The sequence below is a fragment of the Pseudomonas sp. ES1 genome (assembly GCF_050586605.1).
GTDB lineage: Bacteria > Pseudomonadota > Gammaproteobacteria > Pseudomonadales > Pseudomonadaceae > Aquipseudomonas > Aquipseudomonas sichuanensis.
On record NZ_JBOBDM010000044.1, the window covers coordinates 1 to 54,559 of the forward strand.

The 54,559-nt window shown below is 63.0% G+C and carries 46 protein-coding genes and 1 pseudogene; 20 read left to right on the forward strand and 27 right to left on the reverse strand.

Annotated elements, in window-relative coordinates:
* Positions 1-17: 17 nt before the first annotated feature.
* Positions 18-2,696 carry an alpha-ketoglutarate dehydrogenase gene (gene mdeB, locus ACQ4N9_RS18180; protein WP_390967077.1) on the reverse strand — a complete coding sequence of 893 codons (2,679 nt, stop codon included), beginning with the start codon at positions 2,694-2,696 and terminating at the stop codon, positions 18-20.
* A 36-nt stretch (positions 2,697-2,732) separates the two neighbouring features.
* On the reverse strand, positions 2,733-3,929 hold the full coding sequence (locus ACQ4N9_RS18185) for a methionine gamma-lyase (protein ID WP_390967075.1): 1,197 nt from the start codon (positions 3,927-3,929) through the stop codon (positions 2,733-2,735).
* Positions 3,930-4,056: 127 nt separating this feature from the next.
* On the opposite strand from ACQ4N9_RS18185, the gene ACQ4N9_RS18190 reads away from it, so the two are divergent.
* Positions 4,057-4,536, forward strand: a complete 480-nt coding sequence (locus ACQ4N9_RS18190; protein ID WP_125462705.1) for an Lrp/AsnC family transcriptional regulator — start codon at positions 4,057-4,059, stop codon at positions 4,534-4,536.
* Positions 4,537-4,575: 39 nt separating this feature from the next.
* Here ACQ4N9_RS18190 and ACQ4N9_RS18195 read toward each other — a convergent pair whose 3' ends face one another.
* The 11 genes from ACQ4N9_RS18195 to ACQ4N9_RS18245 form a co-directional block, all read right to left on the reverse strand.
* A complete protein-coding gene (locus ACQ4N9_RS18195; protein ID WP_390967073.1) occupies positions 4,576-5,880 on the reverse strand; it encodes an FAD-dependent oxidoreductase in 1,305 nt (434 codons plus the stop codon).
* A complete protein-coding gene (locus ACQ4N9_RS18200; RefSeq protein ID WP_390967071.1) occupies positions 5,871-6,446 on the reverse strand; it encodes a c-type cytochrome in 576 nt (191 codons plus the stop codon). The genes ACQ4N9_RS18195 and ACQ4N9_RS18200 overlap by 10 nt, the downstream gene beginning before the upstream one ends.
* A 67-nt stretch (positions 6,447-6,513) precedes the next feature.
* Positions 6,514-6,972, reverse strand: coding sequence for a hypothetical protein (locus ACQ4N9_RS18205; RefSeq protein ID WP_430933421.1), 459 nt, complete (start codon positions 6,970-6,972; stop codon positions 6,514-6,516).
* An 86-nt stretch (positions 6,973-7,058) separates the two neighbouring features.
* Positions 7,059-7,673, reverse strand: a complete 615-nt coding sequence (locus ACQ4N9_RS18210; RefSeq protein ID WP_390967067.1) for a hypothetical protein — start codon at positions 7,671-7,673, stop codon at positions 7,059-7,061.
* A gap of 58 nt (positions 7,674-7,731) precedes the next feature.
* Positions 7,732-8,292 (reverse strand): hypothetical protein, encoded by a 561-nt coding sequence (locus ACQ4N9_RS18215; protein WP_125462698.1) that lies wholly within the window; start codon positions 8,290-8,292, stop codon positions 7,732-7,734.
* Entirely contained in the window at positions 8,289-9,083 is a 795-nt protein-coding gene (locus tag ACQ4N9_RS18220) for a hypothetical protein (protein WP_390967065.1), read from the reverse strand. Before ACQ4N9_RS18220 ends, ACQ4N9_RS18215 begins: the two co-directional genes overlap by 4 nt.
* Positions 9,076-11,922, reverse strand: coding sequence for an ATP-binding cassette domain-containing protein (locus ACQ4N9_RS18225; RefSeq protein WP_390967063.1), 2,847 nt, complete (start codon positions 11,920-11,922; stop codon positions 9,076-9,078). The genes ACQ4N9_RS18220 and ACQ4N9_RS18225 overlap by 8 nt, the downstream gene beginning before the upstream one ends.
* Positions 11,919-12,704 carry a hypothetical protein gene (locus ACQ4N9_RS18230; protein ID WP_390967061.1) on the reverse strand — a complete coding sequence of 262 codons (786 nt, stop codon included), beginning with the start codon at positions 12,702-12,704 and terminating at the stop codon, positions 11,919-11,921. Before ACQ4N9_RS18230 ends, ACQ4N9_RS18225 begins: the two co-directional genes overlap by 4 nt.
* On the reverse strand, positions 12,701-14,092 hold the full coding sequence (locus tag ACQ4N9_RS18235) for an MBL fold metallo-hydrolase (RefSeq protein ID WP_390967059.1): 1,392 nt from the start codon (positions 14,090-14,092) through the stop codon (positions 12,701-12,703). The genes ACQ4N9_RS18230 and ACQ4N9_RS18235 overlap by 4 nt, the downstream gene beginning before the upstream one ends.
* Complete coding sequence (locus ACQ4N9_RS18240) at positions 14,089-15,561, reverse strand: MBL fold metallo-hydrolase (RefSeq protein WP_430933425.1); 1,473 nt, start codon at positions 15,559-15,561, stop codon at positions 14,089-14,091. The genes ACQ4N9_RS18235 and ACQ4N9_RS18240 overlap by 4 nt, the downstream gene beginning before the upstream one ends.
* Before the next feature lie 86 nt (positions 15,562-15,647).
* Positions 15,648-15,809 (reverse strand): hypothetical protein, encoded by a 162-nt coding sequence (locus tag ACQ4N9_RS18245; protein WP_189654519.1) that lies wholly within the window; start codon positions 15,807-15,809, stop codon positions 15,648-15,650.
* Positions 15,810-16,140: 331 nt separating this feature from the next.
* Here ACQ4N9_RS18245 and ACQ4N9_RS18250 point away from each other — a divergent pair.
* Positions 16,141-16,218 (forward strand): annotated as a pseudogene (locus tag ACQ4N9_RS18250) (AsnC family transcriptional regulator); the annotation flags it as partial.
* 194 nt (positions 16,219-16,412) lie between these two features.
* Here the strand turns inward: ACQ4N9_RS18250 and cysN are convergent.
* The 4 genes from cysN to ACQ4N9_RS18270 form a co-directional block, all read right to left on the reverse strand.
* On the reverse strand, positions 16,413-18,314 hold the full coding sequence (cysN, locus tag ACQ4N9_RS18255) for a sulfate adenylyltransferase subunit CysN (RefSeq protein WP_125462691.1): 1,902 nt from the start codon (positions 18,312-18,314) through the stop codon (positions 16,413-16,415).
* A 53-nt stretch (positions 18,315-18,367) separates the two neighbouring features.
* Positions 18,368-18,709 carry a four helix bundle protein gene (locus ACQ4N9_RS18260; protein WP_258644943.1) on the reverse strand — a complete coding sequence of 114 codons (342 nt, stop codon included), beginning with the start codon at positions 18,707-18,709 and terminating at the stop codon, positions 18,368-18,370.
* Positions 18,710-18,808: 99 nt separating this feature from the next.
* Positions 18,809-19,726, reverse strand: coding sequence for a sulfate adenylyltransferase subunit CysD (gene cysD, locus ACQ4N9_RS18265; protein ID WP_110991645.1), 918 nt, complete (start codon positions 19,724-19,726; stop codon positions 18,809-18,811).
* 274 nt (positions 19,727-20,000) lie between these two features.
* Entirely contained in the window at positions 20,001-20,759 is a 759-nt protein-coding gene (locus tag ACQ4N9_RS18270; protein ID WP_279845150.1) for a Nif3-like dinuclear metal center hexameric protein, read from the reverse strand.
* Between the two features lie 302 nt (positions 20,760-21,061).
* On the opposite strand from ACQ4N9_RS18270, the gene algW reads away from it, so the two are divergent.
* Positions 21,062-22,222 carry a Do family serine endopeptidase AlgW gene (gene algW / locus ACQ4N9_RS18275; RefSeq protein WP_125462690.1) on the forward strand — a complete coding sequence of 387 codons (1,161 nt, stop codon included), beginning with the start codon at positions 21,062-21,064 and terminating at the stop codon, positions 22,220-22,222.
* Positions 22,223-22,345: 123 nt separating this feature from the next.
* Here the strand turns inward: algW and ACQ4N9_RS18280 are convergent, their stop codons facing one another.
* The 4 genes from ACQ4N9_RS18280 to ACQ4N9_RS18295 all read right to left on the reverse strand — a co-directional run bounded on the left by ACQ4N9_RS18280 (position 22,346) and on the right by ACQ4N9_RS18295 (position 26,503).
* Positions 22,346-23,110 carry an amino acid ABC transporter ATP-binding protein gene (locus tag ACQ4N9_RS18280; RefSeq protein ID WP_232882188.1) on the reverse strand — a complete coding sequence of 255 codons (765 nt, stop codon included), beginning with the start codon at positions 23,108-23,110 and terminating at the stop codon, positions 22,346-22,348.
* Between the two features lie 10 nt (positions 23,111-23,120).
* A complete protein-coding gene (locus ACQ4N9_RS18285; RefSeq protein WP_390967051.1) occupies positions 23,121-24,218 on the reverse strand; it encodes an amino acid ABC transporter permease in 1,098 nt (365 codons plus the stop codon).
* Between the two features lie 10 nt (positions 24,219-24,228).
* The gene (locus tag ACQ4N9_RS18290; RefSeq protein ID WP_390967049.1) at positions 24,229-25,407 is read right to left on the reverse strand and encodes an amino acid ABC transporter permease; all 1,179 of its coding nucleotides are present in this window, start codon (positions 25,405-25,407) and stop codon (positions 24,229-24,231) included.
* Positions 25,408-25,474: 67 nt separating this feature from the next.
* Positions 25,475-26,503 (reverse strand): amino acid ABC transporter substrate-binding protein, encoded by a 1,029-nt coding sequence (locus tag ACQ4N9_RS18295; protein ID WP_390967047.1) that lies wholly within the window; start codon positions 26,501-26,503, stop codon positions 25,475-25,477.
* 336 nt (positions 26,504-26,839) lie between these two features.
* Between ACQ4N9_RS18295 and ACQ4N9_RS18300 the strand changes: the two genes are divergently transcribed.
* The 4 genes from ACQ4N9_RS18300 (at position 26,840) to ACQ4N9_RS18315 (ending at position 30,968) form a co-directional block, all read left to right on the forward strand.
* Positions 26,840-27,496 (forward strand): alpha/beta hydrolase, encoded by a 657-nt coding sequence (locus ACQ4N9_RS18300; protein ID WP_390967045.1) that lies wholly within the window; start codon positions 26,840-26,842, stop codon positions 27,494-27,496.
* 92 nt (positions 27,497-27,588) lie between these two features.
* Positions 27,589-29,052: an ATP-dependent RNA helicase RhlB gene (gene rhlB, locus ACQ4N9_RS18305; protein ID WP_390967043.1), complete on the forward strand. Its 1,464-nt coding sequence runs from the start codon at positions 27,589-27,591 to the stop codon at positions 29,050-29,052.
* A gap of 249 nt (positions 29,053-29,301) precedes the next feature.
* On the forward strand, positions 29,302-30,252 hold the full coding sequence (locus tag ACQ4N9_RS18310; protein ID WP_390967041.1) for an ornithine cyclodeaminase family protein: 951 nt from the start codon (positions 29,302-29,304) through the stop codon (positions 30,250-30,252).
* 89 nt (positions 30,253-30,341) lie between these two features.
* Entirely contained in the window at positions 30,342-30,968 is a 627-nt protein-coding gene (locus ACQ4N9_RS18315) for a helix-turn-helix transcriptional regulator (RefSeq protein ID WP_125462680.1), read from the forward strand.
* Between the two features lie 29 nt (positions 30,969-30,997).
* Here the strand turns inward: ACQ4N9_RS18315 and ACQ4N9_RS18320 are convergent, their stop codons facing one another.
* From ACQ4N9_RS18320 to ACQ4N9_RS18345, 6 genes are all read right to left on the reverse strand, one after another.
* The gene (locus ACQ4N9_RS18320; protein ID WP_125857518.1) at positions 30,998-31,774 is read right to left on the reverse strand and encodes an ABC transporter substrate-binding protein; all 777 of its coding nucleotides are present in this window, start codon (positions 31,772-31,774) and stop codon (positions 30,998-31,000) included.
* 166 nt (positions 31,775-31,940) lie between these two features.
* The gene (gene moaE / locus ACQ4N9_RS18325; RefSeq protein WP_110991657.1) at positions 31,941-32,387 is read right to left on the reverse strand and encodes a molybdopterin synthase catalytic subunit MoaE; all 447 of its coding nucleotides are present in this window, start codon (positions 32,385-32,387) and stop codon (positions 31,941-31,943) included.
* 2 nt (positions 32,388-32,389) lie between these two features.
* Entirely contained in the window at positions 32,390-32,635 is a 246-nt protein-coding gene (gene moaD / locus ACQ4N9_RS18330; RefSeq protein ID WP_390967038.1) for a molybdopterin converting factor subunit 1, read from the reverse strand.
* Complete coding sequence (gene moaC / locus ACQ4N9_RS18335) at positions 32,635-33,105, reverse strand: cyclic pyranopterin monophosphate synthase MoaC (protein ID WP_390967036.1); 471 nt, start codon at positions 33,103-33,105, stop codon at positions 32,635-32,637. Before moaC ends, moaD begins: the two co-directional genes overlap by 1 nt.
* Positions 33,106-33,221: 116 nt before the next feature.
* Positions 33,222-34,616 carry a PhoH family protein gene (locus ACQ4N9_RS18340; protein ID WP_110991660.1) on the reverse strand — a complete coding sequence of 465 codons (1,395 nt, stop codon included), beginning with the start codon at positions 34,614-34,616 and terminating at the stop codon, positions 33,222-33,224.
* A 645-nt stretch (positions 34,617-35,261) separates the two neighbouring features.
* On the reverse strand, positions 35,262-36,380 hold the full coding sequence (locus ACQ4N9_RS18345) for a polysaccharide deacetylase family protein (RefSeq protein WP_390967034.1): 1,119 nt from the start codon (positions 36,378-36,380) through the stop codon (positions 35,262-35,264).
* Positions 36,381-36,529: 149 nt separating this feature from the next.
* On the opposite strand from ACQ4N9_RS18345, the gene yaaA reads away from it, so the two are divergent.
* From yaaA to ACQ4N9_RS18410, 13 genes are all read left to right on the forward strand, one after another.
* Positions 36,530-37,309, forward strand: a complete 780-nt coding sequence (gene yaaA, locus ACQ4N9_RS18350) for a peroxide stress protein YaaA (protein WP_390967032.1) — start codon at positions 36,530-36,532, stop codon at positions 37,307-37,309.
* A 1,050-nt stretch (positions 37,310-38,359) separates the two neighbouring features.
* Positions 38,360-39,676, forward strand: coding sequence for a nucleotide sugar dehydrogenase (locus ACQ4N9_RS18355; protein WP_125462674.1), 1,317 nt, complete (start codon positions 38,360-38,362; stop codon positions 39,674-39,676).
* A gap of 71 nt (positions 39,677-39,747) precedes the next feature.
* Positions 39,748-41,229 (forward strand): glycosyltransferase family 2 protein, encoded by a 1,482-nt coding sequence (locus tag ACQ4N9_RS18360; RefSeq protein WP_390967030.1) that lies wholly within the window; start codon positions 39,748-39,750, stop codon positions 41,227-41,229.
* 36 nt (positions 41,230-41,265) lie between these two features.
* The gene (locus tag ACQ4N9_RS18365) at positions 41,266-42,432 is read left to right on the forward strand and encodes an alginate biosynthesis protein Alg44 (protein WP_125462672.1); all 1,167 of its coding nucleotides are present in this window, start codon (positions 41,266-41,268) and stop codon (positions 42,430-42,432) included.
* A gap of 7 nt (positions 42,433-42,439) precedes the next feature.
* The gene (gene algK, locus ACQ4N9_RS18370; protein WP_390967028.1) at positions 42,440-43,978 is read left to right on the forward strand and encodes an alginate biosynthesis TPR repeat lipoprotein AlgK; all 1,539 of its coding nucleotides are present in this window, start codon (positions 42,440-42,442) and stop codon (positions 43,976-43,978) included.
* Positions 43,975-45,453 carry an alginate export family protein gene (locus ACQ4N9_RS18375; protein WP_390967026.1) on the forward strand — a complete coding sequence of 493 codons (1,479 nt, stop codon included), beginning with the start codon at positions 43,975-43,977 and terminating at the stop codon, positions 45,451-45,453. The genes algK and ACQ4N9_RS18375 overlap by 4 nt, the downstream gene beginning before the upstream one ends.
* A gap of 19 nt (positions 45,454-45,472) precedes the next feature.
* Entirely contained in the window at positions 45,473-47,029 is a 1,557-nt protein-coding gene (gene algG / locus ACQ4N9_RS18380; protein ID WP_390967024.1) for a mannuronan 5-epimerase AlgG, read from the forward strand.
* Between the two features lie 13 nt (positions 47,030-47,042).
* The gene (locus ACQ4N9_RS18385) at positions 47,043-48,485 is read left to right on the forward strand and encodes an alginate O-acetyltransferase (RefSeq protein ID WP_390967022.1); all 1,443 of its coding nucleotides are present in this window, start codon (positions 47,043-47,045) and stop codon (positions 48,483-48,485) included.
* A 7-nt stretch (positions 48,486-48,492) separates the two neighbouring features.
* Positions 48,493-49,596, forward strand: a complete 1,104-nt coding sequence (locus ACQ4N9_RS18390; RefSeq protein ID WP_390967020.1) for a mannuronate-specific alginate lyase — start codon at positions 48,493-48,495, stop codon at positions 49,594-49,596.
* Positions 49,597-49,784: 188 nt separating this feature from the next.
* Complete coding sequence (locus ACQ4N9_RS18395) at positions 49,785-51,242, forward strand: MBOAT family O-acyltransferase (protein WP_390967018.1); 1,458 nt, start codon at positions 49,785-49,787, stop codon at positions 51,240-51,242.
* A gap of 10 nt (positions 51,243-51,252) precedes the next feature.
* Positions 51,253-52,413, forward strand: a complete 1,161-nt coding sequence (locus ACQ4N9_RS18400) for an alginate O-acetyltransferase (protein WP_390967016.1) — start codon at positions 51,253-51,255, stop codon at positions 52,411-52,413.
* Positions 52,414-52,433: 20 nt separating this feature from the next.
* A complete protein-coding gene (locus ACQ4N9_RS18405) occupies positions 52,434-53,081 on the forward strand; it encodes an alginate O-acetyltransferase AlgF (protein WP_390967014.1) in 648 nt (215 codons plus the stop codon).
* Positions 53,082-53,116: 35 nt separating this feature from the next.
* The coding region (locus ACQ4N9_RS18410; protein ID WP_430933439.1) for a mannose-1-phosphate guanylyltransferase/mannose-6-phosphate isomerase at positions 53,117-54,559 on the forward strand (1,443 nt) is incomplete at its 3' end.

Below are 54,559 nucleotides of genomic sequence, written 5' to 3' on the forward strand. Positions count from 1 at the left end.
AGACAATTCAAAGCCGATCATCGATACCAGGCGGCACCTTGATCCTCTCGGCCATACCTTGCCTTGGCCTGCACGAGCACTTCTTTCGGCAACCGCCCCTGCCGCACCAGCCCATACAACGCCGCCATCACCACCGCAAACCGATCCACCTCGAAGAACCGCCGCAGGTGCTGACGGTTATCGCTGCGGCCGAAGCCATCGGTGCCCAGGGTGATGTAAGGCGCATCGACATACTCGGCGATCAACTGCGGCCAGGCGCGCACATAGTCACTGGCGGCAATCACAGGCGCATCGCCTTCGAGGCAGCGCCGCACATGGCTGCCCTCCTCATCTCCAGCTATCGCCGCCCGACGCTGATCCCTGGCCTCCCGGGCCAGCTCACTGAAGCTGGTGACACTGAACACCTCGCTGTCGACCTGCCATTCGGTCGCCAGCAGTTCACTGGCTTTGATCACTTCACGCAGGATCGCCCCCGAACCCAGCAGCCGCACCTGGGCTCGCGGCTTCACTGATTGCTGCCGTGCGTGCAGGTACATGCCACGCAACACATCACCGTGTACGCCTGGCGGCAGCGATGGCTGTGGATAGTTTTCGTTCATGACCGCCACGTAATGGAACTCGTCGCATTGCTCCACCAGCATGCGCCGTGCGGCATGGTCGAGGATCACCGCCAGCTCCCCGGCGAAGCACGGATCCCAGGCCCGGCAGTTGGGCACCATCGACGCCATGACCAGGCTCGAGCCATCCTGGTGTTGCAGCCCCTCCCCGCCGAGCGTGGTGCGCCCGGCAGTGGCGCCCAGCAACAGGCCACGGGCGCGCTGGTCGGCGGCGGCCCAGATCAGGTCGCCGACACGCTGGAAACCGAACATCGAGTAATAGATGTACACCGGCAGCATCGGCTCGCCGTGCACCGCATAGGAAGTGGCGGCCGCGACCCAGGACGAGATCGCCCCGGCCTCGGTGATGCCCTCTTCCAGCAACTGGCCGTCGCGCGCCTCCTTGTACGTCAGCAGCGAGCCCGCATCCTCAGGCTCGTAGCGCTGCCCCGCCGGTGAGTAGATACCGATCTGGCGGAACAGGCTGGCCATGCCGAAGGTTCGCGCCTCATCGGCGACGATCGGCACCACACGCGGCCCCAGCCCCGGTGCCTTGAGCCAGTGGCCAAGCATGCGCACGGCGGCCATGGTGGTGGACATTTCCTTGCCGTCGGCCTGCAGGGCGAAGCCTGCGAAGGCATCGAGCGCCGGCAGTGGCAGCGTGGCGCAGTCGCTGCGGCGCACCGGCAAGGGGCCGCCAAGCACTTGCCGGCGCTGGCGCAGATAGACCATCTCCGGGCTGTCCTCGGCCGGGCGATAGAAGCGCAGTTGCTCCACCGCCTCGTCCGACAGCGGCAGGTGGAAACGGTCGCGGAATGCCAGCAGCGCCTGCACATCGAGCTTCTTGGCCTGGTGCGCGGTCATCCGCGACTCACCGGCGCTGCTCATGCCGAAGCCTTTCTTGGTCTTGGCCAGGATCACCGTCGGCCGGCCCTTGTACGCCTTGGCGGCGGCATAGGCCGCGTGCAGCTTGCGAAAATCATGGCCACCGCGCTTGAGGGCGTTGATCTGCTCGCTGCTCATATGCGCCACAAGGCGCTGCAAGGCCGGGTCCTGGTTGAAAAAATGCTCGAGGTTGTAGCTGCCATCCTTGGCGCCCAGGTTCTGGAACTGGCCATCGGGTGTCGCCGCCAGCTGGCGCAGCAACGCGTGCTCGTGGTCGCGGGCGAACAGCGCGTCCCACTCCGAGCCCCACAGCACCTTGATCACGTTCCAGCCGGCACCGCTGAACAGCGCTTCCAGCTCCTGGACGATCTGGCCGTTGCCACGCACCGGGCCATCCAGGCGCTGCAGGTTGCAGTTGACGATGAAGGTCAGGTTGTCCAGCCCTTCACGGGCGGCCAAGGTCAGGCCGGCGATGGACTCCGGCTCGTCCATCTCGCCGTCGCCGAACACGCCCCACACATGCCGCGCCGAGGTGTCCAGCAGACTGCGATGCTGCAGGTAGCGCATGAAGCGCGCCTGGTAGATTGCGCTGAGCGGGCCGATGCCCATGGAGCCGGTGGGGAATTGCCAGAAGTCGGGCATCAGCCAGGGGTGTGGATAAGAGCACAGGCCATTGCCCGCGATCTCCTGGCGGTAGTTTGCCAGTTGCTGTTCGCTCAAACGCCCTTCGAGAAACGCCCGGGCATAAATGCCCGGCGCCGAGTGCGGCTGGAAGAACACCAGGTCGCCCGTGCGCCCCTCGCCGCCGCTTTCGCCGCGAAAGAAGTGCTGGAAACCGACCTCGAAGATCTCCGCCGCCGAGGCATAGCTGGCGATATGCCCGCCCAGTTCGCCATAGGCATGGTTGGCCCGCACCACCATGGCCAGGGCGTTCCAACGCAGGATACTGGTGATCCGCTCGTCCAGCTCCAGGTCGCCGGGGTAGGCACCCTGCTGCTCCACCGGCAAGGTGTTGCGGTAGGCGGAAAACGCCTGGGCCTCGCGCTCAAGGCCCAGCTCCAGGGCATGGGCCTGCAGGCGCTGCAGCAGGTAGCGCGCCCGCGCCGGGCCGCAATGGGCCAGGCTGGATTCCAGGGCCTGGCACCATTCGGCGGTTTCCGCCGGGTCGCTGTCCAACGCGGCATCGTGGGCCGTAAACGGCGCGTTCGGGTTCATCATCGCTACCATCGCGCAAGCCTCTTCCGTGGCAGTTCAGGCACAGGCCTTCAGGGCCTGGTCGATATCGGCCAGCAAGTCGTCGATGTCTTCGAGCCCCACCGACAACCGCACCAGCCCCTCGGAAATACCATGGTGCGCCCGCTCCTCGGGCGTGTAGCTGGAGTGGGTCATGCTCGCCGGGTGCTGGGCCAGCGACTCGGCATCCCCCAGGCTCACCGCCCGGCTGAACAGCTGCAATGCATTCATGAAGCGGCGCCCGGCCTCGATGCCACCCTTGAGCTCGAAAGCGATCATCCCACCCGGCAGGCGCATCTGCCGCTGCGCCAATGCGTACTGAGGGAACGACGGCAGGCCTGGGTAATGGATCAGCTCGACCTGTGGCTGGCGGGCAAGGTGCTCGGCCAACCGCTGCGCATTGGCGCAATGGCGGTCCAGGCGCAGGGCCAGGGTCTTCATGCCACGCATCAGCAGCGAGGCGTCGTGGGGCGACAGCACCGCGCCAGTCATGTCCTTGAGGCCCTGCAGGCGAATGCGGTCGACCAACGCCTTGCGCCCGACTACCAGGCCAGCGGTGATGTCGCCGTGGCCGGACAGGTATTTGGTCGCCGAGTGCACCACTAGGTCGGCGCCCAGTTCCAAAGGGCGCTGCAGATAAGGGGTGCAGTAAGTATTGTCGACCACGATGCTGATGTCGTGGCCACGCACTGCATCGGCCACGGCGGCGATATCCACCAGTTGCATGTTGGGGTTGGCCGGGGTCTCGAAGTAGATCATCCGGGTTTTCGCGGTGATCGCGGCTTTTAGCGCCTGCGGGTCGTTGAGGTCGACATGCTGGATCTTCACACCGAACTCACCGATGCCGTGGTGCAGGTAGGCGAAAGTGCAGCCATACAGGGTGCGGCCGACGATCAGTTCATCCCCCGGGCGTAGCAAGGTCCACAAGGTGGAGGTGATGGCGCCCATGCCCGAAGCCAGCGCCAGCCCGGCCTCGCCGCCTTCAAGCGACGCCATGCGCTGCTCCAGCAAGGCCAGGGTCGGGTTGGAAATTCGGCTGTAGAAGTGCCCACCCTCCTCGCCGGCAAAGCAGGCAGCCCCGTATTCGACGGTCGGAAAAGCGAAGGTGGCGGTCTGGTAGACCGGCGGCACCAGGGCGCCGCCATGGGACAGCGGGTCATAGCCGTAGTGGATGGCCCGCGTGGAAAAACCGGTGTTGTTATTGGAGTCGCGCATGGCAACAGCCTCGTGTGGTTTGTTATAAGCTTATGCCACCGAGCTGCTGCAATTTTTCCAAAGTTGCCCACGCAATCGGGCCAGTATTGGGATAAAAACAATAAATGGTTAACCAGGAGGGCAAATCATGCCTTCGACCCTCGACCGCACCGACCGCGCCCTGCTCGCCGCCCTGCAGGACAACGCACGCCTGACCGTCTCCGAACTTGCCGACCAGGTCGCCCTGACCACTTCGCCATGCTGGCGGCGGGTCAAGTTGCTGGAGGACAACGGCTACATCACCGGATACCAGGCCATTCTCTCGCCCAAATCGCTGGGTTTTGGGGTTACCGCCTTCGTCAGCATCATGATGGACTCGCACACCAAGGAGATCGCCCTGGCGTTCGAACGGCGGCTGATGGAGATCCCCGAGATCGTCGCCTGCCACAACATTTCCGGGCGCTATGACTTTTTGCTGGAAATCCTGGCGCGCGATCTGGAGTCGTTCGGCGAATTCACCCGCGAGGTGCTGCAGCGGTTGCCGGGGGTGAAGGAGATCTATTCGAGTTTTTCGTACAAGGCGGTGAAAGAGCGGCGGGTGATTCCTGTATCGGAAAAACACATCTAAGGCAGATCCACGCTCGCAGCCCTTATGGCGTCCACCTGTCTAGCCAAATGCCTCTTTGACCAGGCTGTCGAACATGCTGTAGGCCGACAGCGCCTCACGACGATAATGCTCGTCGTTGACGTCCAAAGGCGTGACCTGCAAGGTTTCGATCTCGATGAGATTGTGGGTCGCGTCATGCTGGTACTGCAGCAGCACCGAGATACCGTAGTTGTCGCCACACAGGCTGTAGCAGACATTCATGTACTGCGGTTTGAGCAGCGCCAGGCCGTGGATCTGGCTATGGATGGCCAAGGCACAGACCCTGGCCTGGCAGGTCGCGGCGAAGGCCGACTTAGGCAGTTTCTCGGCGTAGGCTGCGTCGCCGATCACATGCACATCCGGTACTAGCAGGGATTCCAGGGTCTGGGTGTCGACCGGGCACCAGCCATGCTCGGCGGCCAGGCCGTTGCGGCGAGAGAAATCATCTGCCTGCTGGGGCGCGATGATGTTGATCACTTGGCCGCTGACCGGACCACCCTCGGTCAGCAGTTGCCCCCTAGCTTCGTCGAAACCGTGCACGGTACCCCCCTGCAAGGCACCGATCCACTGGATGTTGGCCTGCTCGCTACCATAGCCATAGAAACGTTTCCAGGCCTGCTCGAATTGCGCCTGCTTGGCGAACCGCGGCTTGGCGTCCAGGATGATCACCCGCGAGTCAGGCTTGTGGGTCTTTAAATAATCGGCAATCAGGCTGGCCCGCTCATACGGCCCGGGCGGGCAGCGGTAATCGTCCACAGGTACCGAGATCAGCACATTGCCGCCGTTGGGCATGGCCTCCAGTTGGCGTTTGAGCAGGCGCAATTGCTCGCCGCCGCCCCAGGCATGAGGCACACGGCTGGCCACCGCCTCGCTGTAACCGGTGATGCTGTCGTACTTGTAGCCGATGCCCGTCGCCACCACGCAGCGGTCGTAGCCGAGCAACGAACCGTCGGCGAGCCTGACCTGCTTGCGTTTGGCATCGATCGAGCGTGCCTTGCGATGAACCACCTCTATGCCCTCGGCGCATAACTGCTCGTAGCCAAAGACCAAGGTTTGCTCATCCCGCTTGCCCACCAGGTACTCGACACCCAGCGGACAGCAGTGATACTTCCGGCAGGGCTCGATCAGCGTGATCCTGACGTTGCCATCCAGGCGCCTGAGAGTGCGAGCGAAAGTCGCACCAGCAAAACCACCACCGATCACCACCACGGCATAAGAGTGAGCCGCCACGGGCTCCGCCGGCCTGGCCAGGGCCCGGATCGACGAAACACCGATCCCGGTGGCCAGCCACCTGAGCAGCCGCCTGCGTTGTGGGTTCATCGACATGCAGCCTCCTGCGTGCAACCTTGCAGGTACGCCAGAAGCTGCAGCAGCTCCTCGCCGTCGAGGATGGCAATCGCACTCGCCATTTCCTCTGGCATCGTTCGTTGGCCTGTGGCCATATCCTGCAGCACACCTTGCATATACTGCGCGTTCTGCCCTTTCACATAGGGCGTATCCACCTGTTTCTCATGACAACTGGAACAGTGCTGCGCATATAGCCGTTCACCTTGTCGATGTGCCAAGGGCACGGCATTGCCCACCGGCACTTTCGGCAGACGGCTGTAGTACGCGGCGAACTGCCTGAGCGTGTGGTCGTCGTACCCTTGCATCGCCCGGTTCATGATGGTGCCTTGGCGGGTGCCATCGCGATAAGCCAGCAGGGTCCTGTACAGATAGGCCTCGGACTGGCCGGCCAGCGAAGGAATCGCCCCCGGCGTACGCTGCCCTTCGAAACCGTGGCAATTGATACAACCATTGGTCAACATGAAGGGCTCGCCTCGACTGCTGCCTTGCAGACTGGGAGCCGCAAATATTAGGCCAATCAACAACGATCCGATAACCACGCGCATAGCCTGGACTCTCTCTCCATACCTTGTGTCGACCGCCGCCCCCACGCCGGCCGAGTCGTCTCAGCGATTACTCAGTAACTACATCACTCATGTACACCTTGGTGTGACGCAGGTACTCCTTGGGAATGTGGTAACCGCCATAGGATTTCACATGGCCGTCGATGTAGCTGCTCATGGCCTCTCGCGAAGCAAATATCTGCTTGGCCCGCTCGAAGGTCGCCGGGTCGCGGTAGATCATCAGGTGGATCAGCGGCTCTCCCTGCTCGGTGGGGATCAGGTTGATCACCTTGACCCCCTCCTCCGACTTGCCGGCGTAAGCCTGCATGTACGCAGCCTGGGAGGTGACGAAGGTATTCAGAAACGCCTCTTCCTGGCCCTTGGGCGGCTCGAAAATGATGGTCATGGCCTTGCTGGTGGAGGTCACAGACGGGGGCAGGGCTTTCGGGGCCTGAGTCTGCGCCCATACAGGGGTGCCAAAAAACCACAGGAGGCCGACCAGGCCAATACGCATGCTAAGGTTGTTCATCGCTATCACCCTTACTGAGGGATTGTTTTTCAGGCCAAACCCGGCACGTCCGGCGAGCAAGCCCGGATCACGGAATCGAGGCTTTCTTACTTGTGCAACACCACTGAAATCATGTGGCCGTCAAGGTCCGCCGTCGGGTTGGCGGTATCCCTGGGGGCAACCTTTACCGAACTGATTTCCACCCGGCGATAGTGTTCGAACATCACGCGCTGGTACTCCAGCGGCAGCAGAGGCCGTATGCAGAAGAGGGCCAGACGCCCGCCATCAGCGAGCAGCGACTGCGCAGCGAACTGGAGGAACCTGAGGTTCTCGTCGTCAACTGCCTCCATGTCATCGGCATACGGATCGAAGAAGATCGCCGAATAACGCTGGGGCCCGGCGTCAAGCTGCTGCCAGTAGCCGGGGTGCAGCTGAACGTTCACGCGCGCGCTCTTCCAGCGCTCAGCCTGGAGCAGCACCTGTGGATGGGGCTCGACAATGGTGTGGGAAGCCGGCCTGAACTCCTGCAGGATGCTGGCCGAAATGCCCATGCCAAAGCCGATTTCCAGCAGCCGATCGTCAGGCGTGAGCTTGAGATCCTCGACCATCCTGCGGATCAGTGGTCTCTCCCATTCATGCATGACGAACTCGTCGCCGATGCGCAGCGAGTTGCCGCTGTAAATCACCTCTGTCGCCAAATAGTCCTTGCGTCGCGGGTCCATTAGCACTCCTTTCTCTTCTCAGGCTAGGTTCGCAGATCACGCCAACAGGGTTGCGGCGTTACCTCACCAGTTTCAACTCGGCCCTGCCGACGAACGCTTGCGCCGGCGTGACATTCGACTTCAGCAGCAGAGTCTGGAACCCGCCCTTGAACGGAACTCTGGCGAGGATCGCGATACTCAACTCTTCGAGGTACAGCGAAAAACCCTGCAGCGACTGCAGGGGCTGGCTGGCAAGCACTGCGTAGGCGATTTCCAGAAGCAACAGGTCGAGATAGATCACCAGGGTTCTGTCGCCATGCCGGCGGATAATCGCTTCCAGCTCGATGGCAAACGCGTGATAGAGAGTGTTGAGGCTCTGGCTGCCGTGGCGGCCAGCATAGGAATCGAACAACCAGTCCATCTTTCGGGCCCCATGGACTTGCTGCGGATCGTACAATTGCTGCTCGAAGAGCAGGGTCTGGATCTCCAGGCTGCCAGCCAGTGCCAGGACAGGGGCATAGCACACCGAGCGGCCAGACAGCACCAGCAGATCGCCATGTGCGCGCTGCAGTGTCTTCAGGTGGTTTCGCAATAGCGCCTCGTCGAATCGCCGTGCACGACGCATGAGAATCACGTTCATCTCGTCGAACTCCTGAAGCCGGCCTCGCAGGCCGCCAACGCCTCGATATGCCGCTTACGGGTGGCGCCGACGATACAGGCGTCGACCTGCCGATGATAAAAGGCGTAGTCCAGTGCAGGCTTCAGGGGAATATCGCCACCCGCCAGGCAATGCACAGCAAAAAGACGGGATCGGGCCTTGATCTGACGCAAATAGCCGGCGTAGCTCGCGCACTGCATATTCAACAAGTTGACCGGCACCGCGGCGCCGACGAACGATCGCTCTCTCAACACCTGCAAGAAGCCGGTGCTGGGGTGAAAGCCCAGAAGAATCCGTGAGGCCGGCGTAATGGCCTTCTCCATCTGCCGCAGGATCACGTCGAGCAAGACGTGTTGCCGCTGCGCGAGCAAAATGTCCAGCCAGTCCCCCCCCAGGGTCACCAAGCCGGGCTGGCAGCAACGGATGATATCGAGGTCTTCCGCGATCTGTTGCGCATCGGCGGCGAAGGTATGGCCAGGGGCGGTGTAGTAGTAAGCCGGATTGGCCTGGACCTGATGGACACTGACCCCCTGCCCCGTTGCCTGCTCGGTCACGCGTATCAGGAAGCGTGAATGATAGATATGCCGCATTCGCGGACCGCCTGCCAAGGCATTGCTGACGGCTATCGCCGTGGGCCAGTCGCCGCTGGCCAGACCCAGGCCGGAGCTGGCCAGGACCCTGCGCGCGATCCTCTCGACTTGGTGCACCGAATAGGGACTGCCATAACGTTTGAGGAACCCCCGGTCGCCCAGGTACACAATCGGCTCATCCATGAGTATTTCCTTGCACCGGATAATCACCGATTGCCAGCTCTGCGAGCTCGATGTCATGTTCCAGTCGGCAACGATGATCCACCAGCACCAGCGTGTTGCCGCTACGCTCGACGTAATGACGCAACGCCTCTACACGCTCGGCCAGTTGCTCGGCAGGCAAGGCGCTGAACGGCTCATCCAGTAGCAGCAGATGGTGGCGCCCCGGTGGCAACGCGCTCAGCCAGTTATCCAGCCAGCTGCTTGCGCCGGGCTCACCGCCGAGCAGCGCCAGGGTACTGCTGTCCAAGTAATAGCGGCGTGATGTCATGACCTGAGCCACCTCCGCTTCTTCGATGACGACATCGGTGATGCCGGCCACGCCCTTGAGGTACTCGCTCTTGCCGGAACCGGAGTGCCCCGATAGTGAGTACAAACGACCCCGCTCCAGGCTCAGGGCACGATAGGCACGTTGAGCGATAAAGGGCGAAATGCGTAGGCTATGCCCGGCGATCGCCACGGCCACCGAGCGTTTGGGTCGGGCAAAATGTTGCAGGCGCTCCACCGACACCGACTGCGATTTAAAGCCCGTGATAGCCAGAAACACATTGGCCAGGTCGGAGCGCACCAACAGCAAGGCCGTGACCGCAAGCACAAAAGCCGAATCATCCGTCCGGTAGAGGCTGCCCATCAGGACCACCAGGACAATCACCAGGTCGCTGAGCAAAGTGCAACTGGCCGCCGTGACGGTACGGGTGATCACACTGCGCAGGCGAGTGGTGTAGAAATGCTTCACCCCCTCGGCGATCGCACCTCGCTGGGCAAGCGCCAGCCAGTCGCCCAGGCGTTCGAAACCCATGCCAGCCGCCTGGGAAATGGAAAACGCCACATGGGCTGAGCGCAGCAGGGAGTCGAACCCGCTGACGCTCTGAACCCGGGCCCGATACAACTCATTGATCGAAAGTCGGTACAACACCGCCAGCAGACCACTGAACAGCAGCGCCACGGCGATACCGAAGAGGCCGAACCCCATCCACAAGGCCACTCCATTGCACAGCAACAGCGCAATGATCCAGGCAATATCGTGGGCATACCAGGCGATGCGTTCGAATGTCGTGGTGACATCGCGAGAAATCACCTGCAGCGCATCGGCCAGGCCGGTAACCCGGATGTCTCGCAGGCCATCGATGAACAAGCGGGAAAAGCGGCTGCGCAACAGACTCTCGATAAGTAGCCCGGCAACGATTCCTGCGCCTACCCCAGCCACCACATACAACAGCACCTGCCAAGACGAGAAACCAGCCTCTGGCAGCGTCAGGTTGGCCGCATAGCTCATCATCAGCGCCGGGACCAACAAAATCAGCACACCCCAGCGACAATACTTGAACAGATCGCCAAGACCGTAGGGCTCCGGCGCCGGGGAACCGACCGGCAACGTCGAGGCCATTCGCTCAGCGACCTGCGCCGAGCCCTCGCGCTGTGCTATCGCGCTTGCGGCCGATGGACTGAAACTGATCCAGGGCAGACGCTCCAAGGCATCTTTCACGGCCTGCGCGGCCGCAGCGTCCAACGTCGAGAAGTCGTGATCGATACTCAGCGTCCCGTCCAGAGTCCTCGCGAGAAACACCCCGCGCAGCAGTTGCAGGCGCAGGCGCTGGCCGGCAGAGAGGTTGCTTGCGTCCAACTCGACGGGCAGTTGCAGAACCTGCCGTGGGTCCTGTCCCAACTCGGGCACCAACCGAAAAGCACTCAGCAAAGCATGCATCTCTTCGCGCTGGCGCTCCAACGGGCCAGGAATCAGTTCGGCCAGCACTGCGGGCCAGATCGGCCAGTCGGCATCGAACTCGATAACACTGCACGCCTGATCGGCGGCAACGGGTCGCGATAGCAGATGCGTGGAGGAATTCCGGTACAGCCCATTAAGCGCTTCCAGAGAGCGGCCGACAGCCCTGTAACTGACATAGGAGCGGGGCAACGCGAGCACCGCCGCGAGCAACGGAATGCTCAGCCAGAAAATCGCCCCGTCCCAGACCATGGCTGATTCCGAGGTACCCAACAGGCCAAGCATGACAAAGGGAATCAAGCGCCCGAAACCGATGATGTAGCTGTCGGCTCCGCGCAACAGCGTATCCAGATTGCGCAGGGAGCGTTCAGTCGCGAGTGTCCGCTCGATGCCCTGCAAGTTAGTCCGGTCAGCGAACTGCTTAAGCCACGGTCCTTTGCGCAACCATACCGAACATTGTTCGATGCGCTGCGCAGCCATATCCATGATCCGCTGATAGTTGCGGTCCGAAAACCTGGAGAGCAGATAGGACAGCGGCAGGAACACACCGATCACCGCAAGCGCCCAGAGTCCTGCGGCGCCGAACACCAGCAATGCCAGCAGGATTGAAAGCAGCAGGAAAACTGGAATAACCAACAGGTTAACGCTGGCTCCGATGCCGTCGAGAATGACGCTGAAATCCCGTGAAACCACCCGCTCCAGCACCGACACCTCTAACCGAGGCTGCATCTTGCGTGTCAGAAGGCACTCGAACTCGCGGCATAGTCCAAGGGAGATGTAGCGTTCCAGGTTGAGCTCGCTCACCACCAGCAAAAACCCGCTGACCGCCAACAACGCCAGGAATGCGGTGTCCGCCTGAGTGATTTCGACACTGTCCTGCGCCGCCACCAGAGTGCTCAGCTTGTAGATGAACAACAGCGAAACGCTGTACTGCAACAACGACACCAGTGCAAAAGCTCCAACCGCCCAAGGCGCAAGGCTGAAAGCCAGGCCGAAAAAGCCGTTGGCGAAAGCTCGCCCTTCGGAGCGAGCGACCGTGCGGTAGCGCAATGCCGGGGTAAAACAGTACATCCACTTCATGGCAGCGCTCCCTCGCAGTACACCCTACCAGGCTCCAGGGCTTGTATACGCTTCAAGTATTCGCGGATCTTCTCCAGATCGTAATAGTGGGCGGGAATCTCCCGGCATGCGCAGTAACGCGCCACCCATTGTTCCAGATTCGACGAAAACGCCGGCCCCGCCCCCAGAAAGCGGCTCAATGACAAGATGTCGAACCATACGCTGCGCTGCAGGGAATGAGTCTCCAGGTCGAGGATGCGCACGCCATCGACGGTAACGAGCAGATGCTCCGGCTTGCAGTCACCGACGCTGACGCCCTGCAGGTCGAACGAGGGAATGAGGCAGCGGGACGACAGACAGGGATCAAGAAAATCAGGGGTATTGCGCTGCCCCATGGCACGCTGGGTGTTCGCCAGGGCCGTGGCATGCATTGCCGCGTAGGCCGCAATCACCTCAGGCAGGTCGGCCGGAACCGGCAAGCGGCCCTGGACAGCCTCCAGCACCAGAACCCGATGCCGCGCATCCTGATAACGCATGCCTGCAATCGGCCCCGAGCGGAACAGCAAATAACCGCTGACTTCGGCGCTATAGGCCGCCTCGTCGAAGTAACGCTTGATCACCACCTGCTCGCTGGTGGCCATGCACCGACCGGAGCAGACCAAGGACTTAACCGACTGACCGAGCACCCGCCGAACCTGATAACGCTCGGCCACCAGCTCGGCGAGCGCCTGCCGCCGCAGTTGTACCTGAGCTGCGTCGAGGAGCGCCAGGTGCACATGCTCAAAGGCTCCCTGCCTGCTCATGGCGCAGTCGCCAGCGACATTTCATAACTGCGCAAAGCGCGTTCATGATCAACTTGCTCGTTGTAGTATTCGAGCCAGAACGCCAGCGGGCTGTCATAGCGATCACAGACATACCACTGGGATGCCGACAGGTTGAGCAACTCCCATATCTGCAACTCGCCGAGCAGCATCTGGCAGAAATCGTCATAGTCGACACGGATGCCGTAGGGATAACGCTTGATCGCCCCCTCGCCCTCGACTGGCACCTCGACGAACTCTACCCTGGACACATCCAGCAGCCATTGTTGGCAAACGCCGTCGTCCCGCGTCAATTGCAGAACCGCGCGACACGGACCAACGGGGCGCCCCAGGTAGTCGTTCTGGGTCATCAGCACCTGGCCATAGTGGGTAATCAGCCAGGTCCTGGCCATCTCATCGAGATGGGCCTTGATCCGCTGAGTGTCGAGCGAGCGCGCCCGGCGTGGCTCTTTCGTCGGACACGGCCCGGCCTGTTCCTCGGATGCCCGGATCCAGTGCGCGGGGTCGCCTGGCAGTGTCCGTGCTATGTCGAAGCTTTCACCGGGCGCCAGTGAATGGACTGCCCGCAACAACGACAGTTCGCTGCAGATCTGCGCCAGTTCGAGGTTCGACCAGGGATGATGAATCTTGCCAAAGGGATCACGATAACCGTTACCCGCGAGGATCAGAGTCGGCACCTGGTTCAGACGGCGCATCGGCTTGTGCACGATTTCGTCCAGCAGACGCAAACCGGACACCCGGGTGTAGCGTTGGTCGGGCACCGGCAGCAGGTTGTCCAGGCCGATAGGCCCTTGCGCCCCGCTGCCCTGGAAATTATTGGTCATCACCATGACCTGGGGCCAAGTTACGGTGCCACTGTTGACGTCGGCAAAATAGGCATCAGTGATACGGGTATCGGACTGGATGAACACCGCCTCACGGCCCTGATGCTCGGCATGCAGCGACGCTACCCGGCTGTCCCAGAACAGTACCTCGGTGCGGGGCATGTAGAAGCGCAGGCCCAGCGAGCCAATGACAAACTCGACCTGAGTATCGACCCGACGAACCTCGTAACCGCAGGCGCGGACAATCGCCTCGCCCGCACCGGGAAACAGCTCCGGGACATACACCACCTTGCGCTTGAGCAAATGCCCGTAGTTCGAGGCCAGATGGCGTAAAGAAGCTGGATGAAAGTGCTGCAGGTGCTCAGTGGTCAAGACAATGCCATCCACCGCCGGCATGCGCTGCAAGTCGACGTTGCGCGCCGGCACTATCGCGAACTGCCGGTCGGCATCGGAGCCGAAGCCACGCCCCAACATCGGGTCGATCAGCACATGGCTGTCGCCAGCCTGCAGCGACCAGCTTTCGTGGCCGATCAGCGTCAGCTTCATGGGCGCACCTCGAGGTTGCGCATGCTGCGCCCGATGATTTTCGCCAATAGCTCAGGGCTGCCGTTCTCGCCGTAGTAGCTGTAGAAGAACGGGATCAGTCCGTCGAAAATACCGCTCTCGAACCAGGACTGGACTGAAACACCCACGATGTCCCAGATCTGTAGATCCCCTTCGATCATGCCGATGAAATCCACCAAAGGTAAACACACGCCAAAGGGATACTGCGCCACCAGCGATTCGAACTGGTTGTGCATCTCAGCCTCGAATTGGCCGCTGATCAGGTTCAGCGCATAGCTGTCCTGACGCCCCAGGGCATGCGAGACAAAACTGACAACAATTCTTTTCGGTCCAAGCTTGCGCCCCTTGTAGTGGGACATCGCCAACACCTTGCGCCCGGTGATGAACAGCATCAGGCTTTTCGCCAGGCGCTGCAGCTCAGCTTGCGCGCGTCGCAGCAGCTCTTCATACGCCTCGGCGTCCTGCACATCCGGACGCACCGAAGCAACCACCTCGACGGTCTTGCGCGCCTCGATGAACTGTTCCAGTTCCTCGATCAGCACGTTGTGCTGCACCTTGTCCACCTGGACCCAATCGATACACGCCTGCGGCCCGGGATCCGAGGCCAGGGCAAAGGCTTCGCCTGGCAGCAGACCGACAATATGGGTGTCGAGGCTGAGCCGATTGGCCAACCGGCTCAATGTCGGCTGGTCGGAAAATGGAAAAGCGGCGAACCCGCCCAGGCGCTTGATGAAGCCACCACCACAAAGGGCTATGTTCTCGGGTTGCACCGGAAAATCGTCCATGTAGCTAGTCAGCACGGCGCTCAGCACACCGACCCCCAGCGGACCGACCTTACGGTTACTGCCGCTGGCGTTCTTGCCCCAGTTTTCCAGGGACTGAAAGGCCCCTGGAGGAGATACCCTGGAGTTGTTCGAGACGATTACCAGCTTGGGTGGTGCCAGCCGTCCTTCGACGATATCAGTCTTGAATACTTCGGATACCAGGGCGTCCACGGCAATGAAGATGCCACCGCTCGGCTGCTCGAACTCCTCGATATGTACCTGGGTCACCCGGCTTTCCCAGAAGGCAGTCTTCGGATCCGCCGGGTAAAAGCGCAGACTCAAGTCGCCGACGCGCATCGGCTCGGTGTCAATAACCTGCGTAAGGGTGAACCCTAGGTCGCGGATGCATTGCTTGACCGGTTCGACAATGGTCGCCCCCACCACGAACCGGGCGGAACGTGGCAACAGGTTCAGGGACTGGATATCGAAATGATCGGAATGTTCGTGACTGAGGAAAATCAGATCTACGTCACAGAGGGCGGCGGCATCGACGGTACGTGGCGGATAGATCTCGATCCGGTGTTCATCGACCAGACCGAAGTCCTCACGTAACAGCGGGTCAATCAGGATCCTGGTGTTTCCATGCTCCACAAGCCATGTTTGATGGCCGACAAAGATCGCCCTCATGTCCACCTCCCTGGAAGACAACTTAATATCCACCGCCCCAAAATTGAAAAAGCAAGAAAAGGCTTTCTTGCTTTTTCAGAGTCAGCTCAACGGTGGTACGCGCAGCTCGCCGCCTTGGTTTCGGAAACTCGAGTCTTTGACTTCTTGATGGCGTCGCTCAAGACCTGCAACTCTTCCTTACTGAAGAGTGCTTTTTCGCTGTCCTGATGATTGGGCGCGGTCGCCCCCTGCTGGGTCTTCTGGTTCATGACTTGCTCCTTGTCTAGAGGTGTCCAGGTATGCCAAATATTAATGACAACCTGTCAAGGCAGAGTCGCTGATAGCCAGCGACAGGCCCAGACTAGTCCCCCAACGGAGCACCCACAACGGTAAATAGGCGGCGACTGCATCTTTGGGAAATGTCCCACGAGAGAGTTAAAACAGCCCAGACACTTCGAGGAAAATTGACATCACGCACGCCTATACCTGGACACCGGGCCCCACGGCGAAAGGCCAGCCGAACTTGCCAGTGGCTGCAGTTGCTCAGGGAGGGGCGGGCATCGGCACTGCTGTGTAACGCATCGCGGGGCAAGCCCAATCTTCACCCGCGAGGTGCTGCAGCGGTTGCCGGGGGTGAAGGAGCGGCGGGTGATTCCGGTGTCCGAGAAACACATCTAGCAAGCCGCCGCCTCTGCGCCCCAATCGCTGGCAAGCCAGCTCCCACCTCGACCGCATTACCCCCAAACCATGCACCATCCTGTGGGAGCCGGCTTGCCGGCGATGGGCTGCAAAGAAACCCCAAAATTCTGCCAACAGACACCATAAAAATGAAAAACCCCGCCGAAGCGGGGTTTAACACATCAGGCAATCAATCAGATCGCCCCACGCTGACGCAGCACATCCAGCACCAGCTTCACGCCTTCATCGACGCTGACCGACTGGGTGTCGATCACCAGGTCCGCATCCAGCGGCACGTCGTACGGGAAGCTCTCGCCCGGGATGTTGTCGCCACCGGCGGCATACAGGCCCTGCGGGTCACGCTCGCGGCAAGCCAGCGGCGAGGCCTGGACGTAGACGGTCACCAGGCGCTCCTTGCCGATCAGCGCCTTGGCCTGTTCGCGGCCTTCGGCGTCCGGGGCAACGAAGGCGGCCAGGGTCAGCAGGCCGGCTTCGTTGAACTGGCGCGCCACATGGGCGGCGCGGCGCCAGTTCTCGGTGCGGCCGGCGCGGTCCTGCGGCAGGCCCTTGTTCAGGTCGTGACGCAGGTTCTGGCCATCGAGCACGTAGACCGCACGGCCCATGTCGAACAGCTTGCGCTCCACCGCATAGGCCAGGGTGCTCTTGCCGGCGCCGGAAAGGCCGCTGAACAGCACGGTGGCCGGTTGCTGGCCAAAGCGCAGAGCGCGCTCTTCGGTGGCCACATGAGCCAGCTTTCCATGCTGGCCGGCGCTGCCGTGGGGCAGTACCGGCGGCGCGATGATCATGCCGGCGCCGACGGTGCCGTTGGTCAGGCGGTCGATGACGATGAACGCACCGGTGGTGCGGTTGCTGTCGTAACCATCCAGGGCGATGGCGCTGTCCAGGGCGACCTTGACGCGACCGATTTCGTTCAGCTGCAGTGCGCTGGCGGCGCCCTGCTCGAGGGTGTTCACATCGACCTTGTGGGTGATGCTGGCAATCGAGCCCGGCACGTAGCTGGTGGCGCGCTTGATGTCGTATTTCTTGCCCGGGAGCATCGGCTCCTCGGCCATCCACACCAGCATGGCGTCGAACTGGTCGGTCACCTGCGGCACGTTGTCGGCATGCACCAGCAGGTCGCCACGGGAGATGTCGATCTCGTCTTCCATGGTCAAGGTCACTGCCTGGCCAGGGCCGGCGTTCTCCAGCTCACCTTCGAAGGTGACGATGGACTTGACCCGGCTGCTCTTGCCCGACGGCAGCACGACGATCTCGTCGCCCTTGTGCACCACGCCACCGGCGATGGTGCCGGCAAAGCCGCGGAAGTTCAGGTTCGGGCGGTTGACGTACTGCACCGGGAAGCGCAGGTCGGTGACATTGCGGTCGGCGGCGATCTCGACGGACTCGAGGATCTCCATCAGCACCGGGCCGGTGTACCACGGCGACTGCTCGCTGCGGTTGACCACGTTGTCGCCCTTGAGCGCCGACATCGGCACGAAGTGCAGGCTCGATGGCTTGAGGTTGATGCTCTCGGCGAACTTCAGGTAGTCGGCCTTGATCGACTCGAAGACCTGCTCGTCGAAGCCCTTGAGGTCCATCTTGTTGACCGCGACGACGATGTGCTTGATGCCCAGCAACGAGGCGATGTAGCTGTGCCGGCGGGTCTGGGTCTGCACGCCGTAGCGGGCATCGACCAGGATGATCGCCAGGTCGCAGGTCGAGGCGCCGGTGGCCATGTTGCGGGTGTACTGCTCGTGGCCCGGGGTGTCGGCGATGATGAACTTGCGCTTGGCGGTGGAGAAGTAGCGGTAGGCGACATCGATGGTGATGCCCTGCTCGCGCTCGGCCTGCAGGCCGTCCACCAGCAGCGCCAGGTCGACTTCCTCGCCGGTGGTGCCGGATTTCTTCGAGTCGCGGGTGATGGCCTCGAGGTGGTCCTCGTAGATCATCTTGGAGTCGTGCAGCAGGCGCCCGATCAGGGTGCTCTTGCCGTCGTCCACGTTGCCGCAGGTGAGGAAGCGCAGCAGCTCTTTACGCTCATGCTGGGCCAGGTAGGCGAGGATGTCCTCGCTGATCAGATCAGATTGGTGACTCATTGCATTCAAGCTCCAAGCTGTAAGCTTCAAGCAGCAAGCTTGTCGGCGTACAGCTAGTTAGAAATTTTGTTGATCAACCCTGCAAGCATCCTGGAGAGCTCACGGGTTTCATTAATCCAGTCGTTAGCCGATTCAGCAGGCACGTATCCAATTTCACCAGCGATGATCAATTGCGTACGCAATTCCGCACAGGATGCTTTTGCTACGTTCAGGAACCAGACCTTTTCTCGACATGACTGCCGCTCCATGCCCTCCGCAATGTTGGAAGGTACCGAGACTGCAGAACGCGTGATTTGAGACTTGAACGCAAAGTCTCGGCAATCGGCAAAAGCCTGATACATCCCAACCGCAAGATCCTTGCTTCTCTGCCAAACCATCAACTTCTCAAAATCCACTGCGAGCGCTCCCGGCCCGCAGAGCAGGCGACAAACCACAAATTTCAGAAGCTACGCGTTCTGCTTCTGTCTTGCAGCTTGCCGCTTGTAACTTGAAGCTTAGAAATAGCCTTGGCGTTTTTTGTCTTCCATCGAGCCTGCACCATCGTGGTCGATGACGCGGCCCTGGCGCTCGGACGTGCGGGTCAGGAGCATTTCCTGAATGATGTCCGTCAGGGTCTCGGCTTCGGACTCGACCGCACCCGTCAACGGGTAGCAGCCCAGGGTACGGAAACGCACTTTCTTCTTGACGATGCGCGCCTTCTCTTCCTCGGAGAGGTGCTCGAGGATGCGTTCGTCATCGATCATGATCAGGGTGCCGTTCTTCTCGATCACTTCACGCTCGGCGGCGAAGTACAGCGGCACGATCGGGATGCCTTCGAGGTAGATGTACTGCCAGATGTCCAGCTCGGTCCAGTTGGACAGCGGGAACACACGGATCGACTCGCCCTTGTTGACCTTGCCGTTGTAGATGTTCCACAGCTCCGGGCGCTGGTTCTTCGGGTCCCAGCGGTGCTTGCTGTCGCGGAACGAGTACACGCGCTCTTTCGCGCGGGACTTCTCTTCGTCGCGGCGCGCGCCACCGAAAGCGGCGTCGAAGCCATGCTTGTCCAACGCCTGTTTCAGGCCCTGGGTCTTCATGATGTCGGTGTGCTTGGAGCTGCCATGGGTGAACGGGTTGATGCCCTGCGCCACACCCTCGGGGTTGACGTGGGTGATCAGCTCCAGGCCCATCTCCTCGACCATCTTGTCGCGGAAGCTGTACATCTCCTGGAACTTCCACTGGGTGTCGACGTGCATCACCGGGAACGGCAGCTTGCCCGGGAAGAAGGCCTTGCGCGCCAGGTGCAGCATGACCGCGGAATCCTTGCCGATCGAGTACAGCATCACCGGGTTGTCGAACTCGGCGGCCACCTCGCGGATGATATGGATGCTCTCCGCCTCCAGCTGTTTCAAGTGCGTCAGATTGTCGACCATGGCTACTCACGAAAAACGATCTTATGGACGGCCTGCGGGCCGTGTTCGAGCGAGCCACTTTATCACAGCGCCTGATTCTATTTAGGAGGCCGCCTAGATCGAAACAATCTAACGATATGACTGGGGGTTTGGGCCCTCAGGGGCTGCGTTGCGGCACTTTCGCCGGCAAGCCGGCTCCCACCGAGAACGTGTGCGCCACCCTGTGGGAGCTGGCTTGCCAGCGATGAGGCCGGTACAGGCGATCAAAGGCCTGAGCCTGCCAACAAACGGGCAATCAGATCGGGTTCGGGCAATCGATGAACAGGTGCTCCAGGGCAAACCGCCGTGCCAGGTAATCACCCAACGCCTGCACACCATAGCGCTCAGTGGCATGGTGCCCGGCTGCGATGAAACTGATGCCGTTCTCCCGGGCACTGTGGAAAGTCTGCTCCGACGCCTCGCCGCTGAGGAACAGGTCCACCCCCGCCGCGATGGCGGTATCGATGTAGCCCTGACCGCCGCCGGTGCACCAGCCGACCCGGCGGATCATCTGCTCGCCCTCGATCACCAGCGGCTCACGGCCCATGACCTCCTGCACCCGACGGGCGAAGTCACGCGCCGACAGAGGCTCAGCCAACGAGCCGACCAGGCCCACCACCTTGGGGTTGTTCGGGTCCAGCGGGCCTTCTACGGTGATGTCCAGCTGGCGCGCCAACTGCACGTTGTTGCCCACTTCGGGGTGCAGGTCCAGCGGCAGGTGGTAGGCCAGCAGGCTGATGTCGTGCTTGAGCAAGGTCTTCAGGCGGCGCTGCTTCATGCCGGTGATGCAAGGGTTTTCACCCTTCCAGAAGTAACCGTGGTGAACCAGCACCAGGTCGGCCTCGGCCTCGACGGCGGCATCGAGCAGTGCCTGGCTGGCGGTGACCCCCGTGACGATGCGGCTGACCTGCGGGCGACCCTCGACCTGCAGGCCGTTGGGGCAGTAATCCTGGATTTTTGCACTGGCCAGGTAGCGCTCGGCTTCCTCGACCAGGGTATTGAGGGCGACGGCCATGAAAAATCTCCTCGAAATCGGCGTTGCACCAGGGCACGAAGCCCTATAATGGCCGCCATTATGGGCCGTTGCCGGCGCAGGGGAAACCGGCGACAAGTGCTTGGGGGCAAGGCTGCGGTGCTGCCCTTCGCGGGTAAACCCGCTCCCACAGGGTTGGTGTGATCTCTGTGGGAGCGGGTTTACCCGCGAAGCAGCCACTGCGGTTTCAACCGTGCCGATCGACTTGTTCACGTGTATGATCGCGCGCGCTCGCACCCTGGGCCGCACCGATGTGGCCCCCGCCCTACTCCCAGGATTGATTCATGCTCAAGGCTCTGCGTTATTTCGGCTGGCCCCTGCTCACCGGCGTGTTGATCGCCTTGCTGGTCATCCAGCGCTTCCCGCAATGGGTCGGCCTGCCCAGCCAGGACGTCAACCTGCAGCAGGCCCCGCAGACTACCCGGATCATGCAGGGCCCGGTCTCCTATGCCGATGCCGTGACCCTGGCCGCCCCGGCGGTGGTCAACCTGTACACCACCAAGGTGGTCAACAAGAGCGCCCACCCGCTGTTCGAAGACCCGCAGTTCCGGCGTTTCTTCGGCGACAACCTGCCCAAGCAGCGGCGCTGGGAATCGAGCCTGGGTTCGGCGGTGATCATGAGCCCCGAGGGCTACCTGCTGACCAACAACCACGTCACCAGTGGTGCCGACCAGATCGTCGTGGCGCTCAAGGATGGCCGCGAAACCCTGGCCCGGGTCATCGGCAGTGACCCGGAAACCGACCTCGCGGTACTGAAGATCGACCTCAAGAACCTGCCGGCGATCACCATCGGCCGTTCGGACAACATCCACATCGGCGACGTCACCCTGGCCATCGGCAACCCCTTCGGCGTCGGTCAGACCGTGACCATGGGCATCATCAGCGCCACCGGCCGCAACCAGCTGGGCCTGAACAACTACGAAGACTTCATCCAGACCGACGCGGCGATCAACCCGGGCAACTCTGGCGGCGCGCTGGTCGATGCCAACGGCAACCTGGTGGGCATCAACACAGCGATCTTCTCCAAGTCCGGCGGTTCGCAAGGCATCGGCTTCGCCATCCCGGTCAAGCTGGCGCTGGAGGTGATGAAATCGATCGTCGAGCACGGCCAGGTGATCCGTGGCTGGCTGGGCATCGAAGTACAGCCGCTGAGCCAGGAGCTGGCCGAGTCGTTCGGCATGCAGGGGCGCCCGGGCATCGTCGTGGCGGGGATTTTCCGCGATGGCCCGGCGGCACGCGCGGGGCTGCAGTTGGGGGATGTGATCCTCAGCATCAATGGCGAGCCGGCCGGCGATGGCCGCAAGTCGATGAACCAGGTGGCGCGGATCAAGCCTACCGAAAAGATCACCATCGAAGTGGTTCGCAATGGTCAGCAGCTGAAGCTGATCGCCGAGGTGGGGCTGCGGCCACCACCGGCGCCGGTGGCCGCAAAAGAAGAGAACTGAGTTCGCTCGACGGGGGCTGCTGCGCAGCCCTTTCGCCGGCAAGCCGGCTCCCACAGCGTTGAGGTTGGTTCCCTGTGGGAGCCGGCTTGCCGGCGAAAGGGCCGCGAAGCGGCCCCAACTGCATCAATGCAGGATCTGGCTCAGGAACAACTTGGTCCGGTCACTGCGCGGCCGGTCGAAGAACTCGTCCGGCGCCGCCTGCTCGACGATCTCGCCCTTGTCCATGAAGATCACCCGGTTCGCCACGGTGCGGGCAAAGCCCATCTCGTGGGTCACGCAGAGCATGGTCATGCCGTCCTCGGCCAGGCTGACCATGGTGTCGAGCACTTCCTTCACCATCTCCGGGTCCAGCGCCGATGTCGGTTCGTCGAACAGCATGATCTTCGGCTTCATGCACAGCGCCCGGGCAATCGCCACGCGCTGCTGCTGACCACCGGACAACTGCCCCGGGTACTTGTGCGCCTGCTCTGGAATACGCACGCGCTCCAGGAAGTGCATGGCGATTTCCTCGGCCTTGCGCCGTGGCATCTTGCGTACCCACATGGGCGCCAGGGTGCAGTTCTCGAGGATGGTCAGGTGCGGGAACAGGTTGAAGTGCTGGAACACCATGCCCACCTCGCGGCGGATCGCCTCGATCTGCTTGAGGTCGTTGGTCAGCTCCACACCGTCGACGACAATGCGGCCCTGCTGGTGCTCTTCCAGGCGGTTGAGGCAGCGGATGGTGGTCGACTTGCCCGAGCCGGACGGCCCGCACAACACGATGCGCTCACCCTGGCGCACGTTCAGGTTGATGTCCTTGAGCACATGGAACTGGCCGTACCACTTGTTCACGCCCTGCATCTGGATGATGCCTTCGGGGCCGGCAGGCTGCTTGATCGCTTCACTCATTTTGAAACTCCTAACGCTTGTGGCCAGTGTCCAGCTTGCGCTCCAGGTGCATGGAGTAGCGGGACATACCGAAACAGAAAATCCAGTAAACCAGGGCCGCGAACACATAGCCCTCGGTCGCCATGCCAAGCCAGGCAGGGTCTGCCGTGGCTTGTCGAGTGCTGTTGAGCAGGTCGAACAGGCCGATGATGATCACCAGGCTGGTGTCCTTGAACAGGGCAATGAAAGTGTTGACGATGCCGGGGATCACCAGCTTGAGCGCCTGGGGCAGGATCACCAGGCCCATGGCCCGCCAGTAGCCCAGGCCCATGGCCGCAGCCGCTTCGTACTGGCCCTTGGGGATTGCCTGCAGGCCACCGCGGACCACCTCGGCGATATAGGCAGACTCGAACAGGATCACGAAGATCATCGCCCGCAACAGCTTGTCGAAGCTTGTCCCCTCGGGCATGAACAACGGCAGCATCACCGAAGACATGAACAGCACCGTGATCAACGGGATGCCGCGCCAGAACTCGATGAACGTCACCGAGACCGCCTTGACCACCGGCATCCTCGAGCGCCGCCCGAGGGCAAGCAGAATGCCCAGCGGCAGCGCCGCAGCAATACCCACAGTGGCAATCACCAGGGTCAGGGTCAGCCCACCCCATTGGGACGTCGGCACCAGGGTCAGGCCAAAGCTGCCACCGTGCAGCAACAGGTAGGCAAGAATCGGATACAGCACCAGGTAGCCGACGCCGTAGGGCACCTTGCGTGGGAAGCGCTTGATGAACAGCGGCGCCGCTGCGATCACGCCCAGCCAGACCGTCAGGTCGACACGCCAGCGTAGCTCGGCCGGGTAGTAGCCATACATGAACTGGCCGATGCGCTGCTGAATGAACACCCAGCAGGCACCTTCCTTCGTACAGTCCGCCCGGGTGGTGCCGGACCAGTTGGCCTCCAGGAACGCCCACTGCAGCAGGGGCGGCACAATCAGCCACACCAGGTAGATGGCAAACAGGGTCAGCAGGGTGTTGGCCCAGCTGGAAAACAGATTGGCGCGCATCCACGCCAGCACGCCGACGGTTTTCACCGGTGGCGGCATATCAGGTTTGAAAACATGGGAACTCATGCGCCTGCCCTCACCGCTCGATCAGCGCAATGCGCTTGTTGTACCAGTTCATCAGCAACGAAATGCTGATGCTGATCGTCAGATACACACCCATGGTGATCGCCATGACCTCGACAGATTGCCCCGTCTGGTTCAACACCGTGCCCGCGAACAGCGACACCAGCTCGGGGTAGCCGATCACCGCCGCCAGCGAGGAGTTTTTCGTCAGGTTCAGGTACTGGCTGGTCAGCGGCGGGATGATGACCCGCAGAGCCTGGGGAATGATCACCTTGCGCAGCGTTGGCCCTTCGCGCAGCCCGAGCGAGCGCGCCGCCTCGGTCTGGCCGTGGCTGACCGAACGAATACCGGCACGTACGATCTCGGCGATGAACGCCGCGGTGTAGATCGACAGGGCCAGGGTCAACGCCAGGAACTCGGGAATCAGCACCCAGCCGCCGACAAAGTTGAAGCCCTTGAGCTGTGGCACCTCCCACTGCAACGGGCTGCCGAACAGCAGCACGCTCATGGCGGGGATGCCGATGAACAGTGCCAGGCCTACCCAGAACTTGTGGAACGGTTGCCCGGTTTCATCGAAGCGCTTGTTGGCAAAGCGCACCATCAGCACGACCGCCACGATCGCCAGTACCACCGCCACCGCGAACGGCCAGGCGCCCTCGGCGATGGACGCACCTGGCATGTTCACGCCACGGCTACTGATGAAGAACATATCATCGATGTTGATGCTGCCCCGCGGCCCCGGCAACGCAGTGAACACCGCGAAGTACCAGAACAGGATCTGCAACAGCGGCGGGATGTTGCGGAAGGTCTCCACATACACCGTCGCCAGCTTGCTGATCACCCAGTTGGAGGACAAGCGGGCCACGCCGATGGTGAAGCCAAGCACGGTGGCGAGAATGATGCCGATGACACTCGCCAGCAAGGTATTGAGCAGGCCGACCAGCAATACCCGTGCGTAGGTATCGGCCTCGGTGTAGCCGATCAGATGCTGGGCGATGCCGAAACCGGCACTGCGCTCGAGAAAGTCGAAGCCCGAGGTAATGCCCCGGTGCTGCATGTTGGTCTGGGTGTTGTGAATGAGGTACCAGCCCAGACCGATCACACAGGCTACCGTGAGGATCTGGAACAGCCACGCGCGCACACGTGGATCACTAAGGGAAATCCCTTTCCGTGCGCCGATTTGATTTTGCATGAAGTGCCCCGAAAAGAAGGGTGTCGAACGACCCGCGGCGGCGGTATGCCGCCGCGAGGTGCAAGCATCAGCGCACTGGCGGTGCGTACTGGATGCCGCCGTTGTTCCACAGGGCGTTCAGGCCACGGTCGATCTCCAGCGGTGTGCTCTTGCCAAGGTTCTTCTCGAACACTTCACCGTAGTTGCCGACCTGCTTGACGATCTGCACCACCCAGTCCTTCGGCAGCTTGAGGTCCTTGCCGTACTCGCCGTCGGCGCCCAGCAGGCGGGCGACGTCAGGGTTCTTGGTGGCCTTGGCTTCGGCTTCGACGTTCTTCGAGGTGATCCCCGCCTCTTCGGCATTGAGCATGGCGTAGAGGGTCCACTTGACGATGCTGAACCACTCCTCATCGCCTTTGCGCACCACCGGGCCTAGGGGCTCCTTGGAGATGGTTTCCGGGAGCACCACGTAGTCGGCCGGAGAGGCCAGCTTGGAGCGCTGGGCGAACAGCTGCGACTTGTCGGAGGTGAGCACGTCGCAACGGCCCGACTCCAGCGACTTGGCGCTCTCGTCAGAGGTGTCGAAGGTGATCGGGGTGTATTTCAGGCCATTGGCGCGGAAGTAGTCGGAGACGTTCAGCTCGGTGGTGGTACCGGCCTGGATGCAGATGGTGGCGCCGTCGAGCTCCTTGGCGCTGGAAACACCGAGCTTCTTGTTCACCAGGAAACCGACACCGTCGTAGTAGGTGACGCCGGCGAACACCAGGCCCATGCCGGCATCGCGCGAGCTGGTCCAGGTGGTGTTGCGCGACAGCACGTCGACTTCGCCGGACTGCAGCGCGGTGAAACGTTCCTTGGCGTTGAGCTGGCTGAACTTGACCTTGGTGGCGTCACCGAACACGGCAGCGGCCACTGCACGGCAGACGTCGGCGTCGATGCCGACGATCTTGCCTTGTGCATCAGGTACGGAGAAGCCCGGAAGACCATCGCTCACGCCACACTGGACGAAGCCCTTCTTCTTCACCGCATCGAGGGTGGCGCCGGCCTGGGCGAAGCTGGTGGCGCCTAGCGCAGCGGCGGCGGTCAGGACTGCCAGGGTGGTTTTCAACATCTTCATCAACAACCTCCAAATCGCTCTTGTTGTACGAGCCGGAATTGCACCGCACCCTTATGAGGCGCATCCGACCCCGTGTTGGCTTGTTTTTGGGTCAATTGGCGCAATGAGCTGTTCTATGACAGCCTTTATATCCACACGAGGGGTGTTACCGTGACTGGCCCACTCCTTCGCATGACAAGGTCATAGCAAAGGGCGTACCACAGTTGCTGGCTTAAGCGATTAAGCGGGCGTCAAGTAGGAAAAGTTGTAGAGTTGCGACATCTTTTTCTGGCATTAACCTCCACCGCCTTCTTTTTACGCACTCATTACGTTCGCACGCACTTTTTCGGAGCAGTCATGACCAACCCGCTGATTCTCGAACCCCAGAACACCGCCGACGCCTGTGTGATCTGGTTGCACGGCCTGGGGGCCGACCGTTACGACTTCCTACCGGTGGCCGAGTTTCTCCAGGAGCGCCTGCTCAGCACCCGCTTCGTCATGCCCCAGGCCCCTACCCGCCCGGTGACCATCAACGGCGGCTATGAAATGCCCAGCTGGTACGACATCAAGGCCATGACCCCGGCACGGGCCATCGACGAAGCGCAGCTCGAGGAGTCGGCCGCGCAGATCATCGCGCTGATCAAGGCCGAGCAGGCCAAGGGCATCAACCTGTCGCGGATCATCCTGGCGGGCTTTTCCCAGGGTGGCGCCGTGGTGCTGCACACCGCCTATATAAAGTGGCAGGAAGCGCTGGGCGGGGTGATTGCCCTGTCCACCTACGCCCCGACCTTCACCGAGAGCCTGCAACTGAGCGCCTGCCAGCAGCGCACGCCCGCGCTGTGCCTGCACGGCGTGCATGACCCGGTGGTGATCCCATCGATGGGCCGCACGGCATTCGAATACCTCAATACCTGGGGTGTGGCCGCGCAATGGCACGAATACCCGATGGAACACGAGGTGGCGGTGGCCGAGCTGAACGATATCCATGACTGGCTGAACCGCCAGTTGCAGTGAGCCTGTAGCCGCCCGAGCATTGCACTACGCCGCGCCCGATTCTTGCATTACACTGCCCGGCGTACATTCCTTAATCAATTGACGAGATGATCGTGCTCAAGGCACTCAAGAAAATATTCGCCAAGGGAGACGCCGCGCCGCCAGCCGCCGAGCCCGTCGCCGTGACCCCGCCCGCGCCGGCACCACAACCGGCCGCAGAAAATACAGCGCCACGCGCCAGCGCCAAGCCCAAAGCCGCGCCGGCCGCCGCCGACCAGCCGGCCACCGAGCCCGCCCCCACGCAGCAGCCCGCCACGCCAAAGCCGCGGCGCGAGCGCAAGCCCAAACCCCAGGCCAGCCTGTGGAAGCCCGAAGACTTCGTGGTCGAGCCGCAAGAGGGCAAGACCCGCTTCCACGATTTCAAGCTCTCCAACGAGCTGATGCACGCCATCCACGACCTCGGTTTCCCGTATTGCACGCCGATCCAGGCCGGCGTACTGGGCTACACCCTGCGTGGCCAGGACGCCATTGGTCGGGCCCAGACCGGCACCGGCAAAACCGCCGCGTTCCTGATCTCGATCATCTCGCAGCTGCAGCAGACCCCGCCGCCCAAAGAGCGCTACATGGGCGAACCGCGCGCGCTGATCATCGCCCCGACCCGCGAGCTGGTGGTGCAGATCGCCAAGGACGCCGTGGCCTTGACCAAATACAGCGGCCTGAACGTGATGAGCTTCGTCGGCGGCATGGACTTCGACAAGCAGCTCAAGGCCCTCGAAGCCCGCCACTGCGACATCCTGGTGGCCACGCCGGGCCGTCTGCTGGACTTCCAGCAGCGTGGCGAAGTGCACCTGGACATGGTCGAGGTAATGGTGCTGGACGAAGCCGACCGCATGCTCGACATGGGCTTCATCCCCCAGGTACGGCAGATCATCCGCCAGACCCCGCCGAAGAGCGAGCGCCAGACCCTGCTGTTCTCCGCCACCTTCACCGAAGACGTGATGAACCTGGCCAAGCAGTGGACCACCAACCCGGCCATCGTCGAGATCGAGCCGGAGAACGTCGCCAGCGAAACCGTCGAGCAGCACGTCTACGCGGTAGCCGGCAGCGACAAGTACAAACTGCTGTACAACCTGGTCACCCAGCACAAATGGGAACGGGTGATGGTGTTCGCCAACCGCAAGGACGAAGTGCGGCGCATCGAGGAAAAACTGGTGCGCGACGGCATCAACGCCGCCCAGCTTTCCGGCGACGTGCCGCAGCACAAGCGCATCCGTACCCTGGAAAACTTCCGCGAAGGGCGCATCACCGTGCTGGTGGCCACCGATGTGGCCGGCCGTGGCATCCACATCGACGGCATCAGCCATGTGATCAACTTCACCCTGCCGGAAGACCCGGACGACTACGTGCACCGCATTGGCCGTACTGGCCGCGCGGGTGCCGAGGGTGTGTCGATCAGCTTCGCCGGTGAGGACGACTCCTACCAGTTGCCGGCGATCGAGGAACTGCTGGGGCGCAAGATCAAGTGCGAGATGCCCCCGGACGAGCTGCTCAAGCCAGTGCCGCGCAAAGGGCACTGAGGCACAGCGCAACTCGCTGCACTGTCACATTTGTTGGGGCTGCTCTGCAGCCCTTCGCGGGTCAAGCCCGCTCCTACAGGAATCGCGCAATTCTTGAGAGATGCGCAGTACCTGTGGGAGCGGGCTTGACCCGCGAAGGGCCGCAGGGCGGCCCCAATTGCTTTGCTTGACCGCGCTGTCCGTACCCGCGATATTGCTCCAAAGAACAAAAAGTCCATAATGGACTAAATTGTTTATCAGGAGCCGTCCATGCCCACGCCCCTCGTCATCGATCAACAACACGCCCGCCACCTGCTCGGCCAGCTGGACGTGCCGCAGATCCTGCGCAAGCTGTTCCGCGACCTGGCCGCAGGCGAAGCGGTACAGCCCCCTCAGCAACTGGTGGAGTTCCCCGCCGGGCGCGGCGACTTCATCAACTATGGCGGGGTGCTGGCCGAGGAGCGCGTCTACGGGATCAAGACTTCACCCTACATCGTCCGCGAGCAGGGCCCGCTGGTGACGGCCTGGACCCTGCTGATGTCGATGGACAGCGGCCAGCCGCTGCTGCTGTGCGACGCTGGCGAGCTGACCACCGCGCGCACCGCCGCCACCACCGCCGTGGCCGTCGACGCCCTGGCCCCGCCCCAGGCCCGGCGCCTGACCGTAATCGGCAGCGGCGCCATTGCCCGCGCCCACCTGCACTACGTGCGTGGCCTGCGCCAGTGGCAGGACATCCGCCTGTTCTCGCCAAGCCTCGCCCGGCAAAGCGCCGCGCAACGCCAGCAACTGACCGACCTGGACGATCGCCTGCAACTGGCCGACAACCTGGAGCAGGCGCTGGTCGATGCCGACGTGATCATGCTGTGCACCTCCTCGGCCGGCCCGGTGATCGACCCCGACCAGTTGAGCAAGCCGGCACTGATCACCTCGATCAGCACCAATGCCGTGCGTGCCCATGAGGTGCCCCCGGCCAGCCTGCAGCATATGGATGTGTACTGCGATTACCGGGTGACCACCCCAGGCAGCGCCGGCGAAATGCTGATCGCCGCCGAGCAGACCGGCTGGCAGCCCGAGGCAATCATCGGCGACCTTGCGCAACTGCTCAGCGGCCAGGCGCCCGTGCCGAGCTACCAGCGCCACGCCTTCTTCCGCTCCATTGGCCTTGGCCTGGAAGACATCGCCCTGGCCAATGCCCTGTATCGCCTGCAACAGGCCAGCTGAGGCCCGCACGGATGACGCGCCGCCGTGATTGCGGCACACTCCCAGCGCCCTTGGCACAAGGGCGCTGATACCCCATGGAGCCTGCCACGATGCCTTCACCTAGCCCCGACCCGGCCCTGGACAACTACCGGGCCATCGCCGACGCGATCGCCACCCTGTTCTTCCCCCATGCCGAGGTGGTGCTGCACGACCTGCGCAGCCAGAAGATCGACTACATCGCCAACAACCTGTCCAAACGCGAGATCGGCGACGATGCCGCCCTGGAAGACCTGCTTGAGCCCGGCACCGACGAAACCAACATCGGCCCCTACGAGAAGCTCAACTGGGACGGGCAGAAGATCCGTTCGCTGAGCACCGTGCTGCGCGACAGCGCAGGCAAGCCGCTGGCGGTGCTGTGCATCAACCTGAATATCTCGCTGTTCGAAAACGCCCGGGCGGCGCTGGACCTGTTCCTCTCGCCGAGCCGGCTGATCCCCCAGCCCGATGCGCTGTTCCGCGACGACTGGCAGGAACGCATCAACACCTTCCTCAATGGTTGGCTGCGCGAGCACCAGTTGAGCCTGAGCGTGCTCAACCGCGACCACAAGCGCGAGCTGGTGCTGGCCCTGCATGCCGAGGGCGCGTTCAAAGGCAAGAGTGCGGCCAACTACGTGGCCAATGTGCTGGGGATGGGACGGGCGACGGTGTACAAGCACCTGAAGGAGCTCAAGGCCTGAAACGGCTCAGGCCTTGAACCCAGGGCGGCTCAGTCGCCGTAGATGTCCGACTTGAAGTACTTGCCCTGGATCTTCTGGTACTCGCCACTGGCCCGCAGTGCGTCGATGGCGCCGTTGAGCTGGCTGACCAACTCGCCGTTGCCCTTGCGCACGGCAATGCCGGCACCTTCGCCAACGTATTTCGGGTCCTTCAGCTCCGGGCCGACGAAGGCGTAGTCGGCGCCGCGCGGCATCGACAGGAAGTCATCCAGCGGGATGGTGTCGGCGAAGATCGCATCCACCCGCCCCGATGCCAGGTCCATGTAGATCTCTTCGTTGTTGCTGTAGCGCTTGACCTTGACGCCCTTGGGCTCGAGCACTTCGGTGGCGTAGCGGTCGGTAGTGGTGGCGCGCTGCACACCGATGGTCTTGCCGACTAGGCTCTGGTACTGGTCATCGACCGCCGCGCCCTTCTTCATCACCAGCCGTGACGAGGTGAAGTAGTACTTGTGGGTGAAGTCCACGGACTTCTTGCGCTCGTCGGTGATGGTCATCGACGACAGGGCGGCGTCGATCTTCTTCACCTTCAGCGACGGGATCAGCCCGTCGAACTCGACCTCGTTCCACACGCACTTGACCTTGAGCTGCGCGCACAGGGCGTTGCCGATGTCATAGTCGAAACCGACGATTTCGCCCTTGTCGTTCTTCGAGGCAAACGGCGGGTAGGCGGCTTCGATGCCAATACGCAGCACCGGCTCGGCGGCGAACAGGTTGCTGCCGGCCAACAGGCCCAGGGCCAGACCACTGATCAGGGTGATTTTCTTCATCGGAATCTCGCTCGCTCATTATTGGAGGTTGTGGTGCAAGACAGAGGTAAAGACAAAGGCCGCAAGGCCGTATGGAATCATTTTGTACTTATGATTCCATACTGGACTTTTTTGTCTTGAAACTCAACCACCTCCGAGACGAAATGCACGCCCCGAAAAAGCTGGTTCACCAACGCCGGGCAGCGTCCTCATCGCTCTGCTTGCCCTCGACCCAGCGCGGGCCGTCGCCGGTCTGTTCTTTCTTCCAGAACGGCGCCCGGGTCTTGAGGTAATCCATGATGAAGTTGCAGGCGTCGAATGCCGCCTGGCGGTGTGCGCTGGCCACCCCGACGAACACGATCGGCTCGCCCGGCTCCAGGGCTCCGATGCGGTGCAACACCTCGACCTTGAGCAGCGGCCAGCGCTGCTCGGCCTCGACCACGATCTTGGCCAGGGCCTTCTCGGTCATGCCCGGGTAGTGCTCGAGGAACATCCCCGCCACGTCCTGGCCATCGTTGAAATCGCGCACGTAGCCGACAAAGCCGACCACCGCACCCACGCCGACGTTGGCGGCGTGCATGGCGTTGACCTCGAACCCCGGGTCGAACGCCGCCTCCTGCACACGTACGGCCATGGTCAGCCTCCGGTCACCGGCGGGAAGAACGCGACTTCGTCGCCCTCCTCCAGCGGCTCATCGAGCCTGCACAGTTCTTCGTTGCGTGCGCACATCAGGTTCTGCTCGGCCAGCACGGCGTACTGCCCGCCCTTGGCCACAAGAGCCTGGCGCACATCGTCCAGCACCTTGAAGGTGCCCTCCACCCGCTCGTCATCGACGCCCAGCAATTCGCGATAGCGGGCGAAATACATGACCTTGACCTTCATCACCCCTCCACCTTGTAGTGGCCGCTCTTGCCGCCGACCTTCTCCAGCAGGCGCACCTGCTCGATGACCATGCCTTTGTCCACCGCCTTGCACATGTCGTAGAGGGTCAGCGCGGCGACACTGGCCGCGGTCAGCGCTTCCATCTCGACGCCGGTCTGCCCGGCCAGCTTGCAGCGCGCGACGATATGCACCACGTCCTCGCCCTCGGCCGCCAGCTCGACCTTGACGCTGGTGAGCATCAACGGGTGGCACAGCGGGATCAGGTCACTGGTCTTCTTCGCCGCCTGGATGCCAGCGATACGCGCCACGGCGAACACGTCACCCTTGGGGTGTTCGCCATCGACGATCATGCGCAAGGTGGCCGGCAACATGCGCACCCGCGCCTCGGCCAACGCCTCGCGTGCGGTCACGGCTTTTTCAGTGACGTCGACCATGTTGGCGCGCCCCTGGGAATCAAGATGAGTCAGCACAGCTCTGCTCCTGTGAAGGGAAAGCAGAGTGTAAACCCGTGGGTCAGGTTTGAGCAGAGGGCAGCGCGGGGCAAGTCGCATCGGCGGTATGCCGATACGACTTGCCCCGCGAAGTATTACAGATGCGACTCGGCGTACTCGGCCAGTACCGAGCGCGGCACACCCTGCAGGGTGATGTGCACGCCGTGGGGGAAGTCCTTGAAGCGTTCGGTCAGGTAGGTCAGCCCGGAACTGGTGGCCGACAGGTAGGGGGTGTCGATCTGCGCCAGGTTGCCCAGGCAGACCACCTTGGAACCTGCACCGGCACGGGTGATGATGGTTTTCATCTGGTGCGGGGTGAGGTTCTGGCACTCGTCGATCAGGATCAGGCTCTGCTGGAAGCTGCGCCCGCGGATGTAGTTCATCGACTTGAACTGCAGCGGGACCCTTTCAAGGATGTACTCGACGCTGCCGTGGGTGCTCTCGTCATCCATGTGCAAGGCTTCGAGGTTGTCGGTGATGGCGCCCAGCCAAGGCTCCATCTTCTCCGCCTCGGTGCCCGGCAGGAAGCCGATCTCCTGGTCCAGCCCCTGCACGCTGCGGGTGGCGATGATGCGCCGGTAACGCTTGCTGACCATGGTCTGCTCGATGGCCGCGGCCAGTGCCAGGATGGTCTTGCCGGAACCGGCGGCGCCGGTCAGGTTGACCAGGTGGATATCCGGGTCGAGCAAGGCGAACAGCGCCAGGCTCTGATGGATGTCGCGCGGTTTCAGGCCCCAGGCCTCCTGGTGCAGCAGCGGCTCCTGATGCAGGTCGAGCAGCAGCAGTTCGCTGTCGCGGATGCCCTTGACCCAGCCGACGAAGCCCTGCTCATCGATGATGAACTCATTGATGTGCACAGCCGGCAGGTTGTCGATCATCTGTACCCGGTGCCAGGTGCGGCCCCGCTCCTGACGGGTGTCGACCTTGCTGACCCGGTCCCAGAAGGAGCCGGTGACCGAGTGGTAGCCCTTGGACAGCAAGGACACGTCGTCGACCAGCTGGTCGGTGCTGTAGTCCTCGGCGGCAATCCCGCAGGCGCGCGCCTTCAGGCGCATGTTGATGTCTTTGGTGACCAGCACCACGTCCAGGTCCGGGCGCTTGGCGCGCAGGTCCAGCAACTGGTTGATGATGATGTTGTCGGCAAGGTTTTCGGGGAGCAGGCGGTTCGGCTCGTTGCGCGTGCTCATGAGGATGGACAGGAAGCCCTTGGGCCCGCTCTTGCCGCGCTGGATCGGGACACCTTTCTCCACATCGCTGGGCGAGGCGTCGCCCAGGGTCTGGTCGATCAGGCGGATGGCCTGGCGACATTCGGCGGCGATGGTGTGTTTACCGGTCTTGAGCTTGTCGAGTTCCTCCAGCACCGTCATCGGCAAGGCGACATGGTGCTCCTCGAAGTTGAGCAGGGCGTTAGGGTCGTGAATCAGGACGTTGGTATCGAGCACATACAGGATTGGCTGGTTGGAGGAAGGGTTGCGTCCTTGGTCATCCATACTCGGTCACCTTATGTGAAAGCCACACGGCGCGAACGGCTGCGCCGCAGAGTGACTGCCGTTTCCCCCGTATCCGCGTTGTTACGGGCGGGGACTTCACCTGACAAGGCTGGCGTGGATGACGCCACCTGTGCTGCAGGTTTCGGCTGTCTGGTTCCTTGATACCGCAAAAACCATGACGGTAAAAAGTCTTTTTACGCACAGATGAAGTTTATTTTTCCGATTGACGAACAGGGCTTGGCGTGAGGGTTGGGTAGGACTACGCTCAGAGATCAAATGCCGTGTTTTAGCTGGTTTTTTGGTGATCCTTTCAGACATTGCAGCGCCTATGAGATCGAGCGCCGCCCGCGCGGCGCATCGCTGGCAAGCCAGCTCCCACATCTGTTTCGGGCCAATCACTCCAGCAAGTTCATCACTGTCCGCCTTGTTGGTTCGACTCGATATTGAGGTGGGCACCACTGGCGCCTCGCCGGACTCAAGACATGCACCAAGGCGGGCAGCGGTACCTTCACAGGCATAATTGGCCCGAAACAAATGTGGGAGCTGGCTTGCCAGCGATGCGCCGCGCGGGCGGCGCTCGATCTCAAGAGCGCTGCAAATCCATCGCCCTACACCTAGCCGCCATCATGCAATCAACAGCCAAACCTACTCAGCCAACCCATACTCCCGACACCCCTCCCAGCCAATCCCGCTCTGCGCCGTATGCTGCAACAGCCACTCCAGCGCCGGCTGCGCCTTGGGCAGGTGGTCGCGGAACTGGATCACCCCCTTGCGCCACAGCAGCATCAGGGTCATCACCCGCTGCGCCGAGGCCTCGGCGGTCAACGGCCCGTCATCCTGGGCATCGATATCCCACAACGACACCCGCAACCGCTGGCTGGCCATGAACGCCTCGCCATCCCCGCGGCGCTGCCCGTAGGGCGGGCGGAACAACGGCACATATTGCGCTGGCAGGTCCGCCTGAACCCGCGCCTGGCTGCGCCGCAGCGAGTCCTGCCAGCCCTGCCACTGGGCATGGGAACGGTACTCCCAGCCCTGGATGCCCACGCACTGGCCTGCATACAGCCCGGCCAGCGCGCCACTGTCACGGCGCTGCTGCAGCCGATTGCCCAGCACGAAGAAGATGCCGTCGAGCTTCTGCCGGCGCAGATAGTCGGCCAGGCCATCGGTATTGCCACCCACAGGGCCGGGGCCGCCGACGAAGCTCAGGAGGAACATGCGGTCGTTCAGCTCATCGCCGTTTCGCTCGCGCGCGGACAGCTTTTCCACCTCGCTGGAGGTCTGCGGGAACACCGCCGCCTTGCGCAGCAGTTCGTCCAGGTAGCGGGTGTAGAACTGGTGGCTGGGCTCGATCCAAGTGGCGTAGAACTTGCCGACTTCTGCGGCAAATGTGGCCGATTTCATGCGCAAATCAGCCATTGACTCCAACGGATAGCAAAACGACGCATCCTGCTCGCAACTCTGCTGCGCCTGCTGATAGTTGCTCCACAGCCGCTGCCACATGCGCGCCCGCAGCGCACGGATCACCGGCAGGTTGACCTGGCGCAAGCCCAGGCGCTCCGCCAGCGCCTGCTCATCGAGCATCTCGCTTTCCTGAAGCACCCGGGCAAACGAAAGGATCTCGGCGCGCGAGGCCACGTCGAACAACGCCGGGCTGTCGAGTTTTTCGGGCCACAGGCTGCGCTCGAAGCTGACGAAATCTGCAGGAGCAGCCTGCACGCCCAGGCTCAGCAGCCCGGCCAGCAAGGCAAAAGCGATACGCACGATGAACGGTCTCCATGAAGGCATGCCGCGCACTATAGCGCGACGCCCGGCGAAACTCCGTGGCCATGTGCCCTGGCTATCGTCGCCATAGTTTGGCGTTGCCCCGCCAGCCCCGTAGAATCCGCCGATTGATTCCAGGAGCCGACCCGATGCTGACGGTGATTTCCCCCGCCAAGACCCTCGACTACGACACCCCGCCGGTAACCCAGCGCCACACCTTGCCCCAGTACCTGGACGACTCCCAGGCGTTGATCATGCAGTTGCGCGAGCTGTCGCCGGCCCAGATCAGCGAACTGATGCACCTCTCCGACAAGCTCGCCGGCCTCAATGCCGCGCGCTTCGGCAGCTGGACCCCGGATTTCACCCCGGCCAACGCCAAGCAGGCGCTGCTGGCATTCAAGGGTGATGTGTACACCGGCCTGGACGCCGAAAGCCTCGGCGAAGACGACTTCAGCTATGCCCAGGAGCACCTGCGCATGCTCTCCGGCCTGTACGGCCTGCTGCGCCCGCTGGACCTGATGCAGCCCTACCGCCTGGAAATGGGCACCAAGCTGGCCAATGCCCGCGGCAAGGACCTGTATGCCTTCTGGGGCACGCGCATCAGCGAGTGGCTGAACCAGGCCCTGGCCGAACAGGGTGACGACGTGCTGCTCAACCTGGCCAGCAACGAGTACTTCAGCGCGGTGAAGAAGAGCGCCTTGAAGGCGCGGGTGATCAATGTCGACTTCAAGGACCTGAAGAACGGCCAGTACAAGATCATCAGCTTCTACGCCAAGAAGGCCCGCGGGATGATGAGCCGCTTCGTGATCGAGCAGCGCATCAACGACCCCGAGCAGCTCAAGCGCTTCGATGTGCAGGGCTACTACTACAGCGCCGAGCAGTCCAAGCCTGATCACCTGGTGTTCCTGCGCGATCACGCCGAAGACTGATACCTGCGCCCTGGTGTTCGCCGGGAGTTCTTCAGCGCCTACCAGATCGAGCGCCGCCCGCGCGGCGCATCGCTGGCAAGCCAGCTCCCACATCTGTTTCGGGCCAGTTACTCCTGTGAGTTCATCACTGTCCGCCTTGTTGGTACGACGCGGTTTCAGCGTGGGCGTTGCCGCCGCGCCACATGACTCAAGACATGCACCAAGGCGGGTAGCGGTACCCTTACAGGCATAATTGGCCCGAAACAAATGTGGGAGCTGGCTTGCCAGCGATGCGCCGCGCGGGCGGCGCTCGATCTCATAAGCGCCGCAAAATTGTCGGCGAGCCCCCGCCCTTCACACCCCAAATACGCCAATACTCAGACGCCCAAAAACCACCACCCATACCTTTATCGCAAAACGCCATAAGACCGTTCGTACTTTTTTGACGAATTTTGAAAAATATTTTCGAATGCTGGCATATAAGCATCCCGCTTGGTTTTCGCCCTTTATAGCCGGGGGTGAAACTAGCGCGTGCCATCAAAGTGAAAGTATTTGCCACTGAAAAAATATTTAGAAATCTTTCATCCGCGCCGAACCCGGCCAGGAACTTCTACCGCGCCGCATGGCTCATAGCACCCGTAACAAGTTTCAAGCGCCGCAGCGTGAGAGATGACTTACAGATGACAAAGTGCCGCTATCGCGCACAACCAACAAACTTCAAAGGCGGTACAGGAAGTGCCAAAAGCCATTATCCATGCAGGAGACAAGCGCCCCTAACATACGTCCTAGTGGTTGATTTCAAAGGATTTATCCACTTGAAAAAACAAGCACAGCAGTACGCATACGGCGAACTGCAATAAAGACGGCTGCATTTCAGGGCACGCCTTATTAATACTGGCCTTAGCTTGCCAACGTTGAGTGCATAACTTTCTGCGCTCCGGATTTATTCATGCCTGCGCACGGTGAAGTGTCAATTCGCCAGGGAGCCGTGCGCCCGAAAACTGCTGGTCAATCAACCCGGCTGGCTCTTTCGAACAAGGGCTGGCGTGATAAACACACGAGGTGAATGCGATGCGTATCAGCATCTTTGGTTTGGGTTATGTGGGTGCAGTCTGTGCCGGTTGCCTGTCGGCACGCGGCCATGAAGTGATTGGTGTGGACGTGTCCAGCACCAAGATCGACCTGATCAACCGGGGCAAGTCGCCCATCGTCGAGCCGGGCCTGGAAGCACTGCTGCAACAGGGCGTGGCCAATGGCCGCCTGCGTGGCACCACCGATTTCGCCGAAGCCATCCGTGCCAGCGACGTGTCGATGATCTGCGTCGGTACCCCGAGCAAGAAAAACGGCGACCTGGGCCTGGAGTACATCGAGTCGGTGTGCCGCGAAATCGGCTACGTACTGCGCGACACCAGCCGCCGCCACACCATCGTGGTGCGCAGCACCGTGCTGCCGGGCACCGTCAAGAACGTGGTGATCCCGATCCTCGAGGACTGCTCGGGCAAGAAGGCCGGCGTCGACTTCGGCGTCGCGGTCAACCCCGAGTTCCTGCGTGAAAGTACCGCGATCAAGGACTACGACCAGCCACCGATGACCGTCATCGGCGAACTGGACAGCGCCAGCGGCGACGTGCTGCAAGCACTGTACGAAGAGCTCGACGCCCCGGTGATCCGCAAGCCGATCGAAGTGGCCGAGATGATCAAGTACACCTGCAACGTGTGGCACGCCACCAAGGTGACCTTCGCCAACGAGATCGGCAACATCGCCAAGGCCGTGGGCGTCGACGGCCGCGACGTGATGGACGTGGTCTGCCAGGACAAGGTGCTCAACCTGTCCCAGTACTACATGCGCCCGGGCTTCGCCTTCGGCGGCTCGTGCCTGCCCAAGGACGTGCGCGCCCTCACCTACCGCGCCGCCAGCCTGGATGTGAAGGCACCGCTGCTCGACTCGCTGATGCGCAGCAACGAATCCCAGGTACAGAACGCCTTCGACATCATCGAAAGCCACGACAAGCGCAAGGTCGCCCTGCTCGGCCTGAGCTTCAAGGCCGGTACCGACGACCTGCGCGAAAGCCCGCTGGTCGAACTGGCCGAGCGCCTGATCGGCAAGGGCTACCAGCTCGACATCTACGACCAGAACGTCGAGTACGCCCGGGTGCACGGCGCCAACAAGGACTACATCGAGTCGAAGATCCCCCACGTCTCCTCGCTGCTCAACGCCAACTTCGAGCAGGTGGTCAACGACGCCGAGATCATCGTCCTGGGCAACCGTGACGAGCAGTTCCGCGCCCTCGCCCAGCAAGCGCCGGAAGGCAAGCAAGTGATCGACCTGGTCGGGTTCATGAGCAAGCCAACCTGCACCACCAGCCGTACCGAAGGTATCTGCTGGTAACCCCGGCCGGGCGGCGCGTCCCTCCCCAGCGCGCCGCCCGTCCACCCCCGAATTCTCGACGGATGCCGAACATGCAAAGGTTCCAGACAGTGCTGTTGCAGTGCGCCGGCTGGCTGCTCTACATGAGCCTGCTCATGCTGATCGCCCTGGCCCTGCCCAGCGATATCTTCGATTCGCAGTCGAAGCACTTCATCTTCCTGGTCGGTGCTGTCGGCATCTGGCGCTACTCCATGGGCGCAACCCATTTCATCCGCGGCATGATCTTCCTGTACCTCGTCTACCCCTACCTGCGCCGCAAGGTGCAGAAGCTGGGCTCCGCGGCCGACCCGTCGCACGTGTACCTGATGGTCACCAGCTTTCGCATCGACGCCCTGACCACCGCCCAGGTGTACAGCTCGGTGATCCGCGAGGCGATCGACTGCGGCTTCCCCACCACCGTGGTCTGCTCGCTGGTGGAAAAGTCCGACGAGCTGCTGGTGAAGAGCCTGTGGGCCAAGTACAACCCGCCCGCCCACGTCGCCCTGGACATCGTGCGCATCGCCGGCACCGGCAAGCGCGACGGCCTGGCCTACGGTTTTCGCGCCATCTCGCGGATGCTGCCCGACGACCACGCCGTGGTGGCGGTGATCGACGGTGACACCGTGCTCGGCGAGGGCGTGGTCCGCAAGACCGTGCCCTGGTTCAAGCTCTACCCCAACGTCGGCGGCCTGACCACCAACGAATTCTGCGAAGTGCGCGGCGGCTACATCATGAGCGAGTGGCACAAGCTGCGCTTCGCCCAGCGCCACATCAACATGTGCTCGATGGCCCTCTCCAAGCGCGTGCTGACCATGACCGGGCGCATGTCGATGTTCCGCGCAAGCGTCGTGACCGACCCCGAGTTCATCGCCGATGTGGAAAGCGACTCGCTGATGCACTGGCGCCTGGGCCGCTTCAAGTTCCTCACCGGCGACGACAAGTCGAGCTGGTTCAGCCTCATGCGCCTGGGCTACGACACCTTCTACGTGCCGGACGCGGCGATCAACACGGTCGAGCACCCGCCGGAGAAGAGCTTCGTCAAGGCCAGCCGCAAGCTGATGTACCGCTGGTACGGCAACAACCTGCGGCAGAACTCCCGCGCCCTCGGCCTGGGCCTCAAGCGCCTGGGGCTGTTCACCAGCATCGTGCTGTTCGACCAGCGCGTGTCGATGTGGACCAGCCTGCTGGGCTTGACCGTGGCAGTGATCGCCAGCTTCAAGTTCGGCCTGCAGTTCCTGCTGGTGTACCTGCTGTGGATCGGCATCACCCGCCTGATCCTGACGATCATGCTGCTGTGCTCGGGCCACAGCGTCGGCCCCGCCTACCCGCTGATTCTCTATTACAACCAGATCGTCGGCGCGGTGATGAAGATCTACGTGTTCTTCCGCCTCGACAGGCAGTCCTGGACCCGCCAGCCCACTGCCCTCAAGCGCGACCTCGCCAGCTTTCAACAATGGTTCAACACCTGGTCCTCGCGGACCATGACCTTCTCGGCCGCGAGCATCTTCGTCGCCGTGCTGTTCATGGTCGTGTGAGCCCAACCCGGATCGGATAACAGGAACGAAATCGCCATGAATACCGCCGTGAACGTCAATGTCGTGCATGAGTCCGAAGCGCAGCGCCAGCACGCCCGGGTACGTATCCCCGCCAAGCTGCGCTACCTGGACGGCAACCGCGAGCCGCACGATGTGAAGGTGGACGATCTTTCCGCCGGGGGCCTGTCCTTCCACGCCAAGAAACCGCTCGCCGAAGGCGAAGTGCTGCGCGGGCGCCTGCAGTTCGTGGTCGACAACCTGGGGCTGTCGATGGACGTCGAGCTGCTGGTACGCACCAGCAGCCGCGACAGCGGCCGCACCGGCACCGAGTTCCAGAACCTGGAGCCGCGCGACATCGCCACCCTGCGCCACATCATCACCAGCCACCTGTCCGGTGAATTGATCAGCGTCGGCGACGTGCTCAGCACCCTGCAACGCGACAACTTCACCAAGGCGCGCAAGCAGAACAACACAGGCTCCGGCCTCTCGGCCTTCGGCCGCCTGCGGGCGGTCACCGTCACCGCCGGCGTGTTCGTGGTCGGCCTGGTGGCCTTCGGTTTCGTCGCCAAGTCGCTGTACGGCCTGTACTTCGTCAGCCATGCCGAAGCCGGCGTGGTCGCGGTCCCCACCACCACCGTGACCATGCCCCGTGACGGCAGCGTGCAGAGCCTGGTCGAGAACGGCACCCCGGTGGCCAAGGGCGCACCGCTGGCGACCTTCAACACCAGCATGCTCGACCTGCTCAAGGGCCACCTGGACGACGCGCAGCTGGAGCCGGCCAAGGTCGAGGAACTGTTCGGCAAGCAGCTTTCCGGCACCCTCACCAGCCCGTGCGACTGCGTGGTGTCGCGCCAGTTGGTAGATGACGGCCAGTACGCCAGCAAGGGCCAGCCAGTGTTCGCACTGATCCCGCGGACCAGCAACCCGATGGTCGAAGCGCGCTTCAGCTACCGCCAGTTCGACGAAGTGAAGCCGGGCACCCGGGTCAACTTCCAGATCGCCGGCGAAGACGAGGTGCGCAGCGGCCGCATCGTCGGCAGCAGCAGCCTGGACACCGACAACCTGGCCTCGGATATCCGCGTGCAGATCAAGCCCGACGACGGCCTGCCGGCCGAACTCGCCGGCCGCCCGGCCGCGGTCAACAGCGACCGTGGCCCGTCGCTGAACTGGCTGATCGACAAAGCCGTGGCCCGCGGGCTGTAAGAGGATCATGCCGATGACCAGCAGACACCCCGATACCTGTGGGAGCCGGCTTGCCGGCGATCGAGTGCGCAGCACTCGCCCAACGGATGTAGCGCCTGCACTGGCCAATCGCCGGCAAGCCGGCTCCCACAGTGATTGCATCAGCCTCGGGCTATGCACCCTGGCCCTGGCCATCACCCTGGCCGGCTGCGCCGGCCTGCCCGACCAGCGCCTGGCCAACGAAGCGCTCAAACGCGGCGACACCGCCACCGCCGAGCGCAACTACAAGGCCCTGGCCGACCTGGGCTACAGCGACGCGCAAGTGGGCCTGGCCGATATCCAGGTGGCCACCCGCGAGCCGGCCAAGCTCAAGCAGGCCGAGGCCACCTACCGCGCGGCAGCCGCCACCTCGCCCCGCGCCCAGGCCCGGCTTGGCCGCCTGCTGGTGGCCAAGCCCGACAGCACCCAGGCCGAACGCGAGGAGGCCGAGCGCCTGCTCAAACAGGCCGCGCTGCAAGGCGAAGGCAACACCCTGATCCCGCTGGCGATGCTCTACCTGCAGTACCCGCAGAGCTTCCCCAAGGTCAACGCCCAGCAGCAGATCGACCAGTGGCGCGCCGCCGGCAATCCCGAGGCGGGCCTGGCCCAGGTCCTGCTGTACCGCACCCAGGGCAGCTACGACCAGCACCTGGCCGACGTGGAAAAAATCTGCAAGGCCGCGCTGGCCAGCACCGACATCTGCTACGTCGAACTGGCCACCGTCTACCAGAAACGCGCCCAGCCCGAGCAACAGGCCGCCCTGCTCGAGCAGCTCAAGGCCGCCTACGCCCGTGGCACGGTGCCGGCCACCCGGGTCGACAGCGTCGCCCGCGTGCTGGCCGACCGCAGCCTGGGCCAGACCGACGAGAAGACCGCCAAGGCCCTGCTGGAGCAAGTCGCCCCGGCCAACCCGGCGTCCTGGGTGAGCCTGGCGCAGCTGCTCTACGACTTCCCCGAACTGGGCGACACCGACCAGCTGCTGGCCTACATCGACAAGGGCCGCGAAGCCGAACAGCCACGCGCCGAACTGCTGCTGGGCCGCCTCTACTACGAAGGCAAGAGCGTGCCGGCCGACGCCGCCAAGGCCGAGCAGCACCTGCAGGCCGCCGCCGACGCCGGTGAAGTCAGCGCCGACTACTACCTCGGCCAGCTCTACCGCCGTGGCTACCTGGGCAGCGTGGCGCCGCAGAAAGCCGTCGACCACCTGCTCAGCGCCGCCCGTGGCGGGCAGAACAGCGCCGACTACGCCCTCGCCCAGCTGTTCAGCGAAGGCCATGGCATCCGCCCCGCGCCCACCAATGCCTGGGTGTTCGCGCAACTGTCGCAGGCCAACCCCACGCCGCAGTCGAGCGAGCTGTTGCAACAGCTCGACCAGCAGCTCACGCCCGAGCAGCGCAGCCAGGCCCAGCAACTGCTGGCGCAGGAAAAACAGGCGCGCAGCAGCCTGTTCCAGGGCGCCAACAGCACCCTGGCCATCGAGGCCCTGCAAGACGACGAAACAGCCGTAGACGCCGAGGATTCGCTATGACGCTCAACCCCTTCGTGAAAGCCGGCATCGGCCTGAGTTTCGCCCTGTTGTGGTCGATGCCGACCCTGGCCGCCGAAACCGCACAGAAGAACTTCGGCCTGGATGTGAAGATCACCGGCCAGTCCGAGGACGACCGCGACCTGGGCACCCGCGCAGGCGGCGACGTCAACGGCCTCGGCCTCGACCTGCGCCCCTGGGTGTACGGCGAGCGTGGCAACTGGAGCGCCTTCGCCATGGGCCAGGCGGTCACCGCCACCGACATCATCGAAACCGACACCCTGCGCCAGAACGACGACGGCAGCACCACCGACAATGGCGACGACAGCCGCAAGCCAGACAAAAGCTACCTGGCCATGCGCGAGTTCTGGGTCGGCTACAGCGGCCTCACCGCCTACCCCGGCGAGCAACTGCGCCTGGGCCGCCAGCGCCTGCGCAGCGACGATGGCATGTGGCGCGACACCAACATCGAAGCACTGAACTGGACCTTCGACACCACCCTGCTCAAGGCCGACCTGGGCGTGGCCCAGCGCTTCAGCGAATACCGCACCGACCTCACCGAGCTGGCCCCGGAAGACAAGGACCGCACGCACATTTTCGGCAACGTCGCCACCCAGTGGACGCCCGGCCATTGGGTCGGCGTGCGCGCCCACCACACCCATGACAGCGGCAGCCTGAAGAGCCCCGGCGAAACCGTCGACGCCCTCGACAAGACCCGCACCGGCGATCTCACCTGGCTGGGCCTGGAAGCCAACAGCGACGCCTACAACTGGCGCAACGAGCACACCGTCAACTACTGGGGCAGCCTCACCTGGCTGACCGGCGACCGCGACACCCTCAGCAGCCAGGCAGTGGGCAACGACCAGGTCGCCACCGGCAAGCAGAGCGGCGACGTCAATGCCTGGGCCACCGACCTTGGCATCCGCCTGCGCCTTGACCCCAACTGGCAGGTCGGCGCGGCCTACGCCCGAGGCAGCGGCGGCGGTGGCAGCGATGGCTCGAACAACTTCGAGCAGACCGGCCTTGAGAGCAACCGCTCCAACTTCACCGGCACCCGCTCGCGCGTGCACCGCTTCGGCGAGGCCTTCCGCGGCGAGCTGGGCAACCTGCAGGCAGCCACCCTGTTCACCTCCTGGCAGCTGCGCGACGACTACGACGCCAGCCTCATCTACCACAAGTTCTGGCGTGTCGACGGCAAGCAGAACATCGGCTCCAGCGGCATCAACGCGGTGGTCGACGACGGCGGCGTGAACCGCCCGCTGGTCAACGGCGAAAAAGACCTCGGCCAGGAAATGGACGTGGTCGTGACCAAGTACTTCAAGCAAGGCCTGCTGCCGGCCTCGCTCAGCCAGTCGATCGACGAGCCTTCGGCGCTGGTGCGCCTGCGCGCCGGTGTGTTCAAGCCAGGCGACGCCTATGGCAAAGAGGCCGACTCGTACATGCACCGCGCCTTCGTCGACGTGATCTGGCGCTTCTGAGGCCGGGAGAGGATTTGACATGAACCTGCACCCGAACCTTCGCTATAGCCTGCTGGCCAGCGCCCTGTTGCTGGCCGCAGGCCTGGCCCAGGCCGCCGAGCCGGAAATGGCCAAGGGGCTGCAACAAGCCAAGACCTACACCGTTGCCAGCGCGCCGATCGAGCCGCTGCTGATGGACCCGCCCAAGCTGCCCGACCTGTCCGGCTACACCGCCGCCGCCGTGCAGCAGAAGATCGACCGCGCGCACAAGGGCAAGGTCAGCGTGCGCCGCATGCTCCAGGAGGACACCCTCAAGGAGTTCATCGGCGGCGATAACAAGGGCGCCGAATGGGTGCGCCGCCAGCACGGCATCCCCCAGGCGATCTTCGTCGACGACGGGCATGTCGACCTGGTGGAACTGAGCAAGAAGGTCCCCAACCAGTACCTGCGCGAAACCGCGCCGGGTGTTTACCTGGCGCGCCTGCCGATCGTGGTCGGGCGCAAGGGCGTGCTGGAGATCGACGCCAAGGTCAAGGAGCTGCGCCTGTCCGAAGAGGGCGGCGCGTTCATCGTCAACGACGGCAAGCTGTTCGTCAGCGACACCCAGGTGACCGGCTGGCGTGAACAGGCCAATGGCCCGGCAACCTTCCGCAAGCCCGATGAGTTCCGCCCGTTCCTGCTCAGCTGGGGCGGCACCGAGACCTACATCGTCAACAGCAAGATGGCCAGCTTCGGCTACGCCAAGTCCAAGTCCTACGGTGTGAGCATCTCGCAGTACACGCCGAACATGGCCAAGCAGATGGGCCGCCCGGAACCCACCGGCTGGATCATCGGCTCCGAGTTCAGCGACATGTGGTACGGCTTCTACTGCTACGAGACCAGCGACTTCGTGGTCAAGGACAGCACCTACCGCGACAACATCGTCTATGGCATCGACCCCCACGACCGTTCGCACCGCCTGATCATCGCCGGCAACACCGTGTACGGCACCAAGAAAAAGCACGGGATCATCGTCTCCCGCGAGGTCAACGACAGCTGGATCATCAACAACAAGAGCTATGACAACAAGCTCTCGGGCGTGGTGATCGACCGTAACAGCGTCAACAACCTGATCGCCTACAACGAGATCTACCGCAACCACACCGACGGCATCACCTTGTACGAAAGCGGCGACAACCTGATCTGGGGCAACAAGCTGATCAACAACCGCCGCCACGGCATCCGCGTGCGCAACAGCGTGAACATCCGCCTGTACGAGAACGTCGCCATGGCCAATGGCCTGGTGGGCGTGTACGGGCACATCAAGGACCTCTCCGACACCGACCGCGACATCGCCCTCGACCCGTTCGACACCAAGGTGTCGCTGATCGTGGTCGGCGGTGAGCTGGCGGCCAACGGCTCCGGCCCCTTGTCGATCGACTCGCCGCTGTCGGTGGAGCTGTACAAGGTGTCGATGCTGATGCCGCGCAAGGCCAACGGCATCAGCTTCAACGGTGTGCTGGGCGAGCGCCAGGACGAAATCCTCGACCTGCTGGTGCGCCAGCAGAAGGCCGTGCTGATCGACCCGGTCGAACGCCAGACCGAAATGATCGATTAAGGAAGCCCAGACCATGACCCCACACCTGATCAAACTGCTCGGCCTGTCCGCCGCCCTCCTGGCCATCAGCCAGGGCGTGCGCGCCGAGGACGTCAAGGCGCCGACCTTCAGCGCCGAACCCTGCTGCCAGCTGTGCCCCGAGGCCCATGACGCCAGCCGCTACACCACGCGCTACCAACAGAACTTCACCACCCTGGTGCAAGCCCAGGGCGACTGGCTGTTCCGCACCCGTGAAGACTTGCGCACCGAGTTCGACACCACCCCCGGCGGCTACAAGCGCCTGCAGCAGGTGCACGACGCGTTCAAGAAGCGCGGCGTCGAGTTGGTGGTGGTGTACCAGCCCACCCGTGGCCTGGTGAACCGCAACATGCTCAAGCCCGAAGAGAAGGCCGCGTTCAATTATCAGAAGGCCCTGCACAACTACCAGGCCATGCTCGCCCGTTTCAGCAAGATGGGCTACAACGTGCCCGACCTGTCGCCGCTGACCAACGAACAACTGGCCGCCGCCGACCAGGGCAAGGACTTCTACTTCCGTGGCGACCAGCACTGGACGCCCTACGGTGCCGAGCGCGCGGCAAAGATCGTGGCCGACACCGTGCAGCACATGCCGGCCTTCGAAGGCATCCCGCGCAAAGAGTTCGAGACCAAAAAATCCGGGCGCATGGGCAAGACCGGCACCCTGCACAACGTCGCCGGCCAGCTCTGCGGCACCAGCTACGCGGTGCAGTACATGGACCAGTTCGCCACCGAGCCCAAGGGCGCCAGCGGCGGCGACGACCTGTTCGGCGACGCGGGCAACGCGCAGATCACCCTGGTGGGCACCAGCCACAGCGGCAAGAACTACAACTTCTCGGGTTTTCTGGAGCAGTACATCGGCGCCGACGTGCTCAACGTCGCCTTCCCCGGCGGTGGCCTGGAGGGCTCGATGATCCAGTACCTGGGCAGCGAGGAGTTCCAGAACAACCCACCGAAGATCCTGATCTGGGAATTCTCCCCGCTGTACCGCCTGGACCAGGAAACCATCTGGCGGCAGATCCTCGGCCTGCTCGACGACGGCTGCGACGCACGGCCTGCGCAGATGAGCGCCAGCGCCACCCTCAAGCCCGGCAAGAACGAGCTGATGGTCAACGGCAAGAACGGCGTGATCAAGGACCTGGTCAACCGCAACCACCAGCTCGACATCAAGTTCGAGGACAGCTCGGTGAAAGTGCTGCAGGCCACCCTGTGGTACCTCAACGGCCGCCACGAGGACATCAAGATCGAGAAGCCCGAGACCTCCGACACCGACGGCCGCTTCGTCTTCCAGATGCGCGAGGACGAAGACTGGGCCGGCCAGAACCTGCTGGCCCTGGAAGTCCAGGGGCCGGAAAGCGGCACCCAGAAAGTCGAAGCGAAACTGTGCAAACGCAACAACTTCGCCAGCCCTGCGCAACACACCGCGCAAGCTGGCCAGTGAGGCGACCATGACATCCATCAGCCACAAGACCGCTCCCGCCCTGCTCGCCCTCGCCCTGTTCGGCGGTGCGGCGCAGGCCGCGCTGGTACCGCCCCAGGGGTACTACGAGGGCATCGAAAAGCTCAAGACCGGCGACGGCAACTTTCGCTGCGAGGCAGCGCCCAGGCCCTATACCGGCTCGCTGCAGTTTCGCAGCAAGTACGAGGGCTCCGACAAGGCCCGGGCGACGCTCAATGTCGCCTCGGAAAAAGCCTTCCGTGACTCGACCAAGGACATCACCACCCTTGAGAAGGGCGTGAGCAAGATGATCGGCCAGTACATGCGCGACGGCCGCCCGGCCCAGCTCGACTGCGCCCTGGACTGGCTCGGCAGCTGGGCCCGCGCCGACGCGCTGATGTCCAGCGACTACAACCACACCGGCAAGTCCATGCGCAAATGGGCGCTGGGCAGCATGAGCGGTTCGTGGCTGCGCCTGAAGTTCTCCAACTCGCAGCCGCTGGCCGCGCACCAGGCCGAGGCCCAAGCCATCGAAAAATGGCTGGGCCGCCTGGCCTCGCAAACCGTGCGCGACTGGAGCGACCTGCCGCTGGAGAAGATCAACAACCACAGCTACTGGGCGGCCTGGTCGGTGATGGCCACCGCCGTGGCCACCGACCGCCGCGACCTGTTCGACTGGGCCGTGAAGGAATACCGGGTCGGCGCCAACCAGGTCGATGCCCAGGGCTTCTTGCCCAACGAACTCAAGCGCAAGCAGCGCGCCCTGGCCTACCACAACTACGCACTGCCGCCGCTGGCGATGATCGCCAGCTTCGCCCAGGCCAATGGCGTGGATGTGCGCGGCGAGAACAACAACGCCCTGCGCCGCCTGGGCGAGAAGGTGCTGAACGGCTCGAAAGACCCCAGCGCGTTCAAGACCCGCAACGGCGAGAAGCAGGACATGGGCGACCTGAAGATCGACAGCAAGTACGCCTGGCTCGAACCCTGGTGCCAGCTGTACCGCTGCGATGCCCAGACCCTCAAGCGCAAGCACGGCATGCAGCCGTTCAACAGCTTCAGGCTGGGCGGTGATGTGACCCGGGTCTATGACCCGAGCGCGGAACAGAAAAAGTAACGCGATCCCTGTGGGAGCCGGCTTGCCGGCGATGGGCCGCAAAGCGGCCCCGGCTATCGCTGGGCAAGGCTGTGCCTTGCATCGCCGGCAAGCCGGCTCCCACAGGGGACTAGGTTGCCTTCCAGTTTTAACTGGGGGGTTTGGGGGGCGCTGTGCCCCAGGTGCTGTGCATAACTAGGAGAACCGGGATGGTCTTCTCGTCCAACGTGTTCCTGTTCCTGTTCCTGCCGGTCTTCCTCGGCTTGTACTACGTGAGCGGGAACCGCTATCGCAACCTGCTGCTGCTGGTTGCCAGCTACATCTTCTACGCCTGGTGGCGGGTGGACTTCCTCGCCCTGTTCGCCGGCGTGACCCTGTGGAACTACTGGATCGGCCTCAAGGTGGGCGCCGCCGGCGTACGCACCAAGCCCGCCCAGCGCTGGCTGCTGCTGGGCGTGGGCGTCGACCTGTGCATCCTCGGCTACTTCAAGTACGCCAACTTCGGGGTCGACAGCCTCAACGCGATCATGACCTCGATGGGCCTGGAGCCATTCATCCTCACCCACGTGCTGCTGCCGATCGGCATCTCGTTCTACATCTTCGAGTCGATCAGCTACATCATCGACGTGTACCGCGGCGACACCCCGGCCACCCGCAACCTGATCGACTTCGCGGCGTTCGTGGCGATCTTCCCGCACCTGATCGCCGGCCCCGTGCTGCGCTTCAAGGACCTGGTCGACCAGTTCAACAACCGCACCCACACCCTGGACAAGTTCTCCGAAGGCTGCACCCGCTTCATGCAGGGCTTCATCAAGAAGGTGTTCATCGCCGACACCCTGGCGGTGGTCGCCGACCACTGCTTCGCCCTGCAGAACCCCACCACCGGCGATGCCTGGCTCGGTGCGCTGGCCTACACCGCGCAGCTGTACTTCGACTTTTCCGGCTACAGCGACATGGCCATCGGCCTGGGCCTGATGATGGGCTTCCGCTTCATGGAGAACTTCAAGCAGCCGTACATCAGCCAGTCGATCACCGAGTTCTGGCGGCGCTGGCACATCAGCCTGTCCACCTGGCTGCGCGACTACCTGTACATCACCCTGGGCGGCAACCGCAAAGGCACCTTCAACACCTACCGCAACCTGTTCCTGACCATGCTGCTGGGCGGGCTGTGGCACGGCGCCAACTTCACCTACATCATCTGGGGCGCCTGGCACGGCCTGTGGCTGGCCATCGAACGCGCACTGGGCCTGGACACCAACCCGCAGCGTTTCAACCCAGTGAAATGGGCCTTCACCTTCCTGCTGGTGGTGGTCGGCTGGGTGATCTTCCGCGCCGAGAACCTGCACGTTGCCGGCCGCATGTACGGCGCCATGTTCAGCTTCGGCGAGTGGCAGCTGTCGGAACTCAACCGCGCCAACCTCACCGGCCTGCAAGTCGCGACCCTGATCGTGGCCTACCTGAGCCTGGCGTTCTTCGGCCTGCGCGACTTCTACCGCAATGCCGCGCCTGCGCCCAAGGCCACCCCGCTGCAGATCAACGCCGATGGCTCGGTCGGCCTGGACTGGACGCGGATCATGACCCGCGCCCTGGTGCTGCTGCTGTTCGTCGCCTCGGTGCTCAAGCTCTCGGCGCAGAGCTACTCACCCTTCCTGTACTTCCAGTTCTGAGGCCCGACACATGAACCGGACACTTCGCATCACTTACTCGCTGTCGTTCATGGGCCTGCTGGTCGGGCTGGGCGCCTGGTCGGTCGGTGGCCTGGACAGCTTCACCCGCACCGGGCAGATGACCCTGCTCGACGGCAAGCTGGCCAAAGCCGCCGAAACCCACTACGACGAGCAGTTCCCGATCAAGCGCATCGGCACCAACCTGTGGGCCGCGCTGGACTTCAAGCTGTTCAATGAAGGCCGCCCCGGCGTGGTGCTGGGCCGCGACCAATGGCTGTTCAGCGACGAAGAGTTCAAGCCCGCCGTCGACGCGCAACAGCAGATGCAGGACAACCTGGCGCTGGTGCGCGGCATCCGCGACACCTTGCAGCGCCAGGGCGTGCAACTGGTGCTGGCGATCGTCCCGGCCAAGGCCCGCCTGTATGCCGAGTACATCGGCAAGGAGACCCCGGCCAGCCTGCACGACGACCTGTTCAACCAGTTCCACGCCCAGGTGCGCCAGGCCAATGTGTTCGCCCCCGACCTGCTGGCCCCGCTGGAGCAAGCCAAGGCCCGTGGCCAGGTGTTCCTGCGCACCGACACCCACTGGACGCCGCTGGGCGCCGAGGTGGTCGCGCAGTCCCTGGCCGAAGCCGTCAACCGCCAGGGCCTGCTCAGCGGCGAGCCCCAGGCGTACATCACCGAGGCCGGCGCCAGCGCGCCGTACAAAGGTGATTTGACCAATTTCCTGCCGCTGGACCCGCTGTTCAGCAACCTGCTGCCCACCCCGGACACCCTGCAGCAGCGCAAGACCCAGCCGGTGCAGGCCGAAGGCCAAAGCGGCGACGACGCGCTGTTCGACGACAGCCGGATCCCGGTGGCGTTGGTGGGCACCAGCTACAGCGCCAACCCGCACTGGAACTTCCTCGGCGCCCTGCAGCAGGCCCTGCGCAGCGACGTCGCCAACTACGCCGAAGACGGCCACGGCCCGCTGCTGCCGATGCTCAAGTACCTGCAAAGCGACGCCTTCAAGAACGCCCCGCCACAGGTTGTGGTGTGGGAATTCCCCGAACGATATCTGCCAATGAAGAACGACCTCAGCGCCTTCGATCCGCAGTGGATCGCGCAGCTGAAGAACTCCCGCAAATCCGAAGAAAACCTGGCCCTGTCGTCCAACCGGACGGACCACTGAAGATAGAGAGGAACACGCACATGACCACCAAGACTTCCATTGCCAAAGCCCTCACCCTCGCTGCCGGCCTGACCCTGGCCTCGATGCAGGCCTTCGCCGGTGCCGACGCCGCCCTGTACGGCCCGAGTGCGCCGAAAGGATCGACCTTCGTGCGCCTGTACAACGCCACCAGCGCCCCTACTGCGGCGAGCGTGGGCAATACCCAGATCAAGCAGGTCGGCGCGCAGGCCAGCAGCGACTTCAGCTTCCTGCCCGGCGGTGACTACACCGCCCAGGTCGGCGGCAAGAACGTCCCGGTCAAGCTGGCCGCCGACAAGTACTACACCCTGGTCAACAACGCAGGCTCCAACCCGCAGCTGATCGAAGAGCCACCGTTCAAGAACAAGCAGAAAGCCCTGGTCCGCGTGCAGAACCTCAGCGACCAGCAACTGACCCTGAAAACCGCCGACGGCAAGACCGAAGTGGTCAAGCCGGTGGCGGCCAAGGGCCGTGGCGAGCGCGAGATCAACCCGGTCAAGGTCAACCTCGCGCTGTATGCAGGCGACAAGAAAGTCGGCGACGTCAAACCCGTCGCCCTGGAGCGCGGCGAAGCAGCCGTGCTGTATGTCACCGGCTCCGGCAGCAGCCTGTCGCCGGTCTGGGTCACCCGCCCTGTGTCCACTAACTGATCCCTGCCTCTTAACGACCTTATTGGAGAAACAACATGATCCCGGTAATTCTTTCTGGTGGTAGCGGTTCGCGTCTGTGGCCTTTGTCGCGCAAGCAGTTCCCCAAGCAGTTCCTGGCCCTGACCGGCGAGCACACGCTGTTCCAGCAGACCATCCAGCGCCTGGCGTTCGACGGCATGGACACGCCCATCGTGGTCTGCAACAAGGACCACAAGTTCATCGTCCAGGAACAGCTGGGCGCACTGAAGCTGCAAACCCAGGCGATCCTCATGGAGCCCTTCGGCCGCAACACCGCACCCGCAGTGGCGATGACCGCCATGAAGCTGGTCAACGAAGGCCGTGACGAACTGATGCTGGTGCTGCCGGCCGACCACGTGATCGAGGACCAGAAGGCCCTGCAACGCGCCCTGGCCCTGGCCACCGTGGCCGCCGAGCGCGGCGAGATGGTGCTGTTCGGCGTGCCGGCGACCAAGCCCGAGACCGGCTACGGCTACATCCGCTCCAGCCAGGACGCGCTGCTGCCCGAAGGCGTGGCGCGGGTGGCGCAGTTCGTTGAAAAACCCGACGAAAAACGCGCCGGCGAGTTCGTCCGCGCCGGTGGCTACTTCTGGAACAGCGGCATGTTCCTGTTCCGCGCCAGCCGTTTCCTCGAAGAGCTGAAGAAACACGACCCGGACATCTACGACACCTGCCTGCTGGCCCTGGAGCGCAGTGACGAAGAGGCCGATGTGCTGAGCATCGACGAAGCCACCTTTGCCTGCTGCCCGGACAACTCCATCGACTACGCCGTGATGGAAAAGACCCAGCGCGCCTGCGTGGTGCCGCTGTCGGCCGGCTGGAGCGACGTGGGCTGCTGGTCGTCGCTGTGGGATGTGCACGAAAAAGACGACAACGGCAACGTCACCAAGGGCGACGTGGTGGTGCAGGACAGCCACAACTGCATGATCCACGGCAACGGCAAGCTGGTGTCGGTGATCGGCCTTGAGAACATCGTGGTGGTGGAAACCAAGGACGCCATGATGATCGCCCACAAGGACAAGGTTCAGGGGGTCAAGCAACTGGTCAACACCCTCGATGCCCAGGGCCGCAGCGAGACCCAGAATCACCTTGAGGTGTACCGCCCGTGGGGCTCGTACGACTCGGTGGACATGGGCGGGCGCTTCCAGGTCAAGCACATCACCGTCAAGCCAGGCGCCGCGCTGTCGCTGCAGATGCACCACCACCGCGCCGAGCACTGGATCGTGGTGTCCGGCACCGCCGAGGTGACCTGTGACGAGAACGTGTTCCTGCTGACCGAGAACCAGTCCACGTACATTCCGATCGCCTCGGTGCACCGCCTGCGCAACCCGGGCAAGATCCCGCTGGAGATCATCGAAGTGCAGTCCGGGAGCTACCTGGGCGAGGATGATATCGAGCGTTTCGAGGATGTGTATGGGCGTACTTCCACGCCGGTCGAGCGTGGGGTATCGGTGAAGACC

Coding starts and splice junctions, on each gene's coding strand:
- moaD (WP_390967038.1), bottom strand. CDS start 32,635: ATGAAGGTCAAGGTCATGTATTTCGCCCGCTATCGCGAATTGCTGGGC.
- ACQ4N9_RS18400 (WP_390967016.1), top strand. CDS start 51,253: ATGAACCGGACACTTCGCATCACTTACTCGCTGTCGTTCATGGGCCTG.
- yaaA (WP_390967032.1), top strand. CDS start 36,530: ATGCTGACGGTGATTTCCCCCGCCAAGACCCTCGACTACGACACCCCG.
- ACQ4N9_RS18185 (WP_390967075.1), bottom strand. CDS start 3,929: ATGCGCGACTCCAATAACAACACCGGTTTTTCCACGCGGGCCATCCAC.
- ACQ4N9_RS18220 (WP_390967065.1), bottom strand. CDS start 9,083: ATGGATGAGCCGATTGTGTACCTGGGCGACCGGGGGTTCCTCAAACGT.
- ACQ4N9_RS18280 (WP_232882188.1), bottom strand. CDS start 23,110: ATGAGTGAAGCGATCAAGCAGCCTGCCGGCCCCGAAGGCATCATCCAG.
- ACQ4N9_RS18190 (WP_125462705.1), top strand. CDS start 4,057: ATGCCTTCGACCCTCGACCGCACCGACCGCGCCCTGCTCGCCGCCCTG.
- ACQ4N9_RS18230 (WP_390967061.1), bottom strand. CDS start 12,704: ATGAGCAGGCAGGGAGCCTTTGAGCATGTGCACCTGGCGCTCCTCGAC.
- cysD (WP_110991645.1), bottom strand. CDS start 19,726: ATGGTCGACAATCTGACGCACTTGAAACAGCTGGAGGCGGAGAGCATC.
- ACQ4N9_RS18210 (WP_390967067.1), bottom strand. CDS start 7,673: ATGGACCCGCGACGCAAGGACTATTTGGCGACAGAGGTGATTTACAGC.
- ACQ4N9_RS18205 (WP_430933421.1), bottom strand. CDS start 6,972: ATGAACAACCTTAGCATGCGTATTGGCCTGGTCGGCCTCCTGTGGTTT.
- ACQ4N9_RS18235 (WP_390967059.1), bottom strand. CDS start 14,092: ATGAAGCTGACGCTGATCGGCCACGAAAGCTGGTCGCTGCAGGCTGGC.
- ACQ4N9_RS18310 (WP_390967041.1), top strand. CDS start 29,302: ATGCCCACGCCCCTCGTCATCGATCAACAACACGCCCGCCACCTGCTC.
- ACQ4N9_RS18300 (WP_390967045.1), top strand. CDS start 26,840: ATGACCAACCCGCTGATTCTCGAACCCCAGAACACCGCCGACGCCTGT.
- ACQ4N9_RS18290 (WP_390967049.1), bottom strand. CDS start 25,407: ATGCAAAATCAAATCGGCGCACGGAAAGGGATTTCCCTTAGTGATCCA.
- mdeB (WP_390967077.1), bottom strand. CDS start 2,696: ATGAACCCGAACGCGCCGTTTACGGCCCACGATGCCGCGTTGGACAGC.
- ACQ4N9_RS18245 (WP_189654519.1), bottom strand. CDS start 15,809: ATGAACCAGAAGACCCAGCAGGGGGCGACCGCGCCCAATCATCAGGAC.
- ACQ4N9_RS18195 (WP_390967073.1), bottom strand. CDS start 5,880: ATGTCGATGAACCCACAACGCAGGCGGCTGCTCAGGTGGCTGGCCACC.
- ACQ4N9_RS18395 (WP_390967018.1), top strand. CDS start 49,785: ATGGTCTTCTCGTCCAACGTGTTCCTGTTCCTGTTCCTGCCGGTCTTC.
- ACQ4N9_RS18360 (WP_390967030.1), top strand. CDS start 39,748: ATGCAAAGGTTCCAGACAGTGCTGTTGCAGTGCGCCGGCTGGCTGCTC.
- ACQ4N9_RS18240 (WP_430933425.1), bottom strand. CDS start 15,561: ATGAGGGCGATCTTTGTCGGCCATCAAACATGGCTTGTGGAGCATGGA.
- ACQ4N9_RS18225 (WP_390967063.1), bottom strand. CDS start 11,922: ATGAAGTGGATGTACTGTTTTACCCCGGCATTGCGCTACCGCACGGTC.
- algG (WP_390967024.1), top strand. CDS start 45,473: ATGAACCTGCACCCGAACCTTCGCTATAGCCTGCTGGCCAGCGCCCTG.
- ACQ4N9_RS18270 (WP_279845150.1), bottom strand. CDS start 20,759: ATGGCCGTCGCCCTCAATACCCTGGTCGAGGAAGCCGAGCGCTACCTG.
- ACQ4N9_RS18390 (WP_390967020.1), top strand. CDS start 48,493: ATGACATCCATCAGCCACAAGACCGCTCCCGCCCTGCTCGCCCTCGCC.
- ACQ4N9_RS18385 (WP_390967022.1), top strand. CDS start 47,043: ATGACCCCACACCTGATCAAACTGCTCGGCCTGTCCGCCGCCCTCCTG.
- ACQ4N9_RS18340 (WP_110991660.1), bottom strand. CDS start 34,616: ATGGATGACCAAGGACGCAACCCTTCCTCCAACCAGCCAATCCTGTAT.
- cysN (WP_125462691.1), bottom strand. CDS start 18,314: ATGAGTCACCAATCTGATCTGATCAGCGAGGACATCCTCGCCTACCTG.
- algW (WP_125462690.1), top strand. CDS start 21,062: ATGCTCAAGGCTCTGCGTTATTTCGGCTGGCCCCTGCTCACCGGCGTG.
- ACQ4N9_RS18375 (WP_390967026.1), top strand. CDS start 43,975: ATGACGCTCAACCCCTTCGTGAAAGCCGGCATCGGCCTGAGTTTCGCC.
- ACQ4N9_RS18320 (WP_125857518.1), bottom strand. CDS start 31,774: ATGAAGAAAATCACCCTGATCAGTGGTCTGGCCCTGGGCCTGTTGGCC.
- ACQ4N9_RS18355 (WP_125462674.1), top strand. CDS start 38,360: ATGCGTATCAGCATCTTTGGTTTGGGTTATGTGGGTGCAGTCTGTGCC.
- ACQ4N9_RS18200 (WP_390967071.1), bottom strand. CDS start 6,446: ATGCGCGTGGTTATCGGATCGTTGTTGATTGGCCTAATATTTGCGGCT.
- ACQ4N9_RS18295 (WP_390967047.1), bottom strand. CDS start 26,503: ATGAAGATGTTGAAAACCACCCTGGCAGTCCTGACCGCCGCCGCTGCG.
- algK (WP_390967028.1), top strand. CDS start 42,440: ATGCCGATGACCAGCAGACACCCCGATACCTGTGGGAGCCGGCTTGCC.
- ACQ4N9_RS18405 (WP_390967014.1), top strand. CDS start 52,434: ATGACCACCAAGACTTCCATTGCCAAAGCCCTCACCCTCGCTGCCGGC.
- ACQ4N9_RS18315 (WP_125462680.1), top strand. CDS start 30,342: ATGCCTTCACCTAGCCCCGACCCGGCCCTGGACAACTACCGGGCCATC.
- ACQ4N9_RS18285 (WP_390967051.1), bottom strand. CDS start 24,218: ATGAGTTCCCATGTTTTCAAACCTGATATGCCGCCACCGGTGAAAACC.
- ACQ4N9_RS18215 (WP_125462698.1), bottom strand. CDS start 8,292: ATGAACGTGATTCTCATGCGTCGTGCACGGCGATTCGACGAGGCGCTA.
- ACQ4N9_RS18365 (WP_125462672.1), top strand. CDS start 41,266: ATGAATACCGCCGTGAACGTCAATGTCGTGCATGAGTCCGAAGCGCAG.
- moaE (WP_110991657.1), bottom strand. CDS start 32,387: ATGGCCGTACGTGTGCAGGAGGCGGCGTTCGACCCGGGGTTCGAGGTC.